Raw genomic sequence first — 57,671 nt, 5'->3', positions numbered from 1 at the left:
AGATATGCCTTGGCTGCCGCCGGATCGATAAGCCCCAGCCCCAAATATTCGCGGATGGTCATATCCAGCGTATGCATGCCCAGTGCTTTACCGGTCAGCATCATATTCTTGATCTGGTGCGTCTTCTCGCTCCGGATCAGATTGCCTACCGCCGGTGTATTGATCAGTATCTCGGTGGCGCAGAGCCGCCCTTGGCCTCCAGACCGCGGGAACAACCGCTGTGACACAACCGCGAGCAGAACCGAAGCGAGCTGCAGACGAATCTGGTTCTGCTGGTGTCCCGGAAACGCATCGATAATCCGGTCGATGGTCTGCGGCGCATCGGAGGTATGCAGGGTTGCCAGCACCAGATGGCCTGTCTCCGCCGCGGTCACCGCTGCCGAGATGGTCTCCAGATCCCGCATTTCCCCGAGCAGAATTACGTCCGGGTCCTGACGGAGTGCAGCCCTCAGGCCGCTGGCGAAGCTGGATGTATCGTTTCCGACTTCCCGCTGGTCAATGATGCAGGTACCGTGGCTGTGCAGAAACTCAATCGGATCTTCCAGCGTCACAATATGCTTCCGTTCGCTCCGGTTAATATGGTTGATCATTGCCGCAAGCGTAGATGATTTGCCGCTTCCGGTCGGGCCGGTTACCAGAATCAAGCCCTGCGGCTTCATCGCCAGAGACGAGAGAATCGGCGGAAGCGCCAGCCGTTCCAGGGATGGAATATCAGCCGGAATACTGCGGGCAGCGATGCTGATACCACCCCGCTGGCGGTATACATTTACACGGAAACGCACCCCGCCTTCCAGCGGATAAGAGAAGTCATACTCTCCCGTCGCACGAAACCCGGCTTCTCTTTCCGGTCCCAGCAGATCGAGGGCCATTTCTTCGGCCTCACCGGGACCAACGAGCGGGCCCTCCATGTTGTTCAGTCTTCCGTCAATCCGCAGCACTGGAGGTGAACCTACGGAAATATGCAAATCGGACGCTCTGGAGGAGTAAGCCATGTGCAGCAGCTGCGTAATATTTCTGGTTGAAGTCGGCATTTGAGTCTCCTCCTCTTATTAATGGGATACCGTCTCGCGGAGCACTTCCTGAAGTGTGGTCATACCTTGAGATACTTTCAGTAGGCCGTCTTCCATCAGTTGCACCAGGCCGCGTCGCTTGGCAGCCGAACGCAGTTCTTCCACCGAGGCAGAATCCGTAATGAGCTGACGAAGATGGTCGTCAATGGTCAGCACTTCATGAATGGCAATCCGGCCGCGGTAGCCAGTCGAGTTACAGCTGCCGCAGCCGCGGCCTTTATGAAGAACTTCCGTCTTCAGCCCGTACCGCTCCAGCATAATCGCTTCCTGTTGAGAAGGCTTATAGGCTTCTTTGCAGTCGGTGCAAATCTTACGTACCAGCCGCTGTGCTACGACGCCGATCAAGGACGAGGCGATCAGGTACGGCTCTACGCCCATATCCCGGAGACGGGAGACGCTGCTGACAGCATCGTTCGTATGCAGCGTGGACAGCACCAGGTGACCGGTCAGTGAAGCTCTGACTGCGATTTCGGCGGTTTCCGTGTCCCGGATTTCCCCTACCATGACAATATTAGGGTCCTGGCGGAGAATGGAACGCAGACCTGCCGCAAATGTAAGCCCAATCGCCGGATTGACATGAACTTGATTGATGCCTTCGAGCTGGTATTCCACCGGGTCCTCGACCGTAATAATGTTGACCGTCTCCTGGTTAAGCTGATTCAGTGCCGAGTACAGCGTCGTTGTCTTACCGCTCCCGGTAGGTCCCGTGATAAGTATAATGCCGTATGGACGGCCGATCATTTCCTTGAAGGAGACCGCATTGCTGTCACTGAAGCCCAGCGAATCAATTGATTTCACCCCGGTGCTGAGATCCAGGAGCCGCAGTACGATCTTCTCGCCATGCATCGTCGGCAGGGACGAGACGCGGATATCAATCATTTTATAGTCGAACTGCATCTTGATCCGTCCGTCCTGGGGCAGACGCCGCTCGGCAATATTTAGACGTGCCATAATCTTGAGTCTTGCAGTAATAAAACCCTGCATCTGCTTTGGAATCAGCCGCTCCGTCCGCAGCGTGCCATCGATCCGGTAGCGGATCGCCAGGTTATTCTCACCCGGGTCGACGTGAATATCGGAAGCTCGCAGCTGAACGGCCTGCTGAATCATCTGATTGACCAGCCGCACAATCGGAGAGTCCTCGTCGGTAATTTCCGTCTCTTCAATCTCTTCCTGGGTCGGCAGCTCGACCAGCATCTGGTTCATCGAATCACGCATGCCGTAATGACGGGCAATCGCGCGCTGCAGTTCATCCCTGGTGGCAATGGCCGGCTCAATCCGGAACCCCGTGCTCATCCGCAAATCTTCGATTGCAAAATAATCCAGCGGGTCCGCCATAGCTACCATTAATTTCCCGCCTTCCTTCAGAAAAGGAAGCACCTGATAGCGTTTAGCCATACTTTCCGGAATAATCTGCGTAATCGCCGGATCAATCTGATATTTAAAAAGACTGACATGCGGAATGCCAAGCTGGAACTCCAGCACCTCTATCAATTGTTGCTCTGTTATATAGCCTTGTGAAATCAGCAGGTCGCCAAGCTTGCGTTTGGATTTACGTTGATCGGCCAGCGCTTCCTGAAGCTGTTCCTGCGAAATGACCCCATTCTCTACCAGCAAGTCTCCAAGTCTCTTCTTAACGATCGCCAATCTAAGCTCATCTCCATGCCGTGTAGTATGTATAAGGTTTATCGGTCTTTTTTCTTTCAAAATGAAGTATTTAATCAGGCTAAATTCCTACATTTTTCTTGCACTTTTGCCGATGAAATTAGGTATGTATGACCCGCCTTTTTAAACGCACAAAATTATTAATATCATACTTTTAGTCTCTGATAAATCTCTGATTCATTAGTCTTAAATTTTAGGGTATATTTACACTTTCGCTCATTGCCTAACTGTGAAATTTATCCTAGAATGATATATAGCATATATTAGGTAATCTTACAATAAAACTTGGTGAAAAATGCTATATTTTGAGATCTAATAAACCATTTTTATCGACAATCCGGGGAGCGATGGGAATGAAAATGTTCAAACGAAGAAAATTTATTCTTCTTTCTGGAGCTGCAGCATCAGTATTGTTAATACTCCTGTTAGTGCAGCTGTTCAGTCCAAATGTAGAAGCATCGAATAATTACCCTATTCGTATCCTGGAAATTACGGACCCGACCAATTCCAATCTGGGTACGGACGGCAGCGAGTTGGACGAGCTGAAGAAGCTTCCTAACGTCACAATAGAAACGATGACGATGAAGAAATTCGTCTCGCTTCGTGAAGATTGGGACGGTAAGTATGACGCCGTTTATATCGGATCAGGTGAATACACTCCAAAGGCCGTCTCCACCAACGGCAATTCCAGCACCGATGTGCGCACCGAAGCCCATAATACCAAAACTGTCGAGAATGATATCACTCTGTTGAAAGCTAAGGAACTTACAGAATACTACATCAATAAAGGCCTTTACGTCTTTTTTAGAGAAGAAACATTTAGCGCACAGGCTGCAAGTTCCGCCAAACAGGGAAATCTGTACAAATCCTTCAATGTATTTAGGTCGGCTTCTGGTTCTAAGGCTAACGTCGTTTTTTTGAATGCCAGCGGATTTAATAATCTTGCCCCTGAAATCAAGAGCGGCACATCGCCATACCTTTCTGGATTAACCCAAAGACCGCGGATCACCATTTCTAACAAATCGAATATCAAGAGCTACCTGAGCTCTCCCAATTACACATATACCGCCGGGGATCAGCTTAATTTCTCAATCAATCTGAGTAATACGCCTAATATATCTACCCACCCTATACGAGTGAAGCTTTATATGAACGTGGATTCATCGCTTCATATGACCGAAAGTAATATGGTAGCTACGGAGGTCCTGAGCACTCAGACCGGAACACTTTCCTACACACTGCCCGCAACTTATTCAGGTCCGCTGTACTGGAAGCTTGAAATAAGCGACAACGCAACGGGTCTAAAGGATTTTGACAGTGGAGTCATTCGTTTCCGGGGCCTTAAGCCAGTTATTAAGGTTCTCCAGGTAATGCCGGCAGGAAAAACGGGCAGCAGTCTGAAGAGCACATCCAATATGAAGACACAGTACTTGTCCAGTAACGATTACGAGATTCAAATTGAAGTTCATGATATGGCTTGGTTTAATGATTACATCAGTAAAAAAGCCAGTTCCACCGACAAAACCTCGGGACTGAACGGCGTATATAATATGGTGGTATTTGGCTTTCAGGACGAGTACGACCGCATATCGAATCCCATGATATCCCGAGATGCAGCTTTGGCGGTAAAAGCCTTTGCCGAAGAAACCAAGCAAAGCATTATGCTTACACATGATACTATTTACAACGATCCGACTAATCCGAAAACCGAGAACTATACCAACAAAGTGCCCAATATTAACTATTGGAGTTACTATTTCCACGACCTGGTCGGACAGGGTATGCCGCGCACGTATCTTGGCGGAAGTGCGGTTGCTACTTCCAGAACCGTTGTACCGATGAACAACGGCCTGCTGACCCAATATCCGTTTAATCTGGAGACGGTGGAACTGCCGCCAAACCAGTCCCGCTACGCTGTGGCTTTAACACACGACCAATTCTTCCCGCTGAATTTGGAGCGGGCTGACGTAATCCCCTGGTACAATATTTCAGGTAACGAACGCGACATCAATGACAGCCGGAACCATTTCTATACGTATTCTGTAGGCAACATTACATTTTCGGGAACGGGCCATACCAGCACTAACTTCCCGGATTGGGAGCAAATGTTATTCGTCAATACCATGTACCGGGCATTTGTCGGTGCCAATCATGCGCCTGAAATTACGGTTAAAATGCCTACCGACAACCAGGAGAAGCCTTCTTACCAAGACAAGCTGACGGTGAGCTATACAGTAACAGACCCTGACCTCAAGGATAAGGATCTGGTGACCAACATTAAGTTTAAAGTAGATAACCAGGTGTTACCCGGCTACACGGTTAAAGATAAAGCCATTGTTTCCGGAGAAACCGTTACCCAAACGTTCACGAATCCGCTACCCAACGGGGGTACTTTACAGATTGAAATTACGGCCCGTGACGCCCATGGGGCAGAAACCCCGAAGATCGTTACAGTGCCTATTCGCAAAATTTATCCTAACCTGGGCATTTCACGCAGTCTTTCAGAGATAGAAGTCAGACGCGACGAACCCGTAGATATCCAATACTCGATTACGCCTAATAATGTACCTTATCTACAGGTGGAATCCGCCGACCGGGGTATTGATACATTGGTAATCTCCAATGTAAAGTTTGAAGAAACTTTCCCTGCCAATCTTGAAATAAGCACTAACAGCGGGAATTTTACCAAGACAGGCTCACTGGAGCAAGGGTACACAATCAGCCGTGATTTCGGTACTATTACGTATCGCCTGTCAACCGTAAATGGAACTAAGACATATGTGCCAACCAGCACTGACCCCATTACCTTTACGCTGACAGCCGTGCCTAAGGTCAAACAGTCTTATACGCTGGATAACTCTAAGCTGAGTTATCAGGATATACATTCATTATCTACTGGCGGAACGTTCCCGGGCTCATCTGCACCCGTCAACGCTTTAGGTATTGCCAATGACTATTCTCTATTTATGCTGGGCTCAGCGAATTTCCAAAACAGTAGTTTCACTAATAGAGGACGCATGGCTGCAGGTGGGGCAATCAATATTAGAAGCTTCACTATGGGTGGGGGGTTAGGAACCAACCCCACAGGAGCCACTATTGTGGCCGGAGGCAACTTGACAATGGACGGAGGAACAATTTACGGCAAAGCCTATTACGGCGGAACCGTCAGTGCCCCGGACTACCTTCTGTCCAAAGCCGAACGTGGAACCCCAATTGACTTCAATGCTGTGGGGAGCCAGCTTAAGAACCGGTCCTTGGAATTGGCCCAAATAGCCAGCAATGGATCTACTACGCGTGAGAATAATGGTAATCTTATATTTAGGGGGACCCACTCCGATCTGAACATATTCAGCGTTGACGCAACGTATACTAGGGATATTAGGAGCTTGATATTCGACGTTCCCGCCTCCTCTTCGGTGGTTGTCAATGTTAAAGGAACAGAGGCTAACTTAGGTAATGGACAAATTACACTTGGCAATCTGCAAGCTTCCAATCTATTGTTCAACTTTTATCAAACGACAACTATGAGTGTGAACTATCATCTTTATGGAACTTATCTGGCTCCGCTTGCCGCTATCCGATTCGGCGGCGATCTTGACGGCTCAATTATCGGCAACACGATTACAGGCAACGGCGGAGGTTATTCTGTGAATCTTATCCCGCTGACAACTGTTATCCCAGACACTACGTTACCGGAACGGGAAACGCAGACGCTATACTTCAGTCCGTTAGGCTTTGAAGCTATCGTAAAAATAACGTCGATCACGCTAACTCCGGCCGATATTCTTGTCGGTTCAGAATTAAGAATGCTGCCAATTATTGTTCCTGAGGACGCCAGTAATACAAATCTGCACTGGGTATCGGATAATCCGAGCGTCGTCACTGTCGACCAAGAGGGCGTCATCAAAGGAATTGTATCGGGAGAAGCGACGATCACTGCTACTTCCCGGGACGATACTAATAAGTCCGGTTCCGCTCTTATCAAAGTAATCTCGCCAAATTTGCAGATTGAAGGCCCCGCCAAAGGCTATGTCGGCGATGCTATTTCGTTAAAAGCTATCTATACAACGGCCATGGAATCCGTCACGGGGTATAGTTGGAGCATTAAGGACGGAAGCAATAGTGCAGGCGCTTCCTTTAAAATTGATTTAACCGCTGAACATGACAACAAAATTGTTCTCCAGGCTGCTAACTCAGGAAGAGCCACGCTGGTTATCAAAGCTTTAACTGATAAAAAGCCGGGTGGTGCATTTACAACGGAGCATACGGTAACCTTTACGAATCCGGTACAGACTATAAGAATCGGTGACGCTAACAGCGTTAAAGTAGGAGATTTTATTGATCTGAAGGTGTATGTGCTTCAGCCGACCAATAACCCGGATCCCGCCGAATACACATGGAGTCTGGCAGACGGGGATAATAAATTTGCCGAAATAATACGGGGGGCCACCAGCGATTCCATCAAGCTGAAAGGGGTCGCCATTGCCTCGTCCGTGACTGTAATGGTCACAACCAAAGGTCGGGATGATCAGACAGTTACGGCTACTACAACCATTGCAGTTGGCTCAAAATTAACCGGCCTGAATTTGAGAGAGTCGCTTGAAATTGGCGTAGGCTCACAACATGCTCACTCTTTATTTAATGAAAAGGATTTATCTGTATTCCCGGTAACTATGACACTTGCTGATGTAATAGGGAAATTGGAATGGAGAAGCAGCAATGAGGCATTGGCTACAGTCTCACAGAATGGGCTGGTTACGGGTATCAAGAAAGGAACAGCCACGATTACCGTCATTTATAAAGATAATCCGGCAATTTCTGATACAATGCAGGTCAATGTAAGCAACGACGATAAATACTAGAGGCTTAGCTTTAACAGCCCTTCCATTTCGTAATGGAGGGGCTGTTTATTTTTATGCCCGATCTTTCCGGTTTCCGGCAACCAAAAACAAGGCCTCCCATCTCCGATTGTACGGATGTGGAAGACCCCCGTTTATGATATCAGACTGGTGCTGATCAGCCAGTTCGAGGGCCTCAAGCGGTTCAAGGCGTCGTAGGAACAAGCCGCAGCGGTCCAACAGAAATATTCACATTACTGACTCGCGGTAAACTGGATTGCTGATGGGTATAAATATAATGATTGTAATTCACTTTAAATCGTTCTTGTCTTAACGTTTGATTCTGATCGGTAAATGTTAGCCTGTCCCCCGGAGCGGCATTCACTGGTTCTTTTGTTTCACCCAAGACTGCATTGATCGTTAAATCACCTTTGGAGAAGAACCCTCCTGTCAGCCAAAATATTGATCCGACTCCATATAAATCAGCAATATCGTCCGTGTAGAAAAAGGCATTCATCTCTGATGCCGAATTATTAAAGGCGTTAATCCGGTTAATAAAAATTTTCCCTTTGGAGATCAGCACCAGCTCTTTCTTAGGCTTCCCTTCTTCTTCAATTCCGTCAATGACGGCATCCTCCACTGTGGTGGTCCCCAGTACAAACATAGTGGAATCAAATTTCACCTTGCCTCTTATCATCACATCACCTGTGACCAGAATATTACCCATAATTGAGATAGAGTCGTAATTATCATTTGTAATATTCAAATTCCCATTGATTACAAGCCAACTTGGAGCGGGTACCTCTTCCTCTGCTATTTGTGCTGGGTTCCCTTTTGCCTTAGCGGTAAAACCGATCCCCTTGTAATTCAATCCATCAATTGAGAGGTTTCCATTAACAATGTTTGAGTTATCCAGACCGATAAAGGTATTTCGGTGTATTTCCAATGCAGTCTCATACTCCGCATATCTTATTTGGAAATCTCCGTCTTCTTCATCCTCTCTTTGAACTGGCTCAACAGGCGATTGTTCAAGCGGCAGAGAGTTAATCTTGCCACTGGCCCAACTCATCATCGCTGCCGAAAGCTCGCTGCTTGTAAGCACTGATTTAATACCATCCACGCCTCTTTGAGAGCTGGCCTCAGCAAGTTTGTCAGCAAAGGAGTCCACAACATTAATTGAAACAAATTTATTGTGGTCTTTGATTTTTATTTTGTCGACACTAATCCCTAATATTTTTTGGGCCGTGTTTTCCTTATTTGCTCCGCTGTCTGCAAGTGATCCTTTATTTATGCCGTCCTCAGAATACTTTATGTGATCCAAAGACTGTACAAATACTTCTCCGGAGTTGGATTCATCTAGAGGCTCGGTGTCATCTTGGATATCAGGATCATTGGTTTTTGGGCTGTAGGGCTGTATTACCGGATATAACGTCTGATGGTTCCATCTACTGCCCAGATAGGTATACTCAGCCAGGTTAGAAATGATTAATTCATTACCTGCGTAAATGTTTCCTTTAATAAGGGGAGCCCCGTTTATGATTACATTATGCTCGGACCCAAAAGCATACTTTAAAAAATCCGGGTAGCTATCAATCGTAATCCGCTGTTGGAGTATTCGCTGAACTCCGTTTACCAGCGCGGAGGCTCTTACATCGATATAGTACTGGATTGTTTGCGACTGGTAGTCGATAAGGCTATCCTTATAGTCAATGGATTCAATTTTGCCACTACTGCCAGTGCCCAGTTCAGTTGCTACATTAAGGTTTGTTTTTTCAAGATTATTCAATATATCCGCAAGCTTGTCCGGATTAATATCTGTCATTGGCGCTAACTGTGACTTGATATAGGCAGTGGCCTCGTCTAACCCTTTTTGCGCCAAATGCAGACTCTGTACATCATTTTCTCTGGTTTCTGTTCGAACCGCTCCGCCGACGGTTGCGCTGAGGACCCCCATTCCGAGAATCGTAAGCAGCAGAATGATAAACATGACTAGTACAAGAGCAGAGCCTTCTTCCGAACGCAACCGCCGCCGTCTTACAGTATCTGGTTTAACCATCACCTGTCGAACTTTTATTCTGGTATGCATTACTATCCTCCTAGAACCCAAATTGACTCTTTACAGTAAGTTTGTCTTCCGAATCGCCGCTTTTGTAGCTCAAAACCAGCTCAATACTCACTAATCCAGACTCGTATGGCACATTGATATCAGGCACTTTATCATTCACTTTTGTAACAGCTATACTTGATCCTCCCAACTCCGAGTCCAGGTCCATTGTTGCTGAGTCTCCCGGACCGATTCGCGCATCACCGATGATGAGATCTTTGTCTTCTACTCGTATCTGCACCTCACCACTGTCCGACCTTCTTAGTGTGATCCCTGAAGCCGTATTGCGAATTTCCTCTGGTCCATACGTATACAGCTCTGTGATTATTGAAGACATAACGAGATCGGCTTCGTCACGCAGTTTATTTTCCACCGTTATTTTATGATAGCTTCTAAAACCGAACATGGTCACGGATCCGATAATGCCGGCGACGATGGCAAATAGGGTGACAGCTGCAATTAGTTCAATTAAAGTAAAACCGTTTTCCGGTTCCGAACTTTTAGCGAATATCTTCATTGCTGATATATCCCTCCACCTCTACCGGTGCGGACGGCCCGCCTCCCGAATCTCGATTCACCACCACCATGACCGGAAGCAGATAATCACGGATAGCCGCTCTATCTATTTCATCAGCCTTTGTTTCCTCTGATTTTGAATCTTCCAATAAATCCTTTTGATAAATGACGTTAATACTATAGTTAATACCGTTCACTGTAGGATGCAAGACATAAGCGAGTGCCTCGGTGTTAAAAGCCTGCTCGTATGGATCTTCGGGGTTGCTTTTATCTCCACATGTACCAATTCGGCACTCATCGGCAGAAAGCGTATGGCCATCCGTCACGAAGAATTCCTGCATTTTGGCAAAATCCTGCTTCTCCATATAAAAAAGCGCGTTCCGCGCCAGATTGACCATGATCGTCTTGTTCTGGTTCGACTTGGAATAGGACATGGCATTGGTAAAATAGGAGGTCAACACCAGGGAGACAATCGACAGAATGACGATTGCCGCTAAAACCTCGATCAGGGTAAAGCCACCTTGTCCCCGCAACCGGTCCGGATGCGCTGTAAACTCTTCACAACCCGTCCGGCTTCGCCGCCGTGTGTAACCTTCTTTCCGCATTCCGTTCGCTCCTATCACTGATTCTTTCTACCTACTTCCATTATATTCTTTCCCCTGAAGACCCAGCAATCCCGCAGACGAAGAAATCCGGCATCATTCGTGGAAATCCAGCAGTTTTCTATACTATATATCGGTTTCGGGGTGTGATATCATTTGTGCTGACTAGATGAAGGGAGGAGACTATTAATGGCTTTAATGGAATGCAGGTTTTATTCTGAAGTGCTCGGGTTGAGTACGTCGATGACGGTGATTCTGCCGCAGCAGACGACAACGCAGATTGGACTGGACAACGTGGTGCGGGGAGAGCTGCATCCGACGCTCTATCTGTTGCACGGTTTATCGGACGACGACTCGATCTGGCTGCGCCGGACGTCCATTGAGCGGTACGTGGCTTCCATGGGGATTGCTGTGGTTATGCCGCAGGTGCACCGGGGCTTCTACACGGATATGCACCAGGGCGGGAAATATTGGACGTTCATCAGCGAGGAACTGCCGGCGCTGGCGCGTTCATTCTTCCCATTGTCGGCGAAGCGTGAGGACAATTTTGTGGCCGGACTGTCGATGGGCGGGTATGGTGCCTTTAAGCTGGGCTTGCGCAAGCCGGAGATGTTCGCCGCAGCGGCAAGCTTGTCGGGCGCGCTCGATATGGCGCATCATTTCATGAACTGGGAAGACAAGACGCAGAAGAGCGTGGAGTATAAGCGGATTTTTGGCGAGGACGATATTGCCGGAACACCGGAAGACCTGCTGTGGCTGCTGAAGGAGCTGGACCGCTCGCAGGGGCCGAAGCCGCTGCTCTATCAATGCTGCGGAACCGAGGATTTCCTGTACCAGGACAATCAGGTGTTCCGTCAGGCCTGTGCTGACACCTCCCTGTCCCTGACTTACGACGAAGGACCCGGAGAACACGAATGGGGCTATTGGGACGCCAAAATCCGCGATGTTCTGGCCTGGCTGCCGTTAAAGAAGCAGGTTTAAGACCAACCTAGTTTCTGCTGTAGAGGTAATCTAACGATTCAGGCACGGAATGGACCAACCCCTTGTTATTGAAAAAGCGCTCTCAATCGCAGTAATAGAACCATTACAAAGATCTGCCGTCAGCCATAAAAAGAAAGACTGCATTCTGTAGCTTATCCCCATGGCATCCCTTCAATGGTAGACTGTGTCTACCGGATGAGGATGCTTTACAGGATTCGCAGGAATGCAGTCTTATTTTATATCTATAACCGGTTACGCTTTGGAGCCACCCTGCCCGGCCACCCATTTCCCCGCTTCCTGCAGCGCCGCTTCCGCACGCTCAATGGCCGCCTTCACCTGAACGGTAGCCGTACCGCCATATACGTTGCGCGCGTTCACGACAGCCTCAGGCTGCAGCACCGCGTAAATCTGCTCGTCGAACAGCGGGGAGAACTGCTTGAATTCATCCAGGCTGAGGTCGAGCAGGAATTTGCCTTCGTTGATGCAGTAGAGCACGGTTTTGCCGATGACTTCGTGGGCTTGGCGGAACGGCAGGCCTTTGCCGACCAGGAAATCGGCGATGTCTGTAGCGTTGGAGAAGTCCGTGTTCACCGCTTCGCGCATCCGGCCTTTGTTGACCTTCATCGTCGCGATCATTGGGGCGAACAGCTGCAGCGCTCCCGTCAGGGTAGCCACCGTATCGAACATGCCTTCCTTGTCTTCCTGCATATCCTTGTTGTACGCCAACGGCAGTGACTTCAGCACGGTCAGAAGGCCGACCAGATTGCCGTAGACCCGGCCGGTCTTACCGCGCACCAGCTCCGGCACGTCCGGGTTCTTCTTCTGCGGCATGATGCTGCTGCCGGTGCAGAAGGCGTCGTCCAGCTCCACGAAGCTGAATTCCGTGCTGCTCCACAGCACGAGCTCTTCACTGAGCCGGGAGAGGTGGGTCATGATCAGCGAGGCGTTCGCCAGGAATTCGACGATAAAATCACGGTCGCTTACCGCATCGAGGCTGTTCTCATACACGCCGTCAAAACCGAGCTGCTCCGCCACAAAATGGCGGTCAATCGGGAAGGTCGTTCCGGCGAGAGCACCTGCGCCCAGCGGCAGCACGTTGATCCGTTTGTAGCTGTCGGTCAGACGCTCCGCGTCGCGGCGGAACATCGAGACATAAGCCAGCAGATGATGGGCGAACAGGATCGGCTGCGCCCGCTGCAGATGCGTGTAGCCCGGCACAATCGTCTCTACATTGTCCTTGGCCTGGGTGATCAGCGCGCCTTGCAGCTCATGCAGCAGACCCGTCAGCTCCACAACGCGGTTACGCAGATACAGGTGCATATCTGTCGCCACCTGGTCGTTGCGGCTACGTCCGGTATGCAGCTTGCCGCCGACCGGGCCGATCTCTTCGATCAGGTTTTTTTCGATATTCATGTGGATGTCTTCATCGGAGACGGAGAATTCAATTTCGCCCGCGCGCACCTTGGCCAGCACCTTGTTCAGTCCGGCCTTGATCGTCTCCACATCCTCCTGCGGCAGAATGCCGCATTTGCCCAGCATCGTTACATGGGCCAGACTGCCCTGTACATCCTCCTCCGCCAGAGCCTGGTCGAACCCGATGGATGCCGTATACTCCTCCACCAGCTTGTTGGTTCCTTTGGTAAATCTTCCGCCCCACAGCTTGCTCACTGGATGACTCCTCCTCGATAGACGCCAGAAGGGCCGCTCCTGTCCCGGCGGGAGGAACGGCCTTCGGTTGTCGCATAATATTGGGTGCTATGATATCGCCCTGCTCTGGACGATTTATTGATGGTTCGATTCCGCCACGCCTGCCGACACCTTCAAACGCAGCGCGTTCAGACGGATAAAGCCGGTAGCGTCGCCCTGGTCGTACGCCTGCGTCGGATCGGCTTCCATGGTCGCGATATCCGGATTGTACAGGCTGACCGGACTCTTCACGCCAGCGCCGATGATATTGCCCTTGTACAGCTTCACACGCACGGTACCGGTCACGTTCTTCTGGCTCTCGGTTACCAGCGCCTGCAGCGCCAGGCGCTCCGGAGCGAACCAGAAGCCGTTGTACACGAGCGAGCTGTAGCGGGTAATCAGGCTGTCGCGCAGGTTCATCACTTCGCGGTCCATGGTGATGGACTCCATTTTGCGGTGAGCCGTGAACAGAATGGTACCGCCCGGCGTCTCATACACGCCGCGGCTCTTCATGCCGACAAAACGGTTCTCCACCATGTCAACGCGCCCGATGCCGTGCTTGCCGCCCAGCTCGTTCAGCTTCTCCATGACCTGGAGCGGAGTCAGCGCTTCGCCGTTCAGCGCCACGCAGTTACCCTGGAAGAATTCAAGCTCCAGGTATTCCGCTTCATCCGGTGCGTCCTCCGGAGCGTTGCTGAGCAGGAACATGCTCTTGTTCTCCGGTGCGCTTGGATCAAACCACGGGTCTTCCAGCATACCGCTCTCATAGCTGATGTGCAGCAGGTTGCGGTCCATGGAATACGGCTTGGCTGCCGATGCCTGTACCGGAATGCCGTTGGCTTCAGCGTAGGCGATCATCTCGGCCCGGCCCGGAAACTGAGTGCGGAACTCTTCCAGACGCCAAGGAGCAATCACCTTGATGCTTGGGGACAGCGCAGCCGCGTTCAGCTCGAAGCGCACCTGATCATTGCCCTTGCCGGTCGCGCCGTGGGCAATCGCCGTGGCGCCTTCGGCAATGGCGATGTCGACCATCCGCTTGGCGATCAGCGGACGGGCAATGCTGGTGCCGAGCAGGTATTGCCCTTCATACAAGGCGCCCGCCTGGAACATCGGATAGATGAAGTCGTTCGCGAACTCGTCGCGAAGGTCGTCGATGTATACTTTCGAGGCGCCGGTGGCCAGCGCTTTTTCCTCCAGGCCCTCCAGCTCTTCCTTCTGGCCGATATCTGCGGTGAAGGCGATGATCTCGGCGTCATAGGTCTCCTTCAGCCATTTGAGGATTACCGAGGTATCCAGACCGCCGGAATAGGCGAGTACGATTTTTTCTTTTGCCATGGGATTGCTACTTCCTTTCGTGGGGGGTAGGCTGGGTATGAAAAGTCTGCTCATAGAACCCTGGTAATAACCGCAACTCCGCGAAATGTTTGAACTTCCGGCCGCTGTTGTCTCCAAGTTTTTGGAATTTGGCCGCTATTGGCGGATAAAACTCGGGAGACAAAGGCGGACGCTAACGCTCCTCCAGTTTCAAACTTTCTCTGCGTTACTACTACCAGGATTCCATCGCTTACTTTTAAACCCCAGCCTATTTATATTTTTATTTAATATAATTCTTTAATTGCCTTAGCCCATCAGGGCCGCCATCAACGCCTTTTGGGCGTGCAAGCGGTTCTCCGCCTGATCGAAGATGACCGAGTTCGGGCCGTCGATGACCCCGGTGCTGACCTCTTCCTCGCGGTGGGCCGGCAGGCAGTGCAGGAACAAGAAGTCGCTCTTCGCGCCCTTCACCAGCTCTTCGTTCACTTGATAATCCTTAAAAGCAACCTCGCGCGCTTTCTGCTCGGCTTCAAAGCCCATGCTCGCCCACACATCGGTGTAGATAACATCGGCATCCTGCACCGCTTCCTGCGGGCTGCGGGTGACGGTAATCGTGGACCCGTTCTCCTGGGCGATGGCCTGGGCCTCCGCTACAACAGCCGGGTCCGGCTCATACCCTTCCGGGCTGGCAATGGCCACATACACACCCAGCTTGGCGCCGCCGATCATCAGGGAGTGGGCCATGTTGTTGCCGTCTCCGATATAGGCGAGCTTGAGGCCCTTGAGCTTGCCCTTATGCTCATATACCGTCTGATAGTCAGCCAGCACTTGGCAAGGATGTGCCGAGTCACTGAGGCCGTTAATAACAGGCACTGTCGCATAGCGGGCCAGCTCCTCGACCTTGTCATGGCCGAAGGTGCGGATCATGATGCCGTCCAGATACCGCGACATCACCTGCGCCGTATCGCCGACCGTCTCGCCGCGTCCGAGCTGGATGTCGTTCTTGCTCAGGAACAAGGCATGGCCGCCAAGCTGGTACATTCCGACTTCAAACGATACGCGGGTGCGGGTGGAGGATTTTTCAAAAATCAGACCGATCGTCTTTCCCTTCAGCGGCTGGTATACCTCACCGCTCTTCTGCTTGCGTTTCAGTTCAATGGCCAATTCGATCAGGTAGGTGATCTCCTCCGGGCTGTAATCGTTCAGTTCCAGCAGATCGCGGCCTTTCAGCTGCTCCGCAATCTTATCCGCGCCGCTGTGTACACTCTGGCTCATCAATGTGCCTCCCCGTCTTTTTTGTTAGCATAAGTATGAATGAGTTGTTCGAGGATGTCCACCGCCAGGTGAATCTCCTCCTTGCTCACGTACAGATTCGGCAGCAGCCGGATGACGTTCGGGCCGGCCTGAACGAACAAGAGGCCCTGCTTCTGTCCGGCGAGGATAATGTCGCTGACCGGCCCCGCGCATTCGATGCCGATCAGCAGACCTTTGCCGCGCACCTCCTGCACAAAAGACGTATCCGCCAGCTTCTCCCGCAGCAGTCCGCGCAGGTACTCACCCATCTCTTCGGCGCGCTCCGGCAGCTTGTCTTCGAGCATGGTCTCGATCGTCGCTTCCATAACCGCAGTTGCCAGCGGTGTACCGCCGAAGGTGCTGGCGTGGCTGCCGGGACTGAACGCTTCGCGTAGATATCCCTTGCCCAGCATCACACCTGCCGGGAAGCCGCTCGCCACGCCCTTCGCCAGCGTGAAGATATCCGGCTCAATGCCGTAGTGCTGATGCGCGAACAGCTTGCCCGTACGGCCCATACCGGTCTGCACCTCGTCGACGATCAGCAGCAGGCCATGCTCCTCGCATAACGCCACCACGGCATCCAGGAAGTCCTGCTCTACGACCAGCACGCCGCCTTCCGCCAGTATCATCTCCAGCATGATCGCTGCTGTATTCTCGTTAATGGCGGCTTTGAGCGCGCCGAGATCGTGCAGTGGCACCGTCTTGAAGCCCTGCGGCAGCGGCAGGAAGCCTTCCTTGACCTTTTGCTGCCCGGTAGCCGTCAGCGTCGCCAGCGTGCGTCCGTGGAAGGATTGCTCGAAGGTAATCACCTCGTAGCGTCCGGTCCCCTTTACCTTCTGATGGTAGCGGCGGGCCAGCTTGATCGCCGCCTCATTCGCTTCCGCCCCGCTGTTGCAGAAGAAGACCTGATCAGCGCAGCTATTGTCAGTCAGCAGCTTCGCTACACGGTCCTGTCCCGGAATATGGAACAGGTTCGACACATGCCACAGCGTATCGATCTGCGCCTTCAGCTTCGCGCCAACCTTCTCCGGGGCATGCCCGAGGCTCGTTACAGCCAGGCCGCACATGAAATCCAGGTACTTATTGCCCTGGTCGTCCCAGACCCAGCTGCCCTGGCCTTTAACCAGGCTGAGATCATACCTGGCGTAGGACGGAAATACCGCACTCAGCTTGGCAGGAGCGGCCTCCTGCGCTTCCGTATGTACGCGGCGTGTCTGCGGCTCCCCTGTCAAAGAATCTTTTTCCGCCTGTGTAAGCTCACTCATTCTTAGTCACTCTCCCACCATGCCGCTGCGGTAATCCGCCAGGGCTGTAATTTTAATAAGGCCAATCTGTATAGTTGGAGAATCGCAAACTAACTTCACCTTAATGCCAGGCTTCACAGAATTAGTTGGATAACCGCCACTTAATATAGGGGAAAATGGATGGTTACACTAAAACCGCTTAAATTAAGTAGCGATAATCAAATTAGATCGTCGTAATCAGGAAAACAGGCTAAATTAGTATGCGATAAGCCAATTATTTATGTTAGAACAACCGAGTAACTCATGAGGCTAGGCATAACTCCGGGAAAATGCCTCCGGCTGCTTCCCGCCGTAGACACTCCCGGCTTGCATCCACCTTCAGCGCACAATCCTCGTCCCGATCGTCTCTCCGTTCAGCACCCGGCTGAGCACCTGCGGCTCCTTGCCGTCCACAATCACCACTTCGGAGACGTTGCCCTGCAGGCAGTCCATAGCCGCGCGCACCTTCGGTATCATTCCGCCATAGATCTCTCCGCTGGCAATCAGCGCTTCGATTTCCGCTTCGGTCACGGACGGCAGCACCTTCTTCTCGCCTTCAATGGTCCGCATAATGCCCGGCACGTCGGTCACCACAATCATTTTGGGCGAAGCTATGAACGAAGCGACTGCACCGGCGGCTGTATCCGCATTGATATTATAACGCCGTCCCCCGGCATCTACACCTATCGGGGCAATGACCGGAATGTAGCCCAAGGCCAGAATTCCTTCGATAATGTCCGCCTTCACTTCCGTCACTTCGCCGACCTGGCCCACTTCGTCGGCATTCGCCACCGGGCGTGCCGTAATCAGCTTGCCGTCTACGCCGGATAAGCCCAGCGCCTGCCCGCCGCTGCCCTGGATACGCCGCACAATCGCTTTGTTGATGCTTCCGGCCAGCGTCATCTCCACCACATCCAGCACTTCCTCGGTCGTCACCCGCAGGCCGTTCACGAAGCCGCTCTCGATCCCGAGCTTTTCCAGATTGCCGGAGATTGCCGGCCCGCCGCCATGGACGATTACAGGCTGAACGCCTGCACTCTGCAGTTTCCGTAAATCTTCAAAAAATGAATCCGGCAGAGCAGCCAGTGTGCTGCCTCCGCACTTCATCACAAATACATCCGATATGAATTCACGTGTCATCGGGTTAGTCTCCTCCTCCCGGCCTGATCAGGTACGATAGGCGGCATTAATGCGCACGTAATCATACGTCAGGTCGCAGCCCCATGCGGTAGCCTGGCCGTCTCCGTCAGACAACGCAACCGTGATTAGCACGGTGTCGCTCTTTTGCAGGTAGTGCAGCGCCTTCTCTTCGTCAAAAGCAACCGGACGCGAGCCCTTAAGCACCGCGATGTCACCCAGTGCAATATTCACGTTCTCCGGCGACACCGGTACTCCGGCGCGCCCTACCGCCGCAATCACCCGGCCCCAGTTCGCATCCGCACCGAAGATCGCCGATTTCACCAGGCTAGAGCCTACTACCGTCTTGGCGATAGCGGCAGCCGCTTCATCATGCACCGCACCGCTAATCTGCACTTCAATCAGCTTGGTCGCGCCTTCGCCGTCGCGGGCAATCGCCTTGGCCAGCACCCTGCACACATGCGTGAACGCTGCGGCAAAAGCGTCCCAATCCGGATGCAGCCGCGTCAGCGGCTCATTCCCGGCCAGTCCGCTGGCCATAGTCACCAGCATATCATTGGTGCTCGTATCGCCGTCGACTGTGATCATATTAAAAGTAGTATTGGTTGCAGTACGCAGCAGTCTAAGCAGGTCCTCCCCGGCAATTGCGGCATCGGTCGTCATGAAGCCGAGCATCGTGGCCATGTTGGGGTGAATCATCCCCGACCCTTTGGCGGCTCCGGCAATCGTCACTGTAACGCCGCCGACAAGAACCTCCACACAGCTTTCCTTCTTGACGAGGTCGGTCGTCAGAATAGCCTGGCAGAACTCCTCCGCACCGGCGCTCCCGCCGTCCAGCTTCTCCGGCAGCGCGGCGATGCCGCCGCGTACGCACTCCATCTTCAGCAGCTCGCCGATCACGCCGGTCGAGGCAACGGCGACATCCTGCTCCTTCACGCCCAGCGCCCGGGCTGCGGCTGCGCGCATCTCATAGGCATCGGCTTCGCCCTGCCCGCCGGTGCAGGCGTTGGCGTTGCCGCTGTTGACGACAATGGCCTGCAGCGTGCCGTCTGCCAGACTCTCGCGCGTTACCTTTAGCGGCGCCGCCTGGAACACATTGGTCGTGTACACGGCCGCTGCGGTTGCCGGAACCTCGCACAGAATGGCTGCGAGGTCGTTGCGGTCAGTCTTTTTGAGGCCGCAATGCAGTCCTCCGGAGGTGAAGCCCTTCGGTGTGGTGATGCTTCCGCCTTCCAAGGCGGTAAATAACTGTTCGCTCATGATCTCGTGACCGCTTCGCCCTTAAGGATACACCGGTGTGAATCCCAGCCCGCGGGTTTCCTCCCATCCCATCATCAAGTTAAGGTTCTGAATCGCCTGTCCGGCTGCGCCTTTGACCACATTGTCGATCACCGACACAATCGTAACCCGTCCTGTACGGGCGTCTGCAGCAAAGCCGATATCGCAATAGTTGGAGCCGCTGACTTCCTTCGTCGCCGGCAGCACGCCTTCATTCCGCACCCGTACAAAGGGCCGTCCTGCATAATAGTTACGGTATAACTCCACAAACTCATTTTCGCTGTGCTGCCCGTTCATTCCTGCATACATCGTGCTCATAATCCCGCGGGTCATCGGCACCAGATGTGTGGTGAACGTTACTGTCACCTGCTTGCCGGCTGTCTCGGTCAGCACCTGCTCAATTTCCGGAATATGCTGATGCTTGTTGACCTTATAGGCTTTGAAATTCTCATTTACTTCGGCAAAATGCACCCCAAGACTGACTCCCCGTCCCGATCCCGATACGCCCGACTTCGCATCAATGATGATGCTCTCCGGCTGAATCCAGCCGGCTTCCAGCGCAGGCAGCAGCCCAAGCAGCGTTGCCGTCGGATAACATCCGGGGTTCGAGATGAACTTAGCGCCAGCCGCGCGCTCCCCGTACACCTCGCATAAACCGTATACCGCCTCTTCAAGATATGCCGCCGGAGGAGCCGGGTGCTTATACCACAGTTCGTATTCTGCACCGTCCTTGAGCCGGAAATCGCCGGACAAATCAATGACCTTAAGGCCGGCCTCCAGCAGCTGCGGCACGAGCTTTGTACTTACACCGGAAGGCGTTGCCGTAAAGACCACATCGGCCTTGCCAGCAATCTCTGCCGGGTTCACCCCGTCCAGCGGCTGCGTGAACAATCCCGTCAAATGCGGAAACCCCGCCTCAATCGGCTCCCCGCTGCTGGATGAAGAGATTACCGATGTAATCTCGACATCCGGGTGGTTCTGCAGAAGCCGGATCAGCTCCACGCCCCCATATCCCGTTGAACCGACAATTGCTGCTCTAAGCTTTCCTTGCACTGTCATCCCCGCTTCCCGCTGCAAGCTATAATGAAATGAATACCGTCCTGCAAATATGTATTATTATACGACCCAATTAATATAAATACAACACGTAGCGTCAACTTTATTTGCCCTTTTTCATACTCTTTTCATCTGATACACGTTAACCTTAAATACACTCCATTATAAAAAAGAGAGCGCAAGCCCTCTTTCCTTAAGGCTTACGCTTCTCTCTTAAATCCTTCGCCGAGCACCTCGTGCGCTTCGGTAATAATGACGAACGCTTCAGGATCGACGGTGCGGACGATTGCTTTGAGGCGGGTGATTTCATTTTGCCCGACAACGGCCATCAGCACCGTGCGGTCATCGCCGGTATAGCCGCCCTGCGCATTCAGCTTGGTCAGGCCACGGTCCAGATCATTTAGAATGGCCTGGGAGATTTCCTCCGTCTGATCGGAAATAATGTACGCCACTTTGGTTACACTGAAGCCCACCTCAAGCGCGTCGATCACCTTGCCGGTGACAAACAGCCCGATCAGCGCATACATCGCCTGCTCCATGCCCAGCACGAACGCAGCCAGTGTAATCACGGTGCCGTCCAGCAGCACCACGGACAACGAGAAGCTGAAGCCGGTTACCTTCTGAATAATCTGCGCGAGAATGGTCAGCCCCCCTGTGGAGCCGCGTCCGCGGAACACCAGCCCGAGCCCCAGACCTACGGCAATGCCACCATAGATGGACGCCAACAGCGGGTTGGTGGTCGGCACAGGACCGTCTTTGGTCAAATAAATAAAAAGCGGCAGCACGATACTGCCCAGCAGAGAGCGCATACCATACTGCTTGCCCAGGAAGATGATACCCAGGATAAAGAGCGGAATATTCAGCGCCCATTGGGTGAACGCCGGCTCGGCGCCGAACCAGGCCTCGGCCAGGACGGACAGTCCTGATACTCCGCCGGAAGCGATCCTGTTCGGCAGGAAGAACAGATTGAAGCCGACGCCTGTAATCAGCGAGCCGATCAGGATCAGCGCGATATCCACGGCATGCCGGAGCGGCCCGTTCAGCGGGATCAGAGGAGGTTGTTTGCGTTTATTGATCTTTTCCATGTATTGTTTGTTCCCCTTCTCTATATCGGTCAAAAAAATTCCTACACCTCCGAAGACGCGTAGGAATTCTTGTGTAATTATTCAACTTCCGTCTTGATCTGGCTGCGCAGATAGCCGTCGATGAACAGATTGAGATCGCCGTCCATTACAGCACCCACGTTCCCCGTTTCCACGGAAGTACGGTGATCCTTTACCATACTATAAGGGTGGAATACATAGGACCGGATCTGGCTGCCCCAGGCAATGTCAGATTGCTCGCCCCGGATCTCATCCAGCTCCTGCTGATGCTCCTGCACTTTACGCTCATAGAGCTTGGAGCGCAGCATCTTCATGGCCTGCTCGCGGTTCTTAATCTGTGAACGCTCGTTCTGACAGGAGACAACCACTCCCGTTGGAATATGGGTAATTCGTACCGCGGAGTCCGTCGTGTTGATATGCTGTCCGCCCGCACCGCTGGCCCGGTAGGTATCGATCTTGAGATCCTCGGTCCGGATTTCCACTTCAATATCGTCCGAGACCTCCGGCATGACGTCACAAGATACGAAGGAGGTATGGCGGCGGCCTGAAGCGTCAAACGGCGAGATCCGCACCAGCCGGTGTACACCCTTCTCGGCCTTTAGATAACCGTAGGCATTAAAGCCCTTGATCAGCAGGGTAACACTCTTGATCCCCGCCTCATCGCCGGGCAGATAGTCGAGCACCTCGACCTTGAAGCCGCTTTTCTCCGCCCAGCGGGTGTACATGCGCAGCAGCATCTGTCCCCAGTCCTGGGATTCCGTACCGCCGGCGCCCGGATGCAGCTCGAGAATCGCATTCAGCTTGTCATACGGCTGGTTCAGGAGCAGCTGAAGCTCGAACTCATCAACTTTGCCAACCAACGTTTTAAGCGTACCTGCAGTTTCCGCCGCCAGGTCCTCATCGCCTTCCTCGTCGGCCAATTCCAGCATCATCGAAGTGTCGTCGTATTCCTGCTGCAGCTTCTCATATTGGTCTACACCGGATTTCACCGCATTCATTTCGGAAATGACGCTCTGCGCCTTCTCGGGATCATCCCAGAAATCCGGCGCCGACATCTTCTCTTCAAAGTTCGCGATCATTTCCTTCTTGAGGTCTAAGTCAAAGAGACCCCCTAAGGTTGGTTAATTTCTTGCCGATTTCACGCAGATCCTGCTTCACACTGGAATCAATCACTGTTCAATCCCTCCATTGCTTCCATTAATTTATCCATACTGTATCTTTAATACTCCATCGTCTTAAGCGAAACAGTTGTTTCCGTTAAAAAGCGGCCGGACCGCAGACGGGAAATCCCCGGGCCCAGCCGCTATACATTGCCTGACAGAACGCTTAGTTCTGGCCGTGGCAATTCTTATACTTCTTGCCGCTGCCGCAAGGGCAAGGATCATTGCGGCCGATAGCCGCCTCCACATGCACCGGACGTTTCTCGGTCGGCTCGCCGTTGGTGGAGATTTTGTCCTCATCCACCACGGACTGCCGCTGCTGGTTGGTTTCGATATGAGCTTTCATGATGTAAGTCGAGACTTCCTCCTGAATGGCGGCCGTCATCGCATTGAACATCTCAAAGCCTTCGAACTGGTACTCACGCAGCGGATCGGTACCGCCGTAAGCACGCAGATGGATCCCCTGACGCAGCTGATCCATCGCATCGATATGGTCCATCCATTTGCTGTCTACGGAGCGCAGCACGATAACCTTCTCGAATTCGCGGACCAGTTCAGCGCCGAGCCGCTCTTCACGGGCAGCGTACTTCTCAAGGACGCGTCCGAAGATGTATTCCACCATCTCTTCGACTTCCTTACCCCACAGGTCGTCGCGGGTCAGGGTGCCTTCGTCAAGCAGCTTGCTGTTCACATAGTCGGCAACTTCCTGCAACTCCCAGTTCTCAGGAATTTCGTCGCTGCAATGGGCCGCTACTACACGTTCAATAACCGGCTTGATCATTTCCAGAACGATGTCCTTGATATTCTCGGACTCAAGAATCTCACGGCGCTGCTTATAGATAATCTCGCGCTGCTGGTTCATCACATCGTCATACTGCAATACCACTTTGCGGATATCAAAGTTGTTGCCTTCGACCCGTTTCTGGGCGGATTCAATCGCACGGGTGATCATCTTGCTCTCAATCGGCTGATCTTCCTCAAAGCCGAGACGATCCATCATATTCAGCACGTTGTCTGCGCCGAAACGCTTCATCAATTCATCGCCGAGCGACAGATAGAACTGGGTCGAGCCCGGATCGCCCTGGCGTCCTGCACGCCCGCGCAGCTGATTATCGATACGCCGGGATTCATGGCGTTCCGTACCAATAATATGCAAGCCGCCCAGTTCAGTGACACCTTCGCCAAGAACAATGTCAGTACCGCGTCCGGCCATATTCGTGGCGATCGTTACCATACCCGGTTGACCGGCGTGGGTAATGATTTCCGCTTCAGCGGCATGATGCTTCGCGTTGAGTACCTGGTGCCGGACGCCTTTGCGCTTCAGCATTTCGGAGACGCGTTCGGAGTTCTCGATCGACACCGTACCTACCAGCACCGGCTGGTTCTTCTTGTGGCGTTCTACAATCTCCGCAACGACAGCGTTGAACTTGCCGTTCTCGCTCTTGTAGACCACGTCAGGCATGTCTATACGCTGATTTGGTTTATTCGTCGGGATCTGCAGAACCTCAAGGCCGTAGATCTTCTTAAATTCTTCTTCCTCGGTCTTGGCGGTACCCGTCATCCCCGCCAGCTTGCGGTACATGCGGAAGTAGTTCTGGAACGTAATCGTAGCCAGCGTCATGCTTTCGTTCTGCACCTGAATTTCTTCCTTGGCTTCAATCGCCTGGTGGAGCCCGTCACTGTAACGGCGTCCGGCCATCAGACGGCCGGTGAACTCGTCAACGATGACGACTTCATCTTCATTCACTACATAATCCACGTCTCGGCGCATAATGACATTGGCCTTCAGAGCCTGAACGATATGATGGTTCAGTGTAACGTGGCTGTGGTCGTACAGATTGTCGATACCGAAGGCTCTCTCGGCGGCAGCCACACCCTTCTCGGTTAGGGCCACAGATTTCACCTTGATGTCGACAGTGTAATCTTCTTCGGGATTAAGCCGCTTCACGAAACGGTCCGCCGAATAATACAGCTCCGTGGACTTCTCGGCCTGGCCGGAAATAATCAGCGGTGTCCGCGCTTCGTCAATCAGAATGGAGTCCACTTCATCAATAGTACAGAAATATAGCGGGCGCTGTACCATCTGCTCTTTATAGAGCACCATGTTGTCGCGCAGATAGTCGAATCCGAATTCATTGTTCGTGCCATACGTAATATCGCAGGCATACGCTTCCTGTTTAGCTGCATGGTCCATGCCGTTGAGGTTGATGCCAACGGTCATTCCCAGGAAATTATAGATTTGTCCCATTTCCGCGCTGTCGCGCTGGGCCAGATAGTCATTGACGGTTACCACATGCACGCCCTTGCCGAGCAGAGCATTCAGGTATACCGGGAGTGTTCCTACCAGCGTCTTGCCTTCGCCGGTTTTCATTTCGGCAATTTTGCCTTCATGCAGCGCCATACCGCCAACCAGCTGAACGTCAAAATGCCGCTTGTTCAGCACCCGCCGGGATGCTTCACGCACGGTGGCAAAGGCTTCGGGAAGAATCTCTTCCAGCGTTTCGCCTTTCTCGATACGGGCGCGGAACTCCGCGGTCTTGGCTTGCAGCTGCTCATTGGAAAGCTTCTGGAACTCCGGTTCCATTCCATTAATAATTTCGACCGTCTTCATCAGACGTTTGACATCCCGATCATTGGAGTCGCCGAAAATTTTCTTCACAAGTCCTAGCATGGTTAACCCCTTTCATGCAACACAGATGGTGGAATCGAGCCCATCCTCACAAAATTGAAAGGGCCTCTATTCACTGATTTCGATTCCGCTGCTTCATAAATTGTAACAGTTTGTAAGACAAGCCGCAATACAAGCGGGCACAGCCTTATTTTTCTTGCTCTATTTATACGCACAAGAGCCCTATTCGCCTCATGGCGAATAGGGGCTCGATTAATAATCTACGTTGGTTGGAGCGGATGAATCGCATGTACGGGCTGTTATGCGGCTTAGTTCTGCTCAATCAGTCCGTACTTGCCGTCGTTGCGTTTGTAAACAACACTGACTTCAGAAGTCTCAATGTTCGAGAACACGAAGAAGTTATGACCCACCATATTCATCTGTAAGATCGCTTCCTCCACATCCATCGGCTTCAGCGTGAAGCGCTTGTTGCGTACAACCTCCAGATCGTCATAATCCTGTTCTTCCACAGCGACAGCGGTTGCCGGTTCTTCCACGAAGAGTGTCTTGAGACTTCCTTCCTGGCGGAACTTACGGTTAAGCTTCGTCTTGTGCTTACGGATCTGACGTTCCAGCTTGTCCACAACGGCATCAATGGAAGCATACATATCATCGCTGCGGTCTTCCGCGCGAAGCGTTACTCCGGCCAGCGGAATCGTTACTTCCACGGTATGGAGTCCGCGGACTACGCCGAGTGTTACATATCCTTCTGAGGTGGGGGGTGCATCGAAGTACTTCTCAAGTCTGCTGAGCTTCTTATCAACATAATCTCTCAAAGCGCCTGTCACTTCAATCTGTTGACCTCGAATGCTGAATTGCATGGGCACTCCTCCTTTGTTTACAACCCCATTATACCAAATTGTCAGGGCTAAGTAAAAGTTAAAACGCTTTATCTTAACAATCCTCTGACAAAGACGGCTGCCTGGATATTTGGATGCCACCGCATTCCACTTCCTGAATTTCTCTGCGCACTCCCGCCCCTTTGTGCTGAATGTTATTCCCGTTTAACAGATCCTTACAGGGTAAAAAAGCCCGGACAGAGCATCCCTCACTCCATCCGGACTTTTCTTGGCTTGCCCCTGATGAGGAGCAAGAATGAAGCAACATGACTTCAGTTATTTCGTGTGAATCCGCAGGATTTCAACCAGAGACCACTGGCCGTCGCTTCCGGCAATGAAGAGCACCTTATAGGCGGTATTCGCCGCCAATCCGGTCAAGCTTAATGTGCCGCGGGCGCCAGGCAACTGATTGACAGTTCCTGTCCACGGTGCCACTAAGGCTGTACCTGAAGCGTTCTGCCCTGCAGCAATCTGCTGGGCGGTTGGTTGTGCCGCATCCGATGGGAGCACCACATAACGCAGCGTCGCTGACGGACCGCCTGTATCTCCATAGCTCAGGTATACATCAGCGGTAACCGTACCGACATTCCCCGGTTCGACCGTAGTAATGGAGAAGGCATTGCCTGCCGCCGTATGCAGCTGCAGTGGTGTTACAGTAGACCAGTTGCCGGCTGTATCGGCAAGAGCGACATAAGCTGTGTACTCAGTGTCAGGCGCAAGACCGTATACAGACAGAGTAACCGGCACACCACCTGTTGCAGTCATCCGGCCGTGGTTCGTACCGGCGGTTCCTGCACTGGTCAGGCCGTCTCTAATCTGCAGTGTGCTTGGTACGGCAGCTGTGCTGCTGTATGGGGCCACCACGTAGTATACGGCACCTGTGACCGACGGAGTCACGTAGACGTCAGCAGTTACCGTACCTACATGTCCATAGGTTACCCCGCTCACAGTAGGGCCAGTATATCCGCCGCCCCCGCCGCCACTTCCGCCGCCGCCGGTTCCTGTTGTCGGAGCTGGAGTTGCCGTAGGCGCCGGTGTAGCGGTTGGCGTTGTTGTAGCCGTTGGCACCGGCGTTGGTGTTACGCTTCCGCCAGTCGACGGCTTATGGGCCGACGAATTGCTGATAATGCCGACAGCCTCGGCACGGGTCAGCGCCTTCTTCGGTCCGAAGGTTCCGTCCGGATATCCGTTCAGGACGTTAAGACCCGACGCAGCGGAGACTGCACCCTTCGCCCACGAAGCAATCTGGGCGCTGTCCTTGAAGGTCAGCGTTGTGCTGTTCGTATTCAATTTGAGCAGCTTAGCGGTAATGACAGCCGCTTCTTGACGGGTAAGCGGATTATTGGCACGGAACGTATTATTCTCATAACCGCCAATATATCCGGCGCTTACCGCTTTAGCCACCTCGCTGTATACCCAGTTGCTGCTGCGTACATCAGTAAAGCTGATCGAAGCTGTATCCGTGAACCCGAATACCCGATTGACAAGCGCTACGTATTCGCCGCGGGTAATCGCCTTATTGGGTTTGACCGTTCCATCCGGATAGCCGCCCAAAATCCCCCGGTTAAGCCAATCCTGCAGTTGGCTTTGCGCCCAGTGCCCCTGAATATCCTTTGGCACGGGTGCGGCGGAGACACCGCCCAGAGACCCGAACAACATACTGATGCCGAGTGCTGCAGTCGTTAATGCACGCCATGTTTTCTTCATTCTGCTGTCCATCCTCCTATACATTTTGTAAGTACCGCCTCTTTCGAAGAGGCTCCGTACAAAGTAGGTGTGGAAGCATTGTCTCAGTCCGTTGTCAGCTTAGGCAGCATGCGGATCTGGCTGATTACTTGATGTTAAGAATGAATGACTAATAACATAAGGCACGGACAAGCTTTGAACATTCAAAGCTTCGGCTTTCCTTATCGCTTCCACAAAAACCTTCATTTCTTCTTGTTGAAACATCCGCCTAAGCTTGGAGCGCAACATCTCAAGGCTGAGAGCAATGGCCCAACGACATACATTACCCAAATTTGGAAGAGGGATAACAGTTTTTCGAGAATAACTCACATCGGAATGAAATTTAACCCACGTAGATCCTGCCGCCGAAAACAAAAAAAGACCCCGGAAATATTCCGGGATCTACGCAAGCGTTGTCTCAATTGTTAACCATCTACCATATATGTAGGTCGGCTGCGCCGGATGATTATAATTTGATGACGTTAGCTGCTTGTGGTCCGCGTGCACCTTCAACGATGTCAAATTCTACGGATTGACCTTCGTCCAAAGTCTTGAAGCCTTCAGTTTGGATCGCGGAGAAGTGAACGAATACGTCGCCGCCTTCAGCAGTCTCGATGAAGCCGTAGCCTTTTTCTGCGTTAAACCATTTAACTTTACCTTCCATTGATTAAACATTCCCTTCGTCATCAAATGAACGTGAGTCTTGCTCACAACCTGACTATACCACCGCTGCTTCTCCGTTGTCAATTGGAATAGTAAATGATTACTTTCAATTATTTACCATTAAAAATTATTCTCCGGAAAAACGTCAGCTGGTTAAATTTCATCAAAAAAGGAGCAGACGTAATATAATACCCGGCCGCCCCCTAAATGAAACATTAGGAAAAAGATATTTATTTACGACGATCCATCAGAATGCTGTCTGGGGTGTAGGCAGATTCGTAGGCGCTGCGCTGTGTCTTCGCTTGATTGCGCTTATGCAGCCAATCCTGCGCTTCAAGCCGGAAGCCATTCATTCTGGCGACAATTGCAGGATCTTGCTCCAGAATTCGACGCAATGTTTCTTTATGTGCAGCTGTCGGATGAACATTTTCGACTTCTCGGCCAATGGCTTCGACAAGCTTCTGCCTCTCGGCCACAAAGCTCTCCAGTTCCTCGTAGGTCAATTCCATTAAGGACCCGGTAATCTTCTCCGTAAGCTGCTCAAGTTCTTTCAGCAAATCATCCATGCTGCAAATCAAGCCCGGCAGTCATCTTGGCCGCTTGAGCAAAGCTCTGGCGCAGCTCTACCAGATAGCCGATGGCCTCTTCTGCTTGGGACTTAGATTTCTTGACATTGGATTCGATGAACAAGTAGTTGATATATTCATAAATTGCAGCAAGATTCTTCGATACATCATAGGAACTGTCGAGTGTAGCAATAAGCTCATTTACGATCGTCTGCGCTTTACCCAGATTCGTGCTAACCTTATTAAAATCGGCAGATTCTATTCCTTCAAGCGCCGCTTTACCAAAACGGATTGCTCCGTCAAATAGCATCAGCAGAAGCTGTGAAGGGTTGGACGTTTGAACCGCCGACTGGCGATATTTATCATACGGAGATGTTATCATTTTATTCACCCTTTACTTTAATCTAAGCGAAGTAGCTTGATAGGCTCGCCGACTGACTGTTGTAATTGCTGATGGCCGTTTCCATCGCAGTGAATTGTTTATAGTAATTATTCTCCCAGACTTCCAGCCGGTCCGTCAGAGTTTCGATACGTTCTTCATAATCCGTCAGCATTTTGCCCATTGTACTTTCTGTTTTAAAAGCAGCGGATACGTCTGCAGAATATTTCGATGTTCCCGCCTTCTCCGCCAGCTTATCCAACGTTCCGCTTAAACTGCTGGATAATTTATCGAACAATCCTTCAGAGCTCGTGTTCCCCTGGAAAATCATTGTTACACTTTGCGGATCTGTCTGCAGAGCCTGCTGCAATGCATCGCTATCGATATACAGCTTGCCGTTCTCATAATACTCACCGGTGGTAATCCCGATTTTGCTTAGGTCGCCGAGCTTGCTTGTCAGAATGGACCGTATGGAATTGATACTCGATTTGAGAATACTGTCGCCCTTGAGCATCCCGCTCTTGGCTTTGGCTTCCCAAAGCTCAATATCATTGTCCGTCATGGCTTCCTTCTGCTCGTCGGTCAGCGGCGGATAATCGGTATATCTTTCTTCATTGACCTTGGCATTAAGAGAATTGAGCAACTCGTTATAATACTGTACGAAATTAGTGATTGTCTCCAGTGCCTTGTCAGTATTGGTTTCTATTGCAATGGTAGCAGGGGTGTCAGTGATCACCGGTTTACCGTCGGAATCCGTTTCACCGGTTGCGGCTGTAGTCACTCCAACAAAAGTTAATTTCACACCGTTGACTAAAAGCGAATTGCTGCTTGGCGTATAAGATTTTGACTCTTTGGTATCCGTATTCGTAACTGTTACTTGGGCCTTGCTGGCTCCTTCAACAGCCCCCAACTTCAACATGGAGATCAAAGAACCAGTCTTCGCTTCCCCTGCTTTGTTGGTAAGCTTGATATCATTTGCGTCAATCTTTGTGTCGGTTCCATAATTTTTGGCCGTGATCGAGAACTTGCCGCTAATTTCGTCAAAAGTCGCTGTGACTCCGGCCGCACTCGCATTAATCGTGGAAATCACGCTTGAGATCGTATCCGTTTTCTCAAAACTGAAATTGGTACCATTAATATAGAGGTCATATTTATCAGTCTCACTGTCGGCACCCCCCTTGACTTTAAGCAGGGTATCCGTTAAAGAGGCCGTAGCGCCATCCACCTTCAGACTGCCGGTGGAAGGCATTGTGGATTTCTGAGCCAGCTTCGTCACCGATACCGACATGGGAATTCCGCTGGCATCGGCATTAGCCTCGGCCTTCACGGCGCTTGTATTGCCGGAGACCACAGCCTTCTGAGAGTTCATCGTGGCTGAAAGATCGTACTTCAGCAATTTATTATTGCGGAAATCAACCAGTTTGCTGTTCAATTGGCGGTAGTTGTCGCGTTGCCATTCCATAACCGTCTTCGCTTGGTTCAACTTGTCCAGGGGTACGCGCTTCGCAGTCATCATCTGCTTAACAATACTGTCTACATCGATACCGGAGGCCAATCCGCCTACCCGCAATACCATGTCAATGTTCCTCCTTGTCTAGACCCTCTCATCGATAATAATTCCCGCTGCCTCCATCAGATTAGCTACAAGATCCAGCGTCTTCTCGGGTGGGACTTCTCTAATCAATTCTCCTGTTTCCTTGTTGAGCACTTTGACCATAATGGTCTTGGTTTCCTTATGCATGCTCACTTCAAAGGTTGTAGTTGGCCCCTGCAGCGCCTTAAGCGCGCGGTCAAGCGCCTTAACCACCTGTTCATCGGCAGTGGTTACAGAAATCCCCTGCTGCTCCATCTTCTTCAGTTCTTCGCCGCTGCGTGGAGCTTCCGTGTTGGAGCTTGCAGTATTCTCAACTGCCGGTTCTTTAAACTCGGGTCTTACATCAGCCGTTCTGTTGACATAGCTGCTGCTAGATACCGTTGAGCGGATATCCATGAAATAAACCTCCGATAGCAATAATTTATACTTTAATTATCGGCCGTAAGAGCAGTTTGATGAATATGTATGTTGAAAAAAATACCTAAAAACAAGAAAAGAACCCCGGGAAATCCGGGGTTCTTGCCAAGAATCGATAAATATTAGCGAAGCAACTGCAGTACGCCTTGCGGCTGTTGGTTCGCTTGAGCCAGCATCGCTTGAGCAGCCTGGGACAGAATGCTCGATTTAGTCTGGGTCATCATTTCTTTCGCCATATCTACGTCACGGACGCGGGATTCAGCGGAAGTCAGGTTCTCGGAGGAAGTGTTCAGGTTGTTAATCGTGTGCTCCAGACGGTTCTGGTAAGCACCCAGTCTCGAACGTTCCGAAGATACGCTGGCAATCGCTTGATCGAATACCTTGATGGCTGCGCTGGCTTTGGTCGTATCGGAAACGTCCAGACCATGCTCACCGGCAGAAGTTACATCCGTAAGATCATTGGTTGCACCAGCGGAAGTGAAAGAAGCACCCACAACATCATCGCCGTCTTCAGTGCCTACGCCAATTGCCGAGGCACCGGCTGTACCGGAAATGCCCAGGGCAGCTGCGCGCATGTCATTGATTTGAACAGTGAAGCTTTGACCTTGGTTGGCCCCGATCTGCATAGTCAGGGATTGGTCTTTAACAGAACCAGTAACCGTGAAGCTAGCAGAACCATTTGTTGTAGCACCTACATCTACCGTCAGGCCGTTTCCGAAGTCAATTGTAGAGTCTGCAGAAATTCCAGTCTGGGTTGCAACTGTTGTCGAACCATTCTTCAATGTTGCATTCGTTGTCGTCGTATCGGTAACTGTAAAGTCATGAGTACCGGCTGCTGCTGTACCCGTTGTAAAGGAAACTCCATTTCCGAAGTTAAAAGTTCCATTGTCATCGGCAATAACTTGCTGTGCACCAGCTACATCCCCGCCAACGCCAGCAGCGCCGGATTTCAGCGTGGCTGTGTTTTGAGTTGTTGTGCCCACTGTAAAGGTAGAGCTCTCTGCAGCAGCTGTATCGTATTTAGTAATGTCTGCGTCTGTAGTGAAGCTTACGCCGTTGGCAAAAGACAACGTATCTCCCGCAGTAAAGGTCTGAGCTGTTCCGCCATCGATACTTGCACTAAGTTCATGCGCAATATCAAAAGTCTTAGTTGTGCCGCCTGCCAGACCAGTCTGAAGACCGGTAGTTGCATCCGCAGCAGTGCCGCCAGTAGCGATGGTAAATGAAGTACCTGTATAAGCTCCGGAACCTGAAATCGTAACATCACCAGCCGCAGTACCGCCATCCACAACTACCGAACCCACAGTATCCGCACCCTGCTTCATAGTAAGCTTGGTGTCAACGTCAAATGTTGCCGAACCAGCTGCTGCCGCATTCGCACCAGTTGTAGTATTAACTGTAATTCCAGTGTCTACGCCACCACTGTATACTTTGTAGGTTTGTGTATTGGTATCGAGAATGATATCATCAGAAATTTTGGTTCCGTCACTGGACGTCAACGCCATCTTACCGGCACCATCAAACTCAACTTTTAATCCTGCACCGCCATAAATCGAATCATCGCTAATTGTAATACTTGTTATATTGGCATGCGCACTTGTGACATCTACAGATTTTGAAGTTTCAATGGTGAAGGTTCCATCCAGATTATCGTTAGTATTAGAGGCAATTGTTACGCCAGTAATACCAGTAGCAGTACCCCCCAGGTTTGTAGTAGAATCGGTTCTGGTAACTGCCAAAGTATGAGAACCGTCAGCCACTGCAGAATTGGAGGCAATATCTACACCTGTGATAGAGGAATCCAAAGTTCCTGCTGTAGCAGTTTTTGCTGGTGTTTCTGCTATTTCAATGCTGTAGGTTCCGGCTGCCAATGTAGATGCCGGGTCAATCGTTACACCGGTAACTCCTGCATCCGTACCTGTAGTTGTAGCTGATTTTGCTACTGCGTCAGACACTTCAACGGTATAGTTGCCGGCAGCCAGGCTGCTCTTTTCATCCAATTTCAAGTCGCTGAGAGTTGTAGCTCCAGCTGTCAAAGTACCAGCAGTTACAATACCCGATTTATCGGAAACATCACCATTCAACAGATTCTTAGTGTTAAATTGAGTCGTGTTGCCGATACGGTTGATTTCAGAAGTCAACTGGTTGATTTCCTTCTGGATTTCACCACGGTCATTAGTTGTATTGGTATCATTTGCCGCCTGAGTGGCCAGCTCTTTCATACGTTGCAGAATGTCGTGAGTTTCGTTCAGTGCGCCTTCAGCAGTTTGGATCAAAGAGATGCCGTCTTGAGCGTTGCGGCTGGCTTGGTCCAGACCACGGATCTGACCGCGCATTTTCTCGGAGATTGCCAGACCGGCAGCATCGTCGCCGGCGCGGTTAATGCGCAGACCGGAAGACAGCTTCTCGATGGATTTGCTTTGGTTAGCTGTGTTAGTGGACAGCTGACGGTGTGTGTTCAACGCCGTAATATTATGATTGATAATCATTGTGTATTTCCTCCCTGAAATTGGTTTGTTCCACATCCTTGTGGTAACACTGCCGTTAAGGTCGGCCGCCCCTCCGGATCAGTGCCTATTATATATATCGTCCACGATATGTGATTGTTTAGAGTATTTTTTTAGTTTTGCAGAAATTTATTTTTGTGAGCGTAAGCGGTCCATTAATGCATTCAGATTGCCGGTGGACGGTGCCGCAGACTCTTTATTAGCCTCTTTAATCGATAAATAGACCTCCTGACGGAAGATATCGACATGCTTAGGCGCAGAGATGCCAATCTTTACTGTATCTCCCTCCACGCCAAGAACGGTTATCTCGATATGATCTTGTATGATGATCGTCTCGCCTTTTTTACGCGACAGTACAAGCATGTTACTCACCGCCTTCTTGAGTTTGTTGGCCGCTCCACAGCGGTTGTTTAGTCTGATACTGCGATTTGATGAGGACCACCTGTTTGCCCAGGCGTTTCTCCGGATTCAGCACAATCGGAGCCAGCAAATTAATGGTTGACAGCTCCACCTGCTCTTTAAACGTAATAATAGAACGGACGGATACCGCTTCTTGAATTCCCAGCTCTTCCGCCTCTGCATCCGGCAGCTCAAATTCATAGCCCGGATAAAATACAAACGGATCGGCAAGCAGGAAGGACAAGCTTTCTGTCCGGAGGGATTGCAGATAGGAGAAAGGCCCTCCTTCCACGGCGATCAGCGCAAATTCACTTTCATCCTCGAAGCCGGGAATGCCCTTGGGGAACGTGAAGATGAATTCCTCACTGATATCCAGCTTTCCCCAGGCCAATGTTTCTATAAGCATGCTCGTAAACACTCCTCTGTGAAATATAGTATCCTAGCAAAAAAGCTACAGACGGTCAGCAGCAACCAAATCCATAGCTTTGTAAATTACAATTGAATATCAAGTTCAGGCGGAATAATACTAATGGAGTTGCGTTGGCGCAAATACATATCCACCTTGCCCGGAGAGTAACTGATAACCGGTGACCGCGCTTCTGCCTGTATCGTTACTTCGGCTTTATGATACTCCCTTTCAACAGGAACGGCTTTGATATCAATCCGCACGTTGTCAATGGAGGCCGGAGCACGCGTCTCCGGGTAAGGATTGGGGCGCCAGTCTTCACCGTAAACCTCGGCAATCGAATTGCCCGGTTTGAAGAACTTCATCATCCGGTCGCCTTGCTCCATCCGCTTAGCAATTCCCTGCAGCCAAAGCTGCTCTATGCCCGAATAGATACGCTCGGTCATCTCGCTGTACTTACCACCGGTATAAGCCGCACGGGCCTGGGACTGGTCAATGGTCACATCAGGGGCTGAACTGTGCATACTCCATGTCCCAGGCTTCGTGGTAATCTGCAAATCAGCCTTGGGCTGCTCAATGGACATGCTGCCCGTTGTAGTTTCCAAGCCGATCAGTGCTGGCGTCTGCCGTATTTGAATCTGCGGGATGGCCGACATCGGGTGCCTCCTTTGTTATCTGATAAAATCAACGAGGGAAGTCTGGATGATCTTTGCACCCACAGACAGGGAGGCATTATATATGTTCTCCTGAATCTTGGAGTTCATCACCACTTCAGCATAGTCAGCGTCTTCCGTTTTGGACTGCAGATCAGTCAGATTGACCTCAAGATTGCTTAAACGGTTCTGCATCAGCTCAATCCGGTTCGTCCGGGCACCGATATTGGCTTGCACAGCCAGCATTTTGTCGTTGCGGCTCTCCAAATTGGCCAGCTCGCCGGAAACGGCGGCGGTATTACCATCGCTAAGTGCGCTCGAAATCCGGTCGATAATTTTAAAGATATTATCGTTTTCCGTGCCGCCAAACACCTCGTTTCCCGTATTGTTGATTGGAAGCTGAACGCTGTCACCCACAGTATAATTAATCAGGCCGTCATCTGTAATTACTTGCGCGGCACCGGAAGTATCGAGTGCACCATCTACTCCTGTAGGGAAGTCATAGGGTTTCACATTATATTGTTGGCCGTTAAAAATGTATTTCCCATTAAACTGGCTGTTGGCAATATCAACGAGCTGCTCCTTGAGCTGTGCAACCTCTTCATTGATGCTGTCGAGCGCCGTTTGCGGATTGGTGCCGTTGGCCCCGTTCACCGTCAACTCCCGTAGCCGCTGAACCACTTCTCCGGCTTGTGTCATCACCGTATCATTATAGTCTAACCACGAAGTAGCACTGTCCACATTCTCCTGATATTGCTCATTGGCGGACAGATCAGCACGGTATCGCAAAGAATAAGTAATGCCTACGGGATCATCCGATGGCTTATTAATCTTACGCCCGGTCGATAATTGAAGCTGTGTATCATTCATCGTGCGGGCGTTCCGGTTGAGATTAAGCAACAGCTGCGAATTCATCATGTTTGAGGTGACTCTTAACATGCGCTTGGTTCCCCCTCCCCTTATCTGCCTACGGTGCCTGTAGAATTGATTAATTTATCGAGCATTTCATCATAAGTCGTCATAAACCGCGCTGCAGCGCTGTATGCATGCTGGAAGACCAGCATATTGGACATCTCTTCATCAAGCGAGACACCGCTGACAGATTGCCGGCGGGAGTTCACTTGCTCCACTAAGGTGTCGGAATTCTCCATCTGACGTGTTGCTTCCTGAGCCTGAACACCCAGCTGCCCTATTAATGTTTTGTAAAAGGCCCCTGGCGTCGCCCTGATACCCGTAGTCGGAGATGCAAAAGAGCCGCCCTGCTGATTTGCCAGCAACAAGGCCAATGTATTATTCCCTTTCACTACAGTTTCCGCATCCCCGGTTCCAGCGGTTCTTAAGGAAGTGGCGAGCAGATTGGTATCCGCCGCGATTTCCGGGTTGAAAGTAATGTTGCCTGCCGTCAGAGTCGAGCCATCCCCGCTGATTGTAAACAAGGGTTTACCAGCATTAAGAGTGCCGTCCATGCTATATCCCAGTTGATGTAATCCGTTCAGTCCTTTGACCACGGTCTTCGCATCTTTAACGAGCGTCGCTCCCTGAGGGAACGCGGAGCCGGCCGTAATGGTAACCAAAGTGCCGTCGGCCTGCTTTACATCAGCATTGTTTGTCAGAACAGTTCCTTCCGGAATAACCGAACCGGTTGGCAGCGTTACTTCCACTTCTCCGTTCGCGATCGTATTAGCGATATTATCAAGCTGTGCTGTATAGTCAGCCACGTATTTCTGTTGCGAGGAAATCATTCCATACACTTCGCCAGACTTCAAATCACCGGAAGCGAATGCTGCAGTAAGGAAAGCACTGTCCACGGTTGCCGGTTCTCCATTGGGAGTGACCAAGGCTTGTCCGCCCATAGAGATGCTGTAACCGTAGTCGGTATCTATAACGCTGATATTTGCAATCTTGGATAACTTATCGGTTAACAAATCACGCTGATCACGCAAATCGTTAGCCTGGTCACCCATGCTCTCGATCTTAAAGATGGATGCATTCAAATCAGTGATAGAGGAGAGATAACCTTGGATCTCGCTGCCTTTCACCGCAATATTTGAAGATAGATCCGTGTTCAGATTATTGAGTTGCCTGCTCATATAGTTCAAGGCATCCGTCAATGACTGTGCCGTTTGTACAACGATTTTGCGGGAGGTGCTGTCTTCAGGATTCTTGCTCAGGTCGGACCATGACTTCCAGAAGTTATCCAGCACGGTGCTGAGTCCGGTATCGGAGGGTTCGTTAAAAATCGCCTCCAGCTTGTCCAGCGTATCCGATTGTATAGTCCAGCTGCCAAGCGAGGCATACTCACCGCGGTACTGGTCGTCCAGGAAAGTCTCCCGGATCCGGTCAATGGAACCGAACTCCACGCCGGTACCCATCTGTCCGGGAACAGTAGAATTATTGAGGCCGTAAGCTTCAATCGGGATGGAAGCGGTCATATTGACGCGTTGGCGGCTGTACCCTTCCGTGTTGGCATTGGCAATGTTATGGCCGGTTGTATTCAGGGCCGCGGTCTGGGTGAACAAGCTGCGTCTGGCCGTCTCGATTGAATGAAATGTTGATGTCATGCTGGTAGTTCCTCCCTTGTCATAGACCCGGCAATACGTCCTGCCGCAAGGACAACGTTATCCGCGGGCGTCAAAAATTCCCGGCCGCGCGCTGCCGCTGCTCTTATCGGACGGATGGTGATACGTGAACTCCTGGTTTGGTCTGCCGACAAGCAAATCCAGGGAATAGTCTATAAATGAAAGCGACTGCTCAATCAGCTTCTGGTTCAGATCATTCGCATGCTTCAAGCGGTGCAGGGTGTCTGAGAGCTTCTGCTGGATGTGCTGCAGCCGCACTTTGTCTTCAGGGTCAAATACAAGACGGGTAAGCTCGGTCAGATTAAGCTGTAAATTGGAACGGATGCCTACAGACTGAATATAGGCATAAGCCGCCTCCGACCGCGCTGTCTCCAGTTGGCCGATTTGCTTCATCAGCTTCGACTCTTGATTCATGATGTCGATCAGGCCGTTCACCTTGTTGTCCATTATCGTCTGCTTCTTGATGCCGGCCAGATCGAGCATCCGGAGATGAGCCTCGTCCAGCCGTTCAAGCGATTCAATCAATGTTGTCAATGGCATGGATGGGATCACCTAATTCTCGGAGGATTGCTTAAAGTAAGGGGCGAGTTTCTCTGCGAGTTTGGCTGCGTCAACTTGATAGGTACCTGCGGAGACTTGTTGCTTCAAGCTTTCGATTCTAAGCGCACGGTCAGTATCCGTTTTGCCGCTGTTCTGGGCTTCCAGAAGCTTCATTGCTTCACTTGAAATCGAAACCTCGTCGGTGCGCATGCTCTTCTTGACCTGCTCCTGCTTCTGCGATTCAGCGGTGCGCTGGTATGGATTGATGGCGTTGATTCGTCCGCTCTCGTTAATCTTCACAACTTCACCTTCCTTCTGAATAAATAAAAATACCGATAATCTTTACTAAGTTTATCGGCGTACCTTGAACCATTCTTAATAGTTGCAAGCGTTATTTTGCGAAATTATTATTTCCGGAATTTGTCAACAGCACGGTATGCAGACTCTGTCACCTTAGACGTGCTTGCGTCTTCCATCGTTTGCTTGATCTGATTGATGTCCTTGCTAAGACGGCTCCGGCAGCTGTCGCACATATGTCCTTCCCTGATCAATGTGCCGCACACTTCACAGGCAACCATCATATTCGGGGCATTGGCGATCGAAATCCGTCCTTCGCGGATGAAGCGCGTAATCTCCTTGATGGAGATTCCTGTCACATCGGACAGCTCCTGAATGTTGGTCCCTCTGTTCTTGCGGAGATAATCTACACAGATCTCGTATTGATGCTCCAATTCCTTGAGGCAGGACTGGCACAGTTCCGACGGATTCTTGACATACAACCGGCCGCATCTAGGGCAATTATCTACATTCATTTAAAAAGCGGCTCCCTTCAATACATAATGTTCAAGGCACAAAAACCTTATGCTAAGATTACCTGATTTCAAATCCTTAGTCTACGATTACTATCGGCTTAAGTACCCATTTCCTTTAATCCGGCAGGCAAAAAGTCAACAAACAACGGCTTTTCAGGTTCCTGCCTTTCCTTGTTAAATATAACCTTAAGAACGCGCCCACGTAATACTGCATATTTCGACCTCATCTTTCAGGGTTGCCCCCGGCTGGCGGACCAGCGCCCCTGCACAGGCACGCAGTGTGCTTCCGGTTGTATATATATCGTCAACGATCACCACCCGGAGCGGACGGCCGTAATCACGGGAAGTCTGCAGCAATGCGGCAAAATGTCCCTGCAATACCGGATCGGTGCTGGCGGCAAAAGCATGCTTCATATCGGCAAACCGCTCCGCCCGGCTCTTGAAGCTCTGTTTGGCGGTGTGTTGCGTACGTACGAGCAGGGGTAGCAGCGGGATTCTCCGCCGGCCGGCCAGGACTGCCGCCAGCTGCTCCGCCTGATTAAAGCCCCGCTCGGCCAGCCGGGTACTGCTGACCGGCACAGGAACTAGCACGTCCGCTTGCCAAAGGGCTGCTCTCGGGCGGGGAAAGAACGGTAGTATCGGGCGTGCAAATGGCGGGCCTGGAGTAGAATCACCGTTACGAATGCTCACTTCCTGCAAAGCGGCATATGCCTGGTCCAGCATCTGCCCCAGCACATGGCCGAGCCGCTCATTTCCGCGGTATTTGTATCTTCCCAGCACTTCCCGCATATCAGCAGAATAACTTACCGCACTGCGATTATACCGCAGCAGCCCATGCTCATGACTGCGGCTGCAGTCGGGGCAGCCGACCGGCCGGCCGCATTTGCGGCAGCGCGGAATACCGATCCACGGGAGTGCCGCCTCGCACATTGTGCAAAGCCCCGGCATCTTCGTTGACGGCATATGTGCCTTCCCGCAGAACAGGCACGGCGAAAATACCGGTGCGAGCAGATTTTTGGCTAGTTTAAGCCAGTGACTTCCGCTGATCTTCATCGTCTCTCCTCCTTGATTAAGTAGCCTTGCTTACCAGCCACCTTGTTCATCGAACGTATTTGCGACACGGCCCTCCGTTGTGCCCTGTTCCAGTCCGGCGACACCAGAAATACCCTTCCTGCCGGATCCTCCTTGGAGCGTCCGGCCCGCCCGGCCATCTGTACCAGCGCCGCTTCGTCAAAGAGACTGCTGTCCGCATCCAATATGAACACATCGCTGCGCGGTACGGTCACGCCCCGTTCCAGTATAGTGGTGGTAACCAGCATAGTGATCTGCCGTTCCCGGAAAGCAGCCACCTTCTCCGTCCGGAGCGGGTCCTTGGAGGACGTCCCTTCAATCGCTGTGCCGGATAATTGGCGTCTAAGTAAAGCCAGCAGCGGTTCGATATGTACGATTCTGGATACGAACAGAAAGATTTGGGCGTTCCGGTCCAATGAGCACCTTAACTCCTGAATCAGTCCCTTGGGCAACCTGCCCTGCTTCAGAACACGTTGTACAGGTTCTGCCCTCAAACGCCTTGGCAGCGGCAACGGATGCCCGTGGAACCGGACTGGCACTTTGGCATGCCGCAGCCGTCCCGCAGCGACCTGCCGCTGCAGTTCCCTTGGAGGTGTTGCCGACAAATAGATAAAGGTACCGCCTGGCTTACAGGCCTGCTCGGCCGCATAAGCCAGCATGGGATCGCCATGGAACGGGAACGCATCCATCTCATCGATAATCACCAGGTCGAACCCCTGGTGAAAGCGCAGCAGCTGATGCGTTGTTGCGAGCGTAATGTCGGCCCGGTCCCAGCGGCCCGGGCTGCCGCCGTACAGCACGGCGAGCTTCGCCGCCGGGAACGCCCGCGCGATGCGGGGCGCCAGCTCCAGCACGACGTCGCGCCGCGGCGTCGCCACCAGCGCCCGGCCGCCGGCCGCGAGCGCTGCCGCCAGGAGCGGGAAGGTGATCTCCGTCTTCCCCGCTCCCGTCACCGCCCAGAGCAGGAACCGCTCCGGGCGGCTGTGGGCGGAGCGCTCCCGCCGCTCCGCCAGCAGCTCCAGCGCGGCAGCGGCGGCCTCCGCCTGCGCCGCGCCGAGCCCCCACCGCCGCTGCGCGCTGGCGGCGGCTCCATTGCCTGCCGCGCAGCGCACGGCAGGCCGGGGCGCGCTGCGGACCAGCAGCGCGCAGGAGCGGCTGCGCCCGAGGGCGAGGCAGGCCTCGCAGTAGGCGCAGCCCGCCAGGCCGCACGCGGCGCAGGCCGCGGCGCCCGTGGCCGCGCTGCCGCAGCGCCGGCAGCGCGGGAGTGCGCGGCGGCTGCGTGCGCCGCGCCAGGGCAGGCGGAGCGGCGCAGCGCGCTCCGCGCAGTCCAGGGCCGCCGTCAGCACAAGGCGGCCCTGGAGCTGGGCCAGCTGGGCGGCTGCCTGCCAGCGGCCGGCCAGGCCCGGGAGGCGCTCGGCGATCAGCGCCTCCGCCTCGGGCTGGAGCAGCGAGCGCCCCTCCAGCGCTGCGGCCAGCTCCCGGGCCGCGCGGTCCAGCTCCTCCGGGGACAATCGCGGCTTGTCAGCGCTCACCAAACATGCTCCCCAGTCCCGTTTCATCTCCGCTTGTGCAGAGGGCCGCCCGCTGCCTATGCGTCCCTGGCCTCTGACATCCTGATCCGCCAACCAGACACGGTCCAATTCCGCTCCCCGCCACACTTTCATCTCCCCTTGTGCAGGGAGCCACCCGCTTCCGCGTCGCCCATAGCACTGAATTTCCTGTATCTGCAGCCAATCATTCCTGCCTCCCGTCACCTGCTCCTGCCGGAGCTCCGCCCTCAATGCTGCCTTGGCATAGTCTTGCCATGCTAAAGCGTCCCAGGAATCCATTGCCGCAGCAGGCCTCCAGTTCTCTCTGAGTTGAACGGCCCAGCCCAGCGGAATAGAGGGCGACAACAGTACCAGTTGATCCGCAACGCGGCTGTTCCAGCGGGTGAGCCCTCCACCCGCTCCGCTCCACCACAGCATGTCCACCTGCAAATCAAGCGACAGCCACAGCTCCCAATGCGATTGCGGCTTTACCGCATAGACTGCTGCTTTCATAACTCCTTCTCCCTTCAACATAATTTGGTGAATGAATGTTCCGGCAACACAAAAAGCACACTTCTCCATCTGGGAGAGTGTGCTTCACTCATACAACATCCGATATTCAATTAGCGTCCGCGTTTGGATCCGAATCGCCCGCTTTCCGGCATTCTGAGAAACGGCATGACGGCAAGTCTGCCTGCGGTCCGCAGGTCAAGAACCGTCTCCTGCCGGACGGTACTCTTGTCCTCAAGGTCCTGCATCAGCGTCAGGGGGGCGATATCGACCGTCGCACCGTCCAGCGCCAGTCTCGCCGCTACCGCAACGGTCCTGTCCTCAGAACCTTCATCCATCAGTGTCACCTGCAGAGGCTTGCCGGTCAGTAAAGCCTGCACAGGCAGCATCCGAATATACCATTCCACAACGGCCTCATGATTGCGGGTTATCAATATATAATGGAGTACCTTGCCGATTCGGAGCTTCTGGCGGGTACGCTCCCGGTTATGCAGAATGTGGACCAGCATGGCCGCCGATGCATAAATAACCGCAATCCATATCAGCTGGAGAACCATGGCGTTGCACCTCCTCTTATACCGACACTATATGCCGGCAGCAAAAGGTCCGTGACTGCCCATGAATTCGCTTATACCCGAACAGCAATAACATTTGTATACAACTCTTATGTAACCTGTCTGCGGTTCCGGATTACTCCAACAACCGGCTGAACCTTAAACGGCTATAAAGTAACCCAGCCATATTTGATCGAGTTGATTACTGCCTGTGTCCGGTCGTCAACCTCCATTTTTTGCAGAATGCTGCTGACATGGTTTTTGACGGTCTTTTCGCTGATAAAAAGGTATTCGCCAATCATCTTGTTGCTCTTACCTTCTGCCATCAGCCGCAGCACCTCAGCTTCGCGCCGCGTCAGCGGATTGTTGTCGCCGGCAACGAACTTGACGCCAGCCTCCTTGACGCTGGTCTCCGCCATGGCTCCGGTCTCGTTGAGATAAGTCATCCTCCGCAGCTGATTGATCAGCTTGCCGGTCACCTTCGGGTGAATAAAGGCATGGCCTTCACAGACGGAGCGGATGGCATTGATCAGCGATTCAGCCTCCATGTCCTTGAGAAGATAGCCATTGGCGCCTTTGCGCAGCGTTTCGAATACATAGCTCTCATCATCATGAATGGACAGGATGATGACCTTGACGTCCGGGAACATTTCCCGCAGCTTCTGGGTGGCCTCCACCCCGTTCTCAATCGGCATATTGATGTCCATCAGCACGATATCAGGCTTATTGACATTGCAGAACTCCAGCACCTGAATGCCGTCGCCGCATTCGCCGATGACTTCAATATCCTCCTCCATATTTAAAATACGTTTCAGCCCTTCACGAAACAATTGATGATCATCTGCCAAAAGAACCTTTATGGGCGCTTTTCCTGTGTTATGATTCTCCATCACATGACTCCCTTCCCTTCCACATTCGTCGGAATGTGGATGATAATTGTAGTGCCCTGATTCTCAGCTGTCTGTATTTCCATTCTTCCTTCAAGCAGTTCAACCCGCTCGCGCATGCCGACCAGGCCAAAGCTTTCACGGTTTGTCTGCTCACTGATTTTTTTAAGGTTAAAGCCTAACCCATTGTCCTTTACGACAATCTTGATCATCTGTGCCTGATAGGTAATCTCCACCAGCACATAGCTTGGATATGCATGCTTGGCTGCATTGGATAGCGCCTCCTGAACGAGACGGTAAACCGCAGCCTCCATGGCCGAGGTCAGCCGGTGCTCCTTGCCTCTTGTTTCAAAAGAAGCCCGGATCTTCGTCTTCTCCTCATAATCATGCACATATTTGCGGAGTGTGGGGATCAAGCCCAAATCATCGAGCGCCATGGGCCGGAGATTAAAAATAACTTTGCGCATCTCTTCCAGACTATTGCGGACCTGCCCTTTTAAGTCTATTACTTCGTCCTGTACCAAGCCAAATTCCTGCTTTACCAGCATTCTTTCTACAATTTCCGTCCTTAGGACTAAATTCGCCAGCATTTGAGCAGGACCGTCATGAATTTCCCGGGCAATTCTTTTGCGTTCTTCTTCCTGGGCCAGGATTATTTTAAGGCCAATCATTTGTCGATTTTTGGCGCTCTCGACTATTTTCGACACCTCACCCAATTCTCCCGACAAGTATTCGAGCACCACGCTCATTTGCGAACCAATCGATTCCGCCCGGACCACAGAATTTTCGACACTGCGCGCCCGCATCTGCAGTTCATCCCTGCGGCTCCGCAGATAAGCCTCCCGCTCTCTCGCCATCATTAATTCCAGCTGCAGCTCCGTCGCCTTTTCATAAGCAATCCGGATGTCTTTCTCTGTGTAACGGACAAAATCCCGGCTGACTTCTGTCAGCCGGATGCGGGAACGATGGTATTGCAGCTCCAGCTTGTCCACCTTTTGAACCGTTTCATCCGTTTCTTCCATCACCCGCTGCAGTTCTTTCTGGAGTGCAACAAGCTCTTCCCGTGCCACCTGCAATATTTCAAAAATCTGATACTTGCTGCTCTCCATCACGTCGATGGTATTCTTAATGACGCGATCTATCGCATCGGCTTGAAATTCCACGGATGCTGCCCCATTTCTATCGGATCGTTATAAAGGCTTCCCTTTATATTAACATATCACGATTCGATAGTTACGGTCTTCGTTTTCTGTTCCCAATTTACGGTTAATCCCAGCTGCTCCGAGACTAAGCGGAGCGGTACTAAAGTCCTGCCCTGGAGGATCAAAGGAGCTACTTCAGCACTTTGCCGCTTCCCGTTCAGTACAAATTCCTTCTGGTTCACAGTCAGATCAAGCGCCTTGGCGCCGCGCAGAACCATAATCTTCTTGGTGGTCTGGTTCCACGAAGCACTGCCGCCAAAGGCGTCCAGAACATATTTGATCGGTACATAAGTGGTATCGTCCTTAACGATCGGCGCCACATCCAGCGCCTTCTTGGCTCCGTTCACCGTCATTGACTTTGCCCCGATGACCATGGAAGCCGTTCCTGTAGGAAGTCCTGCTTCACTCGAGAGCGAAGGCATGACGAAGGAGATATTATCGAAGGCCACCGTGCCGGTCTTGGCCCGCTCGTCCTGGCCCTCTTCTACGTTGACTACATATACCCGCTTCAAGCTTGCCGGGAATTTGATGCCCGCTGCGGACAGGTCAATGTTCAGGCTCTTCCAGTCATTCCAGTCAATGACCTTGGCAAGGTCAATGTATACCGTCGAGCCGCCTGCATCCACTACTTCGGCGCGCAGCCAGTTCAGGCTCATATCGCCCATTACATCAAGCGACATGGAGGTTGCTGCAGCCGGAATGCTCTTGCCAGTGTTGCCGTTGAACTGGGCATAAGCATACATTTTGCCGCTGCCGGCTGTCATGTCGTAGCTGAGCGACAACACTTTGGAGCCTGCGCGTTCAGCGCTGCCGTCGATAACCGCAGCCGATCCCGTAACCCCCGCCGCATTGGTTGTAAAAGCGATCGGATAGCTCACTTGCTCGAAGTTCTCCCAAGGAGTGGCGGCGGCTGTCGACAATACCACTGCGGTACTGAAACCGTCATAGCGTGCAATGGCATAGCCGGTGGTTGCGCCGGCATTGACGGACTCTACGGTCAGCTTGCCGTCCGCCACGCTGCCTTTGAAGCCGACAAATTCCCATTTCAGCGCCGAATTCGGAACAGTAATGGTCGTCCCGCTTTTTGTCACTGCCGTCACGGGAACCGCGACCGAAGCCCCGGCCACCAGCGGAGCTGTGGCCGACTGGGCAGTCAGGCTGCTCAGATCTTCACCGCCCAGTACGGTTACTGAAGCAGAAGCACTCGCTGTCCCGCTCGTTGCGGTCAAGGTCGCTGTTCCTTTCTTCACTGCAGTCGCCACGCCGCCGCTTACCGACACGGCACCGCTGCTGGATGCCCAAGCCGGATTCGCTGTAGCTACGTCAATCGGATTATAGTAGGTATCATAGCCTTTTAATGTATAGGTAGCAGATTGTCCAATCAGGAGCACATTGCTGCCGCTGATTTTGATGCCTTTCACTTCGCCTTGCGGAGCGTTTGTGTACACACCCAGCCCATTGACGATGCTGCGCTGCTCCGTTCCGTATTCCGTATTAAAGCTGAGTGAAGTCGACGTTTCAGCCAGCGGCCGGTCCACCATTGTGGTAGATCCGCCGCCGTCCAGGTTAATCCCTTTATACACGCCGATAGTTGTCATGAATGATTGCAGCTCTGTGAGCGACATGCCGGAGCTGTTGTCGTTCTTCTCAACTGCGATCAGATATACATACCGTGAATCCTGCGAATATCCGAGCGCCGTACGGGCGCGGTAGCCGCCGATGCTGGTAGTCGAACGGGAGAACGTCGCCGCTTTGCCGTTATTTACCAGAATCGTATGCCCGCCGATCATCATCTGCAGACTGGCCGGATCGAGCTGCTGCTGGGTCGTTTTGGAACGGAGCGAGTAGACTGTGCTTAAGGTCTGACCCACAGCGAGATGCCCCCTGACAAACTCCGCGGCTAAACCATGGGTACGCAGGATATAGGCGCCCTCTGGAACAGCAATCGGCAGTGCCCCTGCACCAATCTGGGTAATGACTCCGTTCTCCACCAGCACCTCGGTTGGTGTTGTAGAACTATTCTTCGGCCGCTCCAGCGCCGTCCAGGCATCGGTGTAGATATAAGCAGCATTGGCATGGCTGTAGGTTGAGCTTCCGCCTTCCGGGTTGTATGCGCCCTTGTTAACGCCCGAGAGCGGGAATTGGGCGCCGTCTGCTGCCGTTATCATCCCTTCAAAAGCAAATTCATCAATGATCGGCTTGCGGTCTGTCGTTAAAGCAAAAGTGTACATTCCATCCAGCTGCGATGGCGTGGAGACCAGCACACCGCCGGTTACTTGTCCGCCGATGGGGGCCCCTTCGCCGCCTGTATTGAAATAGTCGCCGTTGATTGCGGCTACAGCCCCTGTCTCCGCTGCCATACCGCCTGTGCTTTGGCGGGTCGTCAGATTCCCGTTTTTACCGGTCATTACATCTATAGAGACATAAGGATTATTTAAGTCCACCCGGACGACATCGGCAAGACCGGTTGCGCTTTTGCCGGAGCGGGTGGTTGTATATTTATATTTCATCATTATGGCACCGGAAGTAATCACTTCTTCTCCCAGCTTGGTTACACTTAAGGCAGACGCTGCAGCGGCCACCGGCGAAGAACCGGTCCATAGCTGCGGCAACCCGTCACTGCCGATTACCGGCATGATCCACAATACTCCCGCGAGCGACGCGGCGATCCACCGTTTGGCCGATGGTCTGCTGAGGCTCTTTCTCTTTCCGCGGCTCTCCTTCTCCATGAACACTTCTTTCATTTCAGCGTAACTCTCCCATCTCATTTTTTCGCGGGAAAGCTCTCTTCTATTACATAGATGAACAGAACCTATTTTCCCGCCACTCCTTTAATAGACTGAATTTGAGGGGAAAAGTTGCGACTTTTACTAGATTTACTAACTTCGATTCTCTTTTTGGACAACATAAAATAACCCCCCCAAAGTAGAGCCTGTACGTTAATATGGTACAAGCGCTTCGCGGGGAACACCGGATAGGCTAAAACACCCGGCCTAAGGCCGGGTGTCCGAGATCACTTCTATCAATCTTTAATATGATTACAGATAGAGAATCGAAGATAACATACGCTGCAGCATCGTCGCTGCCTGGGCGCGTGTTGCGTTGCCTTGCGGCTGAAACTCCGTCTTGGTCATGCCGAGGATAATCCCCTCCTGGACAGCCTTGGCGACGAATTCGGCACTTTGCCGCTGTATTTTGGCCCGGTCATTAAAGGAAGACAGCGCGGATGACGTATCGCTGCTCAGGGTAACCGGATAGCCCGCATACTCCATGGCCCGGATAATCATAATGGCCAGCTGCTCACGGGTAATATTGTCATCCGGACGGAAGGTGCCGTCCGTATTTCCGGTAATGATTCCCGCCTTGGCCGCTGCTCCGATATAATCTCCGGTTTGCGTGGAAGCCTGCACATCCCGGAACTGCTGCGCCGTTTGCCGGTCTCCGACCAGCCCCAAGCCTCTGCTGAGCATTACGGCAAATTCCGCCCGCGTGATTTTTTGCCCCGGCTTAAAGGTTGGACTGTAGCTGTAGTCAATAATATTCTTGGCATATAGCGTCTCTACTGTAGATTTGCTCCAATGGGTGCTTATATCGGAAAAGCTGCGAATACCCAGATAGACGCCGACCACCTGATTGCCCCTCAGTTTCCCTCTGATGACTGTATAAGCACCTTGAGATCCTGTTTGGGTCGGCAGATAAGCTGAATCATTGTAAGACAGGTCTAGTCTGGCCATCGATGTTTGGCTGCTGTTCAAGGTAGAAGTGGTACGGATGATAACCTCAGCAGGCACACTTAATGCCGTGCTGTTGCTAAAATTGCTGCCCAGTACTGCCGTTAACCGGACATCCACCAGACTGTTCACCCCCTGAAGCCCTTGTGTTTTCAGCTTTTGCTCCAGCGGAGTAAAGGTTCCGGCAGGCACCTTCTCCAACCGCAGAACCAGCGATATGTTGCTGCTGTCCGCTAAAAGCGTAGCCGACAGCGTACTCATATCAATATCATTTAGAGACACCCGGTACAGGATATCTCCGTACCGGACAACAAAAGTTGCCTTACTGTTGCGGTTGACCGCTTCCAGCAGCGGTTTAAGCGGCAGAACGACATAGGCACCCGCCTCCGTCGCAGGCACCTCGAATGCCAACGTGTAAGTGCCCAGCTTGTATAAGTATTCATAACTGGCGCTCAAGCGGTCGGCCATAACGGTATACCGCTTGACGGATTGGCTGTAGACGGACCGGTCATCCGCCAGCGTTGCGGAATCGTTCTTCAGCAAGTAATATTCCGAGCCGAATTCGCTTGCTGCCAGTGTGCCCAGATAGGCAGGACGTCCTGTACTGCTCGTTGAGCTTGCCGCATTATATACGCTGAGCGAGGAGAACGGCGCTAGAGCATTCCCGTTAAGGTCAATAATCCGTCCGGACCCGTTCATGTACGATAAGTCGACAGATTGGCCGGCTTTTACTACAACCGACAGCACCAGCCGCAATGTATAGCCTGAGAAGTAATAGGATTGTACCCCTACAATGGAACCATCTACTCTGACAGCAAACTGGCTGTTCGCTAAGGTGGAGGTAGCCTGCATGACCTTGCTGAAGGTCACCGTCAGCTCATCCCCCGAAACGCTTACTCCGCTTACCCCGCTCACATTCGTAGTGCCTGTGCTGGTACCGGATACGGAAACCGGCTGCAGGTTAATATAGCCTGCACGATTTGCGTTAAGATCGTTGATATACAGTACGCCCGGAACGTACGACACGGTTACTGCAGTTCCCGCCGTCAGGGAACTGGCCAGCGTTAGCAGAACCTGGTTCCCGCTGACGGCCACATTCGTAACATAGTTGGGAGAGTTGCCAACCAGTACAGAAAATTGGCTGTTCAGGGGCAGATTGCTGTTCTGCAATCCTTCATTATAAGTCAGGACGATTTGATTGCCGGAACCCGTAGCTCCCTGCAGAACAGGCACAGCTGTGTCGTTGGTATTGCGCACATAAAAATCGCTGAAACTGCCCACATTCTGGCCATAAATATCCTGCAGCGGGTAACTTCCCGCATAATAAGTGACACGGGCAATCTCTCCGGAAGCAGGCGCATTGTTCAAGCCAAGCGTGACTGTTTCTCCACTAGAGGTGATGCTGTTCACTCCAAGAGACACACCGTTAGCGTAAACATAGAACTGGTTGTAGGCACTGGAAGAGACCGGTTTAAGGGTATCGTTAAAGTTGAGTACCAATGTTTTGCCGTTTAGAGTCCCCTCCTTCGGAGCAGGCAGCGCAGATTGAAGAGCGTTGGCTATCTGCTGCCCTGAGAAGGTAGGAGCAGCGTTGCCTGCAATATCCTGAATGGTCCGCAGACCGGCGGAGTAGTTGACTTTAACCATTTGCCCTACAGCAATTCCTGTGGAAAGAGTAATATATACGCTGTCTCCTAGGATATACACGCTCTCGATAGCCCGTTTCTCATCATTAACTGTAACCGTGAAGCTGGAAGACATCAGCATCACCGAGGAATTGAGCGTCTCATTATACTTCAGGCGGATCGTACGGTTATTATCGAGCTGCGCCGAGGTCAGTGCCGGCGCCGTCTTGTCGGTGGCAACGGTGCGGAAGCTCCATGAGCTTTTACCGCTTAAGCCGGCAAACCGGCTCTGATTATTGCCTTCTTCGATAAATGCCTCAGGAGCGATATCAATATAATAGGTAGTATCGTATTCCAAAGGTACAGTCGGGATAATGACAAACTCTTTCTGGTCCGCGCTCGCCCCCTCTAATCTGGACTCCACAACTGTCCCATTGCTTCTGTACAAGAGAACTCCGTTAGATGCCAAGTTACCATTAGGATTAGAAGGCCGGTTTAAACTGATCTTGATCTGCTGATTGATTGCTACCGATTCACTGCGGTCTGCTGGTGTAAGAGAGCTTACGCCGTAACCGGTCAAGGAAGATGTCGTAAAGCTCCAGGTATATGATCCTGCAGCCGGGAACAAATTGCCATCCTGGTCATAGAAAGCTCCCTGCGGAATTGTGACCGTATAAGCTGTATTTCCAGCTAAAGGGCTTGCATCGGATGCGGCATCGATGGTGATGCTCCGTGTCCCCCCCCCTGTAACTGCAGAGGAATTCACATTAAACGTCCGGGCCCCTGCGGTGCCCCCAGCCAGGGTGATTATACCGGCGGCAGGCAGCATGGGCCGGTCAAAATTGAGCACAATATCTCCAGTTGGAGAGACATTCGTTGCTCCGGATACCGGCACTGTAGTTACATCCACAGACGTCCCCTTGGTGGAAAAGCTCCAGACATTACCGCTGCTGATGCCGCCAAAGGTCCGGTTAGCATCATCTTTTAAAGCATAATTGTCAATTAACACATAATAGTTCCTGCCGGCTGCCAGCTTGCTGGCCAAGGTTAGAATTACCGTTGTCGAAGAACCGGAGCTCTGTACATCAATCCCTGCTTCGCCATCCTTGAATTTGAATTCCTGGACGACCGAGTTGTCGGCAGACGACAGCAATTTAACGGAGCCGCCGCCCTTTTGCAGCTTGCGGTTCAGCTTGAAGCTCAGTTCCGTCAACGCCGCCGCATCTACACGTGCATTATTGGCAGGAGCAAATTCGCTTGCCTGGATGTCGGTGTTGGTCACCGGCTTCGTGGTGAAGGCCCATGAGGCTGCTGCCGAAGGGGTACCGCTGCTATCCTTGAACAAGCCCTGGGGAATATTCACCGTATATGTAGTGTTACTCTCCAGTACCTTATCGGTGCCCCACTTTAATTCAAACTCACTCGAACTGCCGATCAGACCGGAGGTACCCACCGGAATGGTCAAATAGGGCGAACTTGCTCCCAGTGGCGTAAGCGTAATATTGCCGCTTTGCGGCTTCGCGGGCTTATCAAAGGATAATCTGATGGAAGTAGCTACATCCACATTCTTCTCTCCTGCAGCAGGTGCAGGGGTTATCGCGAGTTCACTGGCGGCATATGCCGGCTGATTCCAATTTCGGGCAGGGGGAATTGCCGCGCTCAGCAGCAACTCTATCGATAATACAAGTGCGAGCAATAATGAAGCTTTCTTTTTCATGCGGGAATGGACTCCTCTCAACCCTGTCTGTCGTTATTCGATATAATCTATATTTCGGCTCATCCGCTGCCAAAGTTTAGTAACGTTTAACAGCAAAAAGGCCCGCAGGCAGCCGCTCTCACTTGATAAGAGCCACTGCCGGCAGGCTTATTGTACTTATTAATTTATTATTAAAGTCCCGCTTGTTCCTTGAGCAATTCAGCCTTGTCCACCCGTTCCCACGGCAAATCGACATCGCTCCGGCCAAAATGGCCATACGCTGCAGTTTGTCTGTAAATCGGTCTGCGCAATTCCAGCATGGAAATGATGCCTGCCGGACGAAGATCGAAGTTGCCGCTGATTAGTGCAACGAGCTGCTCTTCGCTGATTCTGCCTGTACCATATGTATCGACATTAATCGAGACAGGGTTGGCCACGCCGATCGCATAGGCAAGCTGAATCTCACATTTGTCAGCCAGGCCGGCAGCGACGATGTTCTTAGCTACATAACGCGCAGCATAAGCTGCAGAACGGTCTACTTTGGTCGGATCTTTGCCGGAGAAAGCGCCCCCGCCGTGTCTAGCATACCCGCCATATGTATCGACAATAATCTTGCGTCCGGTCAGTCCGGCGTCGCCTTGCGGTCCACCGATCACAAAACGGCCAGTAGGATTAATGAAATACTTCGTATTCTCGTCCAGCAATTCGACCGGTACCACCGGCAGAATGACGTGTTCTTTAATGTCCGCTTGGATCTGCTCGAGTGTAACCTCTTCGGCATGCTGGGTCGATACGACAACCGTGTCTACACGGACCGGCTTCTCATCCATATACTCAATCGTGACCTGGGTCTTGCCGTCAGGACGCAGATAGTCCAGTGTCCCATTCTTGCGGACTTCAGACAAACGGCGTGCGATGCGGTGCGACAATGCGATTGGCAAAGGCATCAGCTCGGGTGTTTCATTCGTTGCAAAACCAAACATCAGGCCTTGGTCTCCGGCACCGATATTAGCGGTTTCTTCGGCTACTTGCGCAGGATCGCGGTTCTCCAGGGCAGCATTAACCCCCTGGGCGATATCGGCCGACTGCTCATTCAAAGAGCTCAGCACTGCACAGGTGTTGTAGTCAAAACCATATTTGGCACGGGTATAACCAATCTCCTTAATGGTATTGCGGACGATGGCCGGAATATCCACATATTCCGACTTCGTGCTGATTTCACCGATAACCAGTACCAGACCTGTGGCCACAGCAACTTCACATGCTACGCGTGCATTAGGATCGTTAGCCAGAAACGCGTCCAATACCGCATCCGAGATCTGATCGCAGATCTTGTCCGGATGGCCTTCGGTAACAGACTCAGATGTAAACAAATGACGTCCTTGAATAGACATTTATTACACAACCTCCCACCATAATAAATATTCAAACCATGTATAAAAGCTCCGTATCCGCTAGTTTAAAATACTAAAGTAAATAGAGCGCATTACCGGGTATTGTCAAAAAATGAACCTTTCCCAAAATGGAAAAGGTTTTAGACTTTCCTCAAAAGTCATCTTATCTCATTTGCCGGATGGTGTCAATTAAAGGCATTCCTCCGCTCCGGCATATTCAATGCATAAAATCAATTGTCCGAATATTGTAAAATATTATAGTATTTTCTCGCTTTATCTATATTAGCTAAATGAAAAGTCCCTGTTCTGCTTGCTTGACCAGCCGCTTCGTAATTTCTCCGCCTACCGATCCATTGTCCCGCGAAGTCAGATGTCCGAGATATTGACTGCGGCCTACTCCCATTGCTCCTGTGGTACCCAGCTCGGAGGCAAACTCCGTATCAGCGCCCAATCCTGACGGTGTACCGTATAAACCAAACTCAGCTGCGATTTCATATTGCATTTGCTTTAACATTGTCCGGCTTTCCGGGACAACAGTGCGATTAGTACGTGCCATAAATCCAGCACCTCCTGTTATATGTGATGTTCACAGGAAGTATTGTGCGCACAGAGGCATTCTCCAACTCCGCTAAATGTTTGTTAGTTAAGGAAAAGCATACCGATGTATAAGCATCTCGGGATAAGGGCATTCTTATTTTAATGTATACGTCCCTCGGACCATAACAACCAATCCGAGTGTCTGACCATCCTGTACTTGGATTCCGCGGCCTTCCCGGGGGAATGATAATAAATGATTGGATGCCGCCGCCTGACCATTGAGCAAATCTACGCCCGCCGTCAAATCGGCAACTCCATTCGCATCCTGCGAGTAGACTATAGCTTTACCCGCACGGACAATAAATTCGGCGCCCGCACCAGCAATCAGCGTCTGCCCGGGTTTTACATCAACAATGGCTACAGCATCAGAAGCTTGCTCAGGGGCTGCTGTTGCAGCAGGGGCTTTGGTGGGAGCAGGAGTGGCTGTTGCACTAGGAGCCTGTGTGGCCGCAACGCCTCCTTGGAGTGCCTTTTGAATTTGCTGATCCACATAGCTCTTGGTAACTACCGGATCATCCGCAGTACCTGGCTGGGAACCTACACTTGCCCCATCTGCAGTGCTGTTCAACAGCGAGCCTGCCCATACACTTCCAGCCAGCAATGCAGTGGCCATAGACACTTTCCATACCGTCTTCATAAGCTTCCTCCTTGTAAGAGATGAAAAATGCTAAAAAAAAGAATAGCCTCCGAAGAGGCTATTCTGGGCTTCGGTAAAACCGAATTACTTAACTGTGATAACTGTTCCAGTAACGATCTTGTTAGCAACTGGAGTAGCAGTATCTGCGATGTCTGCGGTATCTTTAACTTCAACAGTTACAGTAGTGATCGCGCTGGAGCTGAAGTTGATTGCACCTGCAGAGTCAGTAGTGTAAGCTACAACTTCGCCTTCATCAGCAGCGTTGTTTCCGTTCTTATCGAAGAACAGAACTTTGTAGCCGTTGTAAGTGCCGCTCAACGCGTTCACTGTCAGGTAGTATTTCGAGTTAGTGAACTTAGTTACAGTGAAGTTGTTGGCTTCAACACCATTAACCTTAACGATGAAGTCTGCTGGTTGCACAGTACCTTCCAGAACATCTTCAGAGAAGGTCAGGATGGCTCTTGTGGAAGCATCGGACGAAATCGCACCGGATACCAGTGTAGGCTTCACGGAATCTGGGAAGCTGTAGCTTTCGTATGCTGCATCAGCAGTATTGCCAGCTACGTCCTTAATACCGTTCACTACGAATCTTTGTGTTGCAGACGATCCGATTGCACTGGATGGAATGTAGACAGAAACCGTTACAGTGCTGGTTGGAGCATTGCTTGTTGCGTTAGTGGTTACGAAGGAACCAGTTGGCAACGCTTTGCCGTCAAGCGTGTAGTTGTTGATATCACGAACGCTAGCGATGTTCAGGCCACCAGCATCGATAACATCATATTGAACGAATTGGTCAGAGGCTCCAACTGCAGCTGCACCCTTACGCAGATTAGAAATCTGTGGTTTAGTGGAATCAGTCGAAGTTGTAGCAGTAGCTGTGAAGGAAACTACAGCAGCTGCACTGTTGTTAGGAGCTCCGGCTTTGTCCTTCACGAATCCTGTGTTCAGACGCAGAGTGTAGCTACCGCTCAGGCCAGTAACCGGCAGAGTGATAGTTGTATCGTCGCTGGAAACCTTTCTGTTGTTCAGTACCTCAGTGGATACTGCTTCAGATTTACCAGTTGATTCATTGATCAGCGTAGCGGAGCCAGCGCCACCAACGAATTGCACTTTTTCAGAGAATTTGATAGCAATACCAGTGCTTGTGTAAGTAACGCTAGTTACTGTAGGAGCAACGGTATCTTTGACAAAGGATACGCTATGAGTAGCAGCAGCAGCCATAGTGTTACCCAGGATGTCTTTGATGGTGTTAGGGAATACCAAAGTAGCATTCAGTGTTCCACTGCTAGGAATAACAACGGAAGCTGGCAGAGTCAGCGTGAGCTTAGTAGGAGCATTCTCCGAAGTAGGCTCTACGTTCATGTTAGCCTGGAATTCACCATTGCCGTTCAGTACACGTACAGCACCGTTCAAGGAATTCTTGTCGATTCCCTTGCTGAATGTTACTTCCACTTGTCTTTCGCCAACAACAGTCACGCTGGAGATAGCAGGAGCAACAACATCAGAAGAAACAGTTACAGTAGTTGTAGCTGGGTTTGGAGTTGCAGTATTCTGAGCATAGTCGATCAGATTGAGCAGCGACAGGTTGTATTGCTTGCCACTTTCCAGGTTCTTGGAAGTAGTCAGGATCAGTTCAGACAGATCGGATCCGTAAGCAACCTCTGCACTAGCACCGTCTACAGTTGCAATGATACGGCCCAGAATAACTGGCTCGCTCACTTTCACTGTTACTTTGTTGATCGAAGTTCTAGCTGCTGCAGTTGCCGATACGATTGTAGGAGCAGTAGTATCAGCTGCAGTCAACAGAGTTGTGTAAGCTGCCAGGCTGCTGCCTGCATCAGTCTTAACAGAGTTAGTTACTGTTACAGTGTATTGGCCCTTGAAGAATTCCAGCTTCTCACCAGCAAGGGAGCCTGGAAGCGTCAAAGTCAATTCAGTTTTGTCGCCGGACAGAACTGCCTTAGCACTGTTAAGTGTTACTGCTTCAGCACTAGCCAGACCGGAAACTACAATCACACCGTCAACCAGTGTATTGTCAGTAGAAGAAATCACTGTCGAAGAATCGATAGCGCGGTTGAATTTCACAACCAGTTGCTTAGCGTTAGGGAATGCTGCGGAAATCACCTTAGGAGCTTCCAGAGTTACTTTCACGCCAGCATACTCAAAGCCTTTGTAAGTGAAGGTAGGGATTGTTGTTTCCACGCCTTCAACCAAGGCAGTAGTCAGAGTTACTGTAGTTGTAGTGTTGTCTGCGAAAGTTACCAGAACACTAGTTGGGGACTGAGCTACAGCAGATTTCACTGCAACCTTTGTTTGAGCCAGGTCTACCAAGTAAGCTGCAGCAACTACCTGGGAACGGGTAGCGTTAGCTTTGAAGTCAACGTTTTGAGCCATGAAGCCTGCGTTGA

At 51.8% G+C, this 57,671-nt stretch carries 45 protein-coding genes (2 of these 45 cut by a window edge); 2 read left to right on the top strand and 43 right to left on the bottom strand.

Annotated features, from left to right (window positions below):
* Together F1381_RS05365 and gspE are read right to left on the bottom strand one after the other, a co-directional pair.
* Nucleotides 1–1,031: the 5' portion of a type IV pilus twitching motility protein PilT gene (locus tag F1381_RS05365; RefSeq protein ID WP_151733784.1), read on the bottom strand. Its footprint begins 31 nt before the window's first position; 1,031 of the gene's 1,062 nt are visible here — the first part of the coding sequence; the start codon lies at nt 1,029–1,031; its stop codon lies beyond the left edge, outside the window.
* An 18-nt stretch (nt 1,032–1,049) separates the two neighbouring features.
* Nucleotides 1,050–2,714, bottom strand: coding sequence for a type II secretion system ATPase GspE (gene gspE / locus F1381_RS05360; protein ID WP_151733783.1), 1,665 nt, complete (start codon nt 2,712–2,714; stop codon nt 1,050–1,052).
* A gap of 371 nt (nt 2,715–3,085) precedes the next feature.
* Between gspE and F1381_RS05355 the strand changes: the two genes are divergently transcribed.
* Nucleotides 3,086–7,594, top strand: coding sequence for a choice-of-anchor A family protein (locus tag F1381_RS05355; RefSeq protein ID WP_187355202.1), 4,509 nt, complete (start codon nt 3,086–3,088; stop codon nt 7,592–7,594).
* Between the two features lie 181 nt (nt 7,595–7,775).
* On the opposite strand, the gene F1381_RS05350 is transcribed toward F1381_RS05355, so the two are convergent.
* The 3 genes from F1381_RS05350 to F1381_RS05340 are packed head-to-tail and all read right to left on the bottom strand — an operon-like array spanning nt 7,776 to nt 10,795.
* On the bottom strand, nt 7,776–9,656 hold the full coding sequence (locus F1381_RS05350) for a hypothetical protein (protein ID WP_151733781.1): 1,881 nt from the start codon (nt 9,654–9,656) through the stop codon (nt 7,776–7,778).
* A 10-nt stretch (nt 9,657–9,666) separates the two neighbouring features.
* Complete coding sequence (locus tag F1381_RS05345; RefSeq protein ID WP_151733780.1) at nt 9,667–10,191, bottom strand: PulJ/GspJ family protein; 525 nt, start codon at nt 10,189–10,191, stop codon at nt 9,667–9,669.
* Complete coding sequence (locus F1381_RS05340; protein ID WP_151733779.1) at nt 10,175–10,795, bottom strand: prepilin-type N-terminal cleavage/methylation domain-containing protein; 621 nt, start codon at nt 10,793–10,795, stop codon at nt 10,175–10,177. The genes F1381_RS05345 and F1381_RS05340 overlap by 17 nt, the downstream gene beginning before the upstream one ends.
* A gap of 186 nt (nt 10,796–10,981) precedes the next feature.
* On the opposite strand from F1381_RS05340, the gene F1381_RS05335 reads away from it, so the two are divergent.
* Complete coding sequence (locus F1381_RS05335) at nt 10,982–11,773, top strand: alpha/beta hydrolase (protein ID WP_151733778.1); 792 nt, start codon at nt 10,982–10,984, stop codon at nt 11,771–11,773.
* Between the two features lie 252 nt (nt 11,774–12,025).
* Here F1381_RS05335 and argH read toward each other — a convergent pair whose 3' ends face one another.
* From argH to F1381_RS05145, 38 genes are all read right to left on the bottom strand, one after another.
* Nucleotides 12,026–13,441, bottom strand: coding sequence for an argininosuccinate lyase (gene argH / locus F1381_RS05330; RefSeq protein WP_151733777.1), 1,416 nt, complete (start codon nt 13,439–13,441; stop codon nt 12,026–12,028).
* Nucleotides 13,442–13,555: 114 nt separating this feature from the next.
* Nucleotides 13,556–14,794 (bottom strand): argininosuccinate synthase, encoded by a 1,239-nt coding sequence (locus tag F1381_RS05325; protein ID WP_151733776.1) that lies wholly within the window; start codon nt 14,792–14,794, stop codon nt 13,556–13,558.
* Between the two features lie 285 nt (nt 14,795–15,079).
* Nucleotides 15,080–16,048, bottom strand: a complete 969-nt coding sequence (gene argF / locus F1381_RS05320; protein WP_151733775.1) for an ornithine carbamoyltransferase — start codon at nt 16,046–16,048, stop codon at nt 15,080–15,082.
* Entirely contained in the window at nt 16,048–17,331 is a 1,284-nt protein-coding gene (locus F1381_RS05315; RefSeq protein ID WP_151733774.1) for an aspartate aminotransferase family protein, read from the bottom strand. Before F1381_RS05315 ends, argF begins: the two co-directional genes overlap by 1 nt.
* A gap of 357 nt (nt 17,332–17,688) precedes the next feature.
* Entirely contained in the window at nt 17,689–18,489 is an 801-nt protein-coding gene (gene argB, locus F1381_RS05310) for an acetylglutamate kinase (RefSeq protein WP_151733773.1), read from the bottom strand.
* Nucleotides 18,490–18,516: 27 nt separating this feature from the next.
* Nucleotides 18,517–19,746, bottom strand: coding sequence for a bifunctional ornithine acetyltransferase/N-acetylglutamate synthase (gene argJ / locus F1381_RS05305; protein WP_151733772.1), 1,230 nt, complete (start codon nt 19,744–19,746; stop codon nt 18,517–18,519).
* A gap of 21 nt (nt 19,747–19,767) precedes the next feature.
* The gene (gene argC, locus F1381_RS05300; protein WP_151733771.1) at nt 19,768–20,823 is read right to left on the bottom strand and encodes an N-acetyl-gamma-glutamyl-phosphate reductase; all 1,056 of its coding nucleotides are present in this window, start codon (nt 20,821–20,823) and stop codon (nt 19,768–19,770) included.
* 197 nt (nt 20,824–21,020) lie between these two features.
* Nucleotides 21,021–21,905 (bottom strand): YitT family protein, encoded by an 885-nt coding sequence (locus F1381_RS05295; RefSeq protein WP_151733770.1) that lies wholly within the window; start codon nt 21,903–21,905, stop codon nt 21,021–21,023.
* Nucleotides 21,906–21,982: 77 nt separating this feature from the next.
* Nucleotides 21,983–23,096 (bottom strand): peptide chain release factor 2 gene (gene prfB, locus F1381_RS05290; protein ID WP_151733769.1). Its coding sequence is split into 2 segments (ribosomal slippage): nt 21,983–23,023 and nt 23,025–23,096, totalling 1,113 coding nucleotides; the frame shifts between segments, so codons are not numbered across the junction.
* Nucleotides 23,097–23,249: 153 nt separating this feature from the next.
* Nucleotides 23,250–25,754, bottom strand: a complete 2,505-nt coding sequence (gene secA, locus F1381_RS05285; RefSeq protein WP_151733768.1) for a preprotein translocase subunit SecA — start codon at nt 25,752–25,754, stop codon at nt 23,250–23,252.
* 266 nt (nt 25,755–26,020) lie between these two features.
* Nucleotides 26,021–26,572: a ribosome hibernation-promoting factor, HPF/YfiA family gene (gene hpf, locus F1381_RS05280; protein ID WP_151733767.1), complete on the bottom strand. Its 552-nt coding sequence runs from the start codon at nt 26,570–26,572 to the stop codon at nt 26,021–26,023.
* Between the two features lie 294 nt (nt 26,573–26,866).
* Entirely contained in the window at nt 26,867–28,297 is a 1,431-nt protein-coding gene (locus F1381_RS05275; RefSeq protein WP_187355201.1) for an S-layer homology domain-containing protein, read from the bottom strand.
* A gap of 99 nt (nt 28,298–28,396) precedes the next feature.
* Nucleotides 28,397–28,606 carry a hypothetical protein gene (locus F1381_RS28125; RefSeq protein WP_187355200.1) on the bottom strand — a complete coding sequence of 70 codons (210 nt, stop codon included), beginning with the start codon at nt 28,604–28,606 and terminating at the stop codon, nt 28,397–28,399.
* A 175-nt stretch (nt 28,607–28,781) separates the two neighbouring features.
* The gene (locus F1381_RS05270; RefSeq protein WP_151733765.1) at nt 28,782–28,979 is read right to left on the bottom strand and encodes a cold shock domain-containing protein; all 198 of its coding nucleotides are present in this window, start codon (nt 28,977–28,979) and stop codon (nt 28,782–28,784) included.
* Between the two features lie 229 nt (nt 28,980–29,208).
* A complete protein-coding gene (locus tag F1381_RS05265) occupies nt 29,209–29,535 on the bottom strand; it encodes a flagellar protein FliT (protein ID WP_222850417.1) in 327 nt (108 codons plus the stop codon).
* 1 nt (nt 29,536) lies between these two features.
* Complete coding sequence (fliS, locus tag F1381_RS05260) at nt 29,537–29,926, bottom strand: flagellar export chaperone FliS (RefSeq protein WP_151733763.1); 390 nt, start codon at nt 29,924–29,926, stop codon at nt 29,537–29,539.
* A gap of 22 nt (nt 29,927–29,948) precedes the next feature.
* On the bottom strand, nt 29,949–31,499 hold the full coding sequence (gene fliD, locus F1381_RS05255) for a flagellar filament capping protein FliD (protein WP_246187911.1): 1,551 nt from the start codon (nt 31,497–31,499) through the stop codon (nt 29,949–29,951).
* Between the two features lie 18 nt (nt 31,500–31,517).
* The gene (locus tag F1381_RS05250) at nt 31,518–31,913 is read right to left on the bottom strand and encodes a flagellar protein FlaG (protein ID WP_151733762.1); all 396 of its coding nucleotides are present in this window, start codon (nt 31,911–31,913) and stop codon (nt 31,518–31,520) included.
* Between the two features lie 143 nt (nt 31,914–32,056).
* Nucleotides 32,057–34,423: a flagellin N-terminal helical domain-containing protein gene (locus F1381_RS29055; protein ID WP_281349876.1), complete on the bottom strand. Its 2,367-nt coding sequence runs from the start codon at nt 34,421–34,423 to the stop codon at nt 32,057–32,059.
* A 147-nt stretch (nt 34,424–34,570) separates the two neighbouring features.
* Complete coding sequence (gene csrA, locus F1381_RS05235) at nt 34,571–34,804, bottom strand: carbon storage regulator CsrA (RefSeq protein WP_151733761.1); 234 nt, start codon at nt 34,802–34,804, stop codon at nt 34,571–34,573.
* 1 nt (nt 34,805) lies between these two features.
* Complete coding sequence (gene fliW / locus F1381_RS05230) at nt 34,806–35,246, bottom strand: flagellar assembly protein FliW (RefSeq protein ID WP_151733760.1); 441 nt, start codon at nt 35,244–35,246, stop codon at nt 34,806–34,808.
* 86 nt (nt 35,247–35,332) lie between these two features.
* Nucleotides 35,333–35,902: a DUF6470 family protein gene (locus F1381_RS05225; protein ID WP_151733759.1), complete on the bottom strand. Its 570-nt coding sequence runs from the start codon at nt 35,900–35,902 to the stop codon at nt 35,333–35,335.
* Nucleotides 35,903–35,917: 15 nt separating this feature from the next.
* Entirely contained in the window at nt 35,918–36,838 is a 921-nt protein-coding gene (flgL, locus tag F1381_RS05220; RefSeq protein WP_151733758.1) for a flagellar hook-associated protein FlgL, read from the bottom strand.
* A gap of 20 nt (nt 36,839–36,858) precedes the next feature.
* The gene (gene flgK, locus F1381_RS05215; protein ID WP_151733757.1) at nt 36,859–38,460 is read right to left on the bottom strand and encodes a flagellar hook-associated protein FlgK; all 1,602 of its coding nucleotides are present in this window, start codon (nt 38,458–38,460) and stop codon (nt 36,859–36,861) included.
* 57 nt (nt 38,461–38,517) lie between these two features.
* On the bottom strand, nt 38,518–39,018 hold the full coding sequence (locus F1381_RS05210; RefSeq protein ID WP_151733756.1) for a flagellar protein FlgN: 501 nt from the start codon (nt 39,016–39,018) through the stop codon (nt 38,518–38,520).
* 12 nt (nt 39,019–39,030) lie between these two features.
* Complete coding sequence (gene flgM, locus F1381_RS05205) at nt 39,031–39,318, bottom strand: flagellar biosynthesis anti-sigma factor FlgM (RefSeq protein ID WP_151733755.1); 288 nt, start codon at nt 39,316–39,318, stop codon at nt 39,031–39,033.
* A 107-nt stretch (nt 39,319–39,425) separates the two neighbouring features.
* Nucleotides 39,426–39,830, bottom strand: a complete 405-nt coding sequence (locus F1381_RS05200; protein WP_151733754.1) for a flagellar protein — start codon at nt 39,828–39,830, stop codon at nt 39,426–39,428.
* 186 nt (nt 39,831–40,016) lie between these two features.
* Entirely contained in the window at nt 40,017–40,883 is an 867-nt protein-coding gene (locus F1381_RS05195; RefSeq protein ID WP_151733753.1) for a ComFC family protein, read from the bottom strand.
* Nucleotides 40,880–42,943: a helicase-related protein gene (locus F1381_RS05190; protein WP_151733752.1), complete on the bottom strand. Its 2,064-nt coding sequence runs from the start codon at nt 42,941–42,943 to the stop codon at nt 40,880–40,882. Before F1381_RS05190 ends, F1381_RS05195 begins: the two co-directional genes overlap by 4 nt.
* 110 nt (nt 42,944–43,053) lie before the next feature.
* Nucleotides 43,054–43,497, bottom strand: coding sequence for a hypothetical protein (locus F1381_RS05185; protein ID WP_151733751.1), 444 nt, complete (start codon nt 43,495–43,497; stop codon nt 43,054–43,056).
* A gap of 164 nt (nt 43,498–43,661) precedes the next feature.
* On the bottom strand, nt 43,662–44,384 hold the full coding sequence (locus F1381_RS05180) for a response regulator (protein ID WP_151733750.1): 723 nt from the start codon (nt 44,382–44,384) through the stop codon (nt 43,662–43,664).
* The gene (locus tag F1381_RS05175) at nt 44,384–45,544 is read right to left on the bottom strand and encodes a sensor histidine kinase (RefSeq protein ID WP_151733749.1); all 1,161 of its coding nucleotides are present in this window, start codon (nt 45,542–45,544) and stop codon (nt 44,384–44,386) included. The genes F1381_RS05180 and F1381_RS05175 overlap by 1 nt, the downstream gene beginning before the upstream one ends.
* A gap of 56 nt (nt 45,545–45,600) precedes the next feature.
* Nucleotides 45,601–48,327, bottom strand: a complete 2,727-nt coding sequence (locus F1381_RS05170; RefSeq protein ID WP_151733748.1) for a stalk domain-containing protein — start codon at nt 48,325–48,327, stop codon at nt 45,601–45,603.
* A gap of 294 nt (nt 48,328–48,621) precedes the next feature.
* Nucleotides 48,622–52,656 (bottom strand): Ig-like domain-containing protein, encoded by a 4,035-nt coding sequence (locus F1381_RS05165; RefSeq protein ID WP_151733747.1) that lies wholly within the window; start codon nt 52,654–52,656, stop codon nt 48,622–48,624.
* A 170-nt stretch (nt 52,657–52,826) separates the two neighbouring features.
* Nucleotides 52,827–54,029, bottom strand: coding sequence for a methionine adenosyltransferase (gene metK / locus F1381_RS05160; RefSeq protein ID WP_151733746.1), 1,203 nt, complete (start codon nt 54,027–54,029; stop codon nt 52,827–52,829).
* 286 nt (nt 54,030–54,315) lie between these two features.
* Complete coding sequence (locus tag F1381_RS05155) at nt 54,316–54,585, bottom strand: alpha/beta-type small acid-soluble spore protein (RefSeq protein ID WP_151733745.1); 270 nt, start codon at nt 54,583–54,585, stop codon at nt 54,316–54,318.
* 135 nt (nt 54,586–54,720) lie between these two features.
* A complete protein-coding gene (locus F1381_RS05150; protein WP_151733744.1) occupies nt 54,721–55,263 on the bottom strand; it encodes a hypothetical protein in 543 nt (180 codons plus the stop codon).
* Between the two features lie 84 nt (nt 55,264–55,347).
* Nucleotides 55,348–57,671, bottom strand: the 3' portion of a protein-coding gene (locus F1381_RS05145; protein ID WP_151733743.1) for an S-layer homology domain-containing protein. Its footprint extends 547 nt past the window's final position; 2,324 of the gene's 2,871 nt are visible here — the last part of the coding sequence; the start codon falls outside the window, past its right edge; the stop codon is at nt 55,348–55,350.

The organism is Paenibacillus tengchongensis (assembly GCF_008973665.1).
Classification (GTDB): Bacteria; Bacillota; Bacilli; order Paenibacillales; family Paenibacillaceae; genus Paenibacillus_AQ; species Paenibacillus_AQ tengchongensis.
This window is presented reverse-complemented; position numbering and strand designations above follow the sequence as displayed.

Coding starts and splice junctions, on each gene's coding strand:
- secA (WP_151733768.1), bottom strand. CDS start 25,754: ATGCTAGGACTTGTGAAGAAAATTTTCGGCGACTCCAATGATCGGGAT.
- argF (WP_151733775.1), bottom strand. CDS start 16,048: ATGAGCCAGAGTGTACACAGCGGCGCGGATAAGATTGCGGAGCAGCTG.
- fliW (WP_151733760.1), bottom strand. CDS start 35,246: ATGCTTATAGAAACATTGGCCTGGGGAAAGCTGGATATCAGTGAGGAA.
- F1381_RS05250 (WP_151733762.1), bottom strand. CDS start 31,913: ATGGATATCCGCTCAACGGTATCTAGCAGCAGCTATGTCAACAGAACG.
- F1381_RS05345 (WP_151733780.1), bottom strand. CDS start 10,191: ATGAAGATATTCGCTAAAAGTTCGGAACCGGAAAACGGTTTTACTTTA.
- F1381_RS05315 (WP_151733774.1), bottom strand. CDS start 17,331: ATGAGTGAGCTTACACAGGCGGAAAAAGATTCTTTGACAGGGGAGCCG.
- F1381_RS05200 (WP_151733754.1), bottom strand. CDS start 39,830: ATGAATGTAGATAATTGCCCTAGATGCGGCCGGTTGTATGTCAAGAAT.
- metK (WP_151733746.1), bottom strand. CDS start 54,029: ATGTCTATTCAAGGACGTCATTTGTTTACATCTGAGTCTGTTACCGAA.
- F1381_RS05340 (WP_151733779.1), bottom strand. CDS start 10,795: ATGCGGAAAGAAGGTTACACACGGCGGCGAAGCCGGACGGGTTGTGAA.
- argB (WP_151733773.1), bottom strand. CDS start 18,489: ATGACACGTGAATTCATATCGGATGTATTTGTGATGAAGTGCGGAGGC.
- F1381_RS05225 (WP_151733759.1), bottom strand. CDS start 35,902: ATGTCGGCCATCCCGCAGATTCAAATACGGCAGACGCCAGCACTGATC.
- flgK (WP_151733757.1), bottom strand. CDS start 38,460: ATGACATCAACATTTCATTCAATCGAGACGGCCAGACGCAGCTTGTTC.
- F1381_RS05350 (WP_151733781.1), bottom strand. CDS start 9,656: ATGCATACCAGAATAAAAGTTCGACAGGTGATGGTTAAACCAGATACT.
- fliD (WP_246187911.1), bottom strand. CDS start 31,499: ATGGTATTGCGGGTAGGCGGATTGGCCTCCGGTATCGATGTAGACAGT.
- flgL (WP_151733758.1), bottom strand. CDS start 36,838: ATGTTAAGAGTCACCTCAAACATGATGAATTCGCAGCTGTTGCTTAAT.
- F1381_RS05210 (WP_151733756.1), bottom strand. CDS start 39,018: ATGCCATTGACAACATTGATTGAATCGCTTGAACGGCTGGACGAGGCT.
- F1381_RS05170 (WP_151733748.1), bottom strand. CDS start 48,327: ATGAAAGAAGTGTTCATGGAGAAGGAGAGCCGCGGAAAGAGAAAGAGC.
- argC (WP_151733771.1), bottom strand. CDS start 20,823: ATGACAGTGCAAGGAAAGCTTAGAGCAGCAATTGTCGGTTCAACGGGA.
- csrA (WP_151733761.1), bottom strand. CDS start 34,804: ATGCTTGTACTGTCGCGTAAAAAAGGCGAGACGATCATCATACAAGAT.
- F1381_RS29055 (WP_281349876.1), bottom strand. CDS start 34,423: ATGATTATCAATCATAATATTACGGCGTTGAACACACACCGTCAGCTG.
- F1381_RS05195 (WP_151733753.1), bottom strand. CDS start 40,883: ATGAAGATCAGCGGAAGTCACTGGCTTAAACTAGCCAAAAATCTGCTC.
- F1381_RS05275 (WP_187355201.1), bottom strand. CDS start 28,297: ATGAAGAAAACATGGCGTGCATTAACGACTGCAGCACTCGGCATCAGT.
- F1381_RS05355 (WP_187355202.1), top strand. CDS start 3,086: ATGAAAATGTTCAAACGAAGAAAATTTATTCTTCTTTCTGGAGCTGCA.
- F1381_RS05180 (WP_151733750.1), bottom strand. CDS start 44,384: ATGGAGAATCATAACACAGGAAAAGCGCCCATAAAGGTTCTTTTGGCA.
- F1381_RS05185 (WP_151733751.1), bottom strand. CDS start 43,497: ATGGTTCTCCAGCTGATATGGATTGCGGTTATTTATGCATCGGCGGCC.
- F1381_RS05190 (WP_151733752.1), bottom strand. CDS start 42,943: ATGAAAGCAGCAGTCTATGCGGTAAAGCCGCAATCGCATTGGGAGCTG.
- F1381_RS05155 (WP_151733745.1), bottom strand. CDS start 54,585: ATGGCACGTACTAATCGCACTGTTGTCCCGGAAAGCCGGACAATGTTA.
- argJ (WP_151733772.1), bottom strand. CDS start 19,746: ATGAGCGAACAGTTATTTACCGCCTTGGAAGGCGGAAGCATCACCACA.
- F1381_RS05150 (WP_151733744.1), bottom strand. CDS start 55,263: ATGAAGACGGTATGGAAAGTGTCTATGGCCACTGCATTGCTGGCTGGA.
- F1381_RS05165 (WP_151733747.1), bottom strand. CDS start 52,656: ATGAAAAAGAAAGCTTCATTATTGCTCGCACTTGTATTATCGATAGAG.
- F1381_RS05325 (WP_151733776.1), bottom strand. CDS start 14,794: ATGGCAAAAGAAAAAATCGTACTCGCCTATTCCGGCGGTCTGGATACC.
- hpf (WP_151733767.1), bottom strand. CDS start 26,572: ATGCAATTCAGCATTCGAGGTCAACAGATTGAAGTGACAGGCGCTTTG.
- F1381_RS05295 (WP_151733770.1), bottom strand. CDS start 21,905: ATGGAAAAGATCAATAAACGCAAACAACCTCCTCTGATCCCGCTGAAC.
- F1381_RS05270 (WP_151733765.1), bottom strand. CDS start 28,979: ATGGAAGGTAAAGTTAAATGGTTTAACGCAGAAAAAGGCTACGGCTTC.
- F1381_RS05335 (WP_151733778.1), top strand. CDS start 10,982: ATGGCTTTAATGGAATGCAGGTTTTATTCTGAAGTGCTCGGGTTGAGT.
- fliS (WP_151733763.1), bottom strand. CDS start 29,926: ATGATAACATCTCCGTATGATAAATATCGCCAGTCGGCGGTTCAAACG.